Genomic DNA, 55,737 nt, shown 5'->3' with positions numbered 1-55,737 from the left:
GAGCGCCTCGGCCGAGCTGTATGACGCGGCCACCAACACCTGGACGGCCACGGGCAGCATGAAGGACCCGCGCCGCTTCCACACCGCCAGCCTGCTGCCGGACGGCCGTGTGCTGGTGGCCGGTGGCTACCACCAGCTCACGGGCATCCTGACGGCCTCGGAGCTGTACGACCCGGCCACGGGCAAGTGGAGCGTCACGGCGGCCATGAACGTGGACCGCTACCGCCACACGGCCACCCTGCTCGACAACGGCACGGTGCTCGCGGTGGGCGGCGTCAGCAACCATGACCAGGCGTCGGCCGAGTACTACGACCTGACGAAGCTGTAAGCCGCCGGGGGACCGGGGGGGCGCGGGCCGCCCTCCCGGAGATGCAAACCGAGGCCTGTCGGGCTTTCATGCAGGGGGTGCGAGGCTCCCGGGACGCTTCCCGGGCCCCGCGCCCCCTGTGTCGTTTTTCCGAGAAGGAGAAGGCGGATGTCTCGTGGTTCCATGCAGTGGTGGTGGACGCTGGCGCTCGCGCTGGTGGGGAGTGCCTCGACGGCGCATGCGCAGGCGACCCCGGTGCCCGGGTGCCGTCCTCCGGTGGCCATCAAGGACGTGGCGCAGGGAGGGGCGGACTCGTCGCCCTCGTCCTTCGTGCGCATTGGCGGAATCGTCTTCTTCGCCGCGAACGATGGCGAGCATGGCACCGAGCTGTGGAAGAGCGACGGGACGGACTCCGGCACGGTGATGGTCAAGGACATCAACTCCGGCTCGCTCGACTCGAGTCCGGTCCTGCTCACGCAGCTGGGCGGGGTGCTCCTCTTCGTCGCGAACGAAGGAGAGGACCACGGGGCCGAGCTGTGGAAGAGCGACGGCACGGAGGCCGGTACAGTGCTGGTGCGGGAGATTGGCGAGGGGAAGGAGGCCGGTGGCATCACCGACATCGTCACGGTGGGCAACAAGGCCTACCTGACGGCGGCCAACCACGCGGCGGGCCGGGAGTTGTGGGAGACGGACGGAACGTTCGGGGGCACCCGGCTCATCAAGGACATCCTGCCGGGCAGCAACGGCTCCATCTCCGCCGGCTCCATGCGGGTGGTGGGCACCACGCTCTACTTCGCCGCGGATGACGGCCCCCACGGCATCGAGCTGTGGAAGAGCGACGGCACGGAAGCGGGCACGGTGCTCGTCAAGGACGTGGCGCCGGGGGCGACCAACGCCTACGTGAACCAGCTCACGGTGGTGGGCGGCACGGTCTTCTTCTCGGCCAACGACGGCACCACGGATTTCGAGCTGTGGAAGAGCGACGGCACGGAAGCGGGCACGGTCCGCGTCAAGGACATCTTCGGCAAGCCCTTGCACCCTGCGCCCGAGGAGCTGACGGCCGTGGGCGGCAAGCTCTTCTTCAGCCTGGACGACGAGACGCACGGCCCCGAGCTGTGGGTGAGCGACGGCTCGGCGGCGAACACGGTGATGGTGAAGGACGTGCGCGCGGGGGTGCTGGGCTCCAACCCGGGCTCCTTCGTGGACGTGGGGGGAGTGCTCTACTTCGCCGCGGATGACGGCGCCGGCGGGGCCGAGCTGTGGCGCAGCGATGGGACGGCGGCGGGCACCTCGCGCGTGAAGGACCTCAACGTGGGCAGCGGGAGCTCGTCGCCGCATGCGCTGACGGTGGGGGGCACGCGGCTCTTCTTCGTGGCGGACGACGGCAGCGGCAACGCGCTGTGGGTGAGCGATGGGACGGAGGCGGGCACCCGGCGGGCGGCGCCCGCGCTGTCGGCGGGGGACCCGCGGCAGCTCACGTACACGGGCGGGACGCTGTACTTCTCCGCGACTGACGGGATGCAGGGGCGGGAGCCGTACTCGCTCTCGCCGGCCTTCTTCGGGGACTGCACGCCGCCGAGCCTCACCTGCCCGGCGAACGTGACGGTGGAGGCCACGGGCCGCTCGGGCGCGGTGGTGGGCTACGAGCCCGCGCAGGCGAGCGATGACGGGGCGGCGCCCACGGTGACGTACAGCCAGGCGTCCGGGACGGCCTTCCCGGTGAAGGACAACGGGGTGAGCGTCACGGCCACGGACGCCGCGGGCAACACCAACACCTGCACCTTCACGGTGGCGGTGAAGGACACGCATGCGCCCACGCTGACGTGCCCGGCGGACGTGGAGGCCACGGCCACCGGCCAGGCGGGCGCGGTGGTGAATTACTCGCCCGCACAGGCCACGGACACCGTCTCCGACGTCACCCTCAGCTACACCACCCCCTCCGGCGCCACTTTCGCCCCGGGCAACAACCGGGTGCAGGTGACGGCGAGCGATGCCTCGGGCAACACCACCACCTGCTCCTTCACCGTGAAGGTGAATACCGCCCCGGGCGGGGGGACGGGGGGCTCCGGGTGCGGTTGCAGCTCGGGCTTCGCGGCGGAAGTGCCCTGGCTGCTGCTGGGCGCGCTCACGCCGCTGATGGCGCGCCGCCGCCGCTCGGCCCGGTAGCCGCTCGGGCCGTCTCTGGTGTGCCCGGGGCGGGTTGCGGCATCATCCCCGCCCCCTGCTTCCCGGGCACTTCCCATGATTGATGACGGATGAGCCCGAGCGGCGGCAGGCGCTCGCCCGCGGCCACGAGCGCATCGGGGACGTGCTTCTTCGCGCCTTGAATCAGGAGTCCTGAGGGACGGAGTCCGCGCATGGAATTGACGGGAACCCAGCAGGCACGGCTGTCCGAGGCGCTGCTCAGCGCCTTTCCGCGGCTGCAGCTGCTCCAGCGCATGGTCCGCTTCAAGCTGAACCGGAACCTGGACGACTTCACCGACGGGCCGCTGCGCGAGCGCGTGTTCCAGCTCCTCCAGGAGGCCGAGCGCGAGGGCTGGACGCACGAGCTCCTCGAGGGCGCCCTCCAGGACACGCCCGGCAACCCGAGGCTCGCGGCCTTCGCCCAGGAGTTCTCGGGCTCCATCCAGCGCGAGGCGCCGGGCCCGAGGCTCGAGAAGCTCGTCGTGGACACCCACTCCTTCCTGGAGCCGGTCCGCTGGCGCGAGCGGCTCGAGGCCATCGAGCGGCAGGTGTGCCGGGTGGAGTTCGGGCACAAGGTAGGGACGGGCTTCCTCGTCGCCCCCGATGTCGTGCTCACCAACCACCACGTGGTGCACGAGCTCATCGAGGGCACGGTGTCCCCCGAGCGCCTGACGCTGCGCTTCGACTACAAGCGTCTGGCGAACGGCTCCGCGCCGGAGGGCACGGTGTACGGGCTGGCCCCCGAGTGGCACCTCGCCTCCAGCCCGCCGAGCCCGGTGGATTCGATGTACCCCAAGCCCCATGAGGCCACGGTGGAGGAGCTGGACTACGCGCTGTTGCGCGTGAAGGGACGGCCGGGGAACGAGCCCGTGGAAGGACAGCGGACACGCTCCTGGGTCCAGATTCCCGCGGACACGTACGCCTTCCCGCCCGGCTCGCCGGTGATGATCGTCCAGCATCCCCGGGGCGAGCGGCTGCGGCTGGTCATCGAGACGAACGGCATCCTCGCGGTGAACGCGGCGCGGACCCGGGTGACGTACCGGACGAACACCCTGGAGGGCTCTTCCGGAGCTCCCTGCTTCAATCAGGATTGGACGCTGGTGGCGCTCCACCACAGCGGGGGTCCAGGGAACCTGGCCCAATTCAACGAGGGAATCCCCATCTCCACCGTCCGCGCCCACCTGCCGGCCGCGGTGCGCGAGCAGCTCGGCTGGGTCTGACTCAGTCCCCCTCGCTCTGCACGAGCCCGTACTTGTGCAGCAGCGAGTAGAGGTGCTTGCGATCCAACCCGGCCTCGCGCGCGGCGCGGGCGATGTTGCCCTTGGTGTGGCCGAGCAGCCGGGTGAGGTACTCGCGCTCGAAGGCGCGCACCAGCTCGTCCTTGCACGTCTTGAAGGGGCCCGAGTACCCCACCGGCAGCCACTCGCCCGCGGGCGCCGGGGCCTCGGGCGGGGCCTCGCGCAGCAGCCCCTCGGCGGCCATCCCGGGGGCGTCCCCCAGGTGCCGGGCGCGCTCGATGGCGTTGCGCAGCTCGCGCACGTTGCCCGGCCACGTGTGCGCGAGGAAGGACTCGCGCACCTTCTCCGGCAGCCGCTCCCACAGCCCCCGGCCTCCGAAGGCCTCCACCAGCAGGGGCAAGTCCTCCGTCCTGTCGCGCAGCGGCGGCAGCGTCACCGTGAAGACGGACAGCCGGAAGTAGAGATCCTCGCGGAAGCGGCCCGCCTGCGTCTCGGCCCAGAGGTCCTTCTTGCTCGCCACGAGGATGCGCGCGTCGAAGGACACCGGCGCCGACGCCCCGAGCCGGTGGAACTCCCGGTCCTCCAGGGCGTGCAGCAGCTTGGGTTGCAGCTCCAGCGCCAGGTCGTCGATCTCGTCCAGGAAGAGCGTGCCGCCGTGCGCGCGCTCGAGGCAGCCGATGCGCTGGCCCACCGCCCCGGTGAAGGCGCCCTTCTCGTGGCCGAAGAGCTCGCTCTCGATGAGCGAGTTGGACACCGAGGCGCAGTCGAACACCACCAGCGGCCCCGAGGCGCGCGGGGACAGCTTGTGCAGGGCCTTGGCGGCGGCGCCCTTGCCGGTGCCCGTCTCGCCCACCAGCAGCACCGTGGAGTCCGTGGACGCAATCCGCTGCACGAGCGCGAAGATCTGCCGCATGGGCACGCTGCGGCCCACCAGCTCGCCGAGCCTGTCCTCGGCCGAGGGGGCGATCTCCACCGGGGCCACCTGGGGGCTGAAGCGCAGCCGCACGTCGCCCACCTCGATGAGGGCGCCGGGGCGCAGGTAGGCCTCGCGCACCTGGGCGCCGTCGAGGAAGGTGCCGTTGGTGGAGCCCATGTCCTCCACGAGGAAGCGGTCTCCCTGGCGGCGCACGCGCAGGTGGTTGCGGCTGACGGTGGGGTGGTCGAGCACCATGTCGTTGTCCGGCGCCTTGCCGATGCGCAGCACCTCGCCGGCGAGCGGGTAGACGGCGCCCGCGCGCTCGGTGTCCAGCAGCACGAGGTGGAACTGCTGCGCCGCGAGCCGGTCTCCGCGAGCCCGCTCGCCGAGGACGGTGTGCGTGGGGATGGGGGAGGGAGGGGCGGAGGACATGGGCGCCTCCCACTCTACGTGATACGAGGCCCGCCATGCGCTCCCGCTCCCTGCCCCTGCTGCTGCTGACCGCCTGCGCGACCGTCTCCCCGGCCCCGTCCACTCCGGCCGGGCCCGCCGCCAAGGCCCCCGTCGCGAGCACCCCCGCCCCGGTGTCGCGCTTCCGGCAGGAGCGCCCGGTGGTGGTGCGGCACGCCACGGTGATGCCCGCCTCGGGCCCTGCCATCGAGGACGGGGCCATCGCGTTCGCGGACGGGAAGATTGTCGCGGTGGGGCGCGACGCGGAGGTGGCCACGCCGGCCGGGGCCGAGGAGGTGGACGGGACGGGCCTCTACGTGACGCCCGGCATCATCGACGCGCACAGCCACCTGGGCGTGTACGCCTCGCCGGAGACGTTCTCCCTGAGTGACGGCAACGAGGCCACGGCGCCGGTGACGGCCGAGGTCTCCGCCGAGCACTCCTTCTGGCCGCAGGATCCCGGGCTGCGCCGGGCGGCGGCGGGAGGAATCACCTCGCTGCTGGTGCTGCCGGGCAGCGCCAACCTCATTGGCGGGCGGGGCTTCCCGGTGAAGCTGCACTTCGGGCGCTCGGCGGCGGAGGTGCGCTTTCCGGGGGCGAAGGACGTGCTGAAGATGGCGTGCGGGGAGAACCCGCGCCGCGTGTACGGGGCCATGCAGCACCGGGCGCCCGCCACGCGCATGGCCAACGTGGCCGGCTACCGGCAGGCCTTCGCGAAGGCGCGCGACTACCTGGAGCGCCAGGCCGAGTGGGAGAAGAAGCACGCGAAGAAGGGCGAGGAGGCCGGGCCCCCGCCCGCGAGGGACTTGCAGCTGGAGACGCTCGCCGAGGTGCTGCGCGGCAACATCCTCGTGCAGAACCACTGCTACCGGGCGGACGAGATGGCGGTGATGCTCCAGGTGGCGGACGAGGCCGGCTACACCATCCGCGCCTTCCACCACGCGCTGGAGGCCTACAAGCTGAGAGACGAGCTGGCGGCGAGGCAGGTGGCGGTGGCGACGTGGGCGGACTGGTGGGGCTACAAGCTGGAGGCGTGGGACGGGATTCCGGAGAACGCGGCGCTGGTGTCGCAGGCGGGAGGGAGGTCCGTCATCCACTCGGACTCGGCGCTGGGGATTCAGCGGCTGAACCAGGAGGCGGGCAAGGCGATGTGGCGGGCGCGCGAGTCCGGCGTGCCCATCTCCGAGGAGGAGGCACTGCGCTGGGTGACGCTCCACCCCGCGTGGGTGATGGGGGTGGAGGAGCGGACGGGCTCGCTGGAGCCGGGGAAGATGGCGGACGTGGTGCTGTGGAAGAACCACCCGCTGAGCGTGTACGCGCGGGCGCAGCGCACCTGGGCGGATGGAGTCGTCACCTATGACGCGGCCCGGGGCGCGGGGGAGGCGAGTGACTTCGAGCTGGGCGAGCGCGCGGAGGCCTCGGCGAAGCTGGTGGCGCAACCGGCGGCGGTGCCGACGCTGACGGACGCGGGGCTGGAGGCGCGCTGCGAGCCCACGAAGGACGCGGCGTGCGCCCGGCCGCTTGAGCTGAAGGCTGACGCGGCGTGCACGGTGTTCCTGGACGTGACGGTGCTCTCCAACGGGACGTGGACGCCGCATGCCTCGGTGCTGGTGGAGAACGGGAAGGTGACGCGGGTGGGGACGGGGGGCGCGGTGCCGGCGGGGTGCCGCACGGTGGAGGGGAAGGGGCGGGTGCTGGCGCCGGGCTTCGTGGATGCGCTGACGAGCCTGGGGGTGGTGGAGATTGGAGGGGAGGAGTCCACGGTGGACGACTCGCTGCGGGGCGAGGCGGTGAAGGAGCCGATCCGCGCGGCGCTGCGAGCGGTGGACAGCCTGAACCCGGCGGCGGAGACGTTCCCGGTGGCGCGGCTGGGCGGGGTGACGGCGGCGGGCGTGGTGCCGAGGGGCGGGCTGGTATCGGGGCAGAGCGCGTGGGTGACGACGGACGGCACGGTGCGCCGGGCGCCGCTGGCGCTGCACGTGGACGTGGGGCAGAGCGGCCGGGACGCGGTGTCGGGCCCGCGCTCGCTGGTGCTGGAGAAGCTGCGCGAGCTGCTCTTCGACGCGCGCGAGTACGCCAGGCGCAAGGGGGACTTCGAGCAGAACCGGATGCGCACGTTATCGGCGAGCCGGTTGGACCTGGAGTCGCTGCAGCCGGCGCTGGCGGGGACGCTGCCGGTGGTGGTGACGGCGAACCGGGTGTCGGACATCCGGGCGGCGTTGGCGCTGGGGAGGGAGTTCGGGCTGAAGGTGGTGATTGCGGGAGGGCGCGAGGCGTGGAGGGTGGGGCCGGAGCTGGTGGCGGCGAAGGTGCCGGTCATCGTGCAGCCGACGCAGAACCTGCCCTCGAGCTTCGATGGGTTGAACAGCCGGCTGGACGCGGCGGCGCTGTTGAGCGGGGCGGGGGTGAAGGTGCTGATTTCGACGATGGGCGAGCCGCACATGGTGCGCACGCTGGCGCAGGAGGCGGGCAACGCGGTGGCGTGGGGGATGCCGTACGCGGACGCGGTGCGAGCCATTACGTCGAACGTGACGGAGGCCTTCGGGGTGGAGGGAGGGCAGGTGGCGGCGGGGCAGGTGGCGGACCTGGTGCTGTGGAATGGGGATCCGCTGGAGTCGAGCAGCCGGCCGTTGGGGATGTGGCTGGGAGGCAGGCAGGTGCCGCTCACCAGCCGCCAGCAGGCGCTGTTCGAGAAGTACCGCGCGCTGCCGAAGTAGGGAGGAGGGTCGTGGTGCCCCCGGGGCGGTGACGAGTCACCCGGGGTCCAGGGCCCACGTACCGTTTTCCCAATTCTTCAATACGAGTGAGGCTTCAAAGGGTACCAGCCCCTCACCCCTCGCCGCTTCGTCCAGTATCGTGCGGGCCTCCGCCGTCCGGTACCGGAGCAGATAGGCAGCGGCCGAGACCCGAACATCCATGCGAGGGTGCTTGAACAGGACGGTGAGCGCATCGCGCCCGGCATCACCATGTGCGATCAACTTGCCGAATGCCGCGATGTAGCGCCTGGCGTGTTTGTTGCCGGTCTTCGCGTCACCTCTCCAGATGGAGTCCGTCTGGGCGGCCACGTTCTCGGCGAACTCCGCCACGAGTTGCTCGAGCTGAGTCACCAGATGCCTCCGGTAATGTTCTTGATGGCCAGCAAACCGAACTCGCGCTGTGCCTCATAGGATTGAGTGCTGAGCCATTGCCGCATGGTCAGGGTGTTGGAGTTCGTGATCTTGGGCTGAATGGACGAGTAGAACGCACTGACGCGCGTGTGGATGGACTCCCCCAACGCGGTGACGTTCTCGGTATTGTGCAGGGCCTCCCCGCCGAAGCGCTTCACGTTGCCAGGAGTCTGCTCCACGATGTGATGCCATTGCCTTCCCGGGCCCGCGGGTCCCATGGCCGACTTGAAGCCACTATACGAGCCCCACGCCCTGTGTCCGTTGGGCAGGAGCCTGCCCCGGCTCGGCGCGGAACTCCCAGCGGTCAAGCTCCGGCCAGCCATGGCCACGACGTGAGGTGCCGCCACGAGGCGGATCGTGCCCTCGGGCACGGAGACGATGACGCGCTCGGCTCCGGTCGCCGCCTCCAGCAGACGCATGCCGGTTCTTGCTTCCACCGCCCTGGAGGCCTGCTCGAATCCCGGCAGCTTTGGCGCCTTGGAGGCGAGCGCCACCGTTTCACCAATCGCCGCCGTCCCCACCATCACGAGAATCCGCACGCTGTTGGGGCCAATGACATGGCCGAACCGCTCGCCTATTTCGCGCAGCTCCGCGAAGGTCGAGGCCCGGGGGGCGTCTTCGTGAAGCTGCGCATAGGCCCGCAGCACGTCGAAGAACTCCCACCCGAGATAACCCCACATGAGCACGGTGAATCCGAGCGCCAGGCTTTTCGTCACCGGCTCCGGTACCGGTGCCAGCAACATGCCCATGTAGACCACCAGGGTGACGCTGAGCATGGCCAGCACGCGCGTGGGGTTGACCAGGGCCCGTACTTCCGCGCTCACACCTTCCAGGGCTGGCCCTACCCCCAGGGCGAGCGCGAGGCTGCGCTTGTCGTCATCCTGGAAGCGGGGCCCGTCTTCGAACAGCGTCAGGCAATCCCCTGGAGTACCGCACCGCTCGCAAAACTGCCCATAGGACCGGCCCAGGCCCGATTGCCCCGCTTCGCCACGCGAGGGGGCGGAGGCCAACGCCAGCCTGCGGCCGACATACAGCGGGGGGCGGGGCGTGGCCACCCGCAGCGGCATGTCGAGCCAGAGCGTCGTCAGCGCCGCCGTGACCTGGGAGTCGCTCACCTGCACGGGAGCGAAGTCCGTGGGCAGATGGGTGAAGACGGCTTCTTCCCGGGCCGTCGGCCCTCCGCCCATGGGAGCCCCCGTGGCGCACGCTGTCACCAGCATCAGCGCGGCCAGGGCCAACGCGCCCACGCGCGAGGGCCGCCGTGTGTCCACGGGGCGAGTCTCGACAGAAGGACTGGACATGACCGCACCTCCGCGGGCGAGCCGACCGGGCTGGACGGCCAGAGTCGACGATTACAGAGAACGGCCGGCAGCCAGGTCAAGACGGGAGGCGGCAGCGTGCAGGACAAGGAGCGCGCCCGGCTCGACGAAATCATCGAGAAGGTGAACACGCTGTTCGAGGGGGAGCTCTCGGACCAGGACAAGCTCGTCTACGTGAACAACGTCCTGATGGGGAAGCTGCTGGAGTCCGCCACGCTGATTCAGCAGGCGGCGAGCAACACCAAGGAGCAGTTCGCGAGCTCGCCGGATCTCCGGCAGGAGATATTGAACGCCATCATCGAGGCGCTCGACGCGCACACGGTGATGAGCAAGCAGGCGTTGGACTCCGAAGCCGTCCAGAGCGGCATCAAGGACATCCTGCTCAACCACGCGCGGCTGTGGGAGGCCCTTCGCTCCAGGGCCCCCAAGTGACATCCGGGTGCTACACCACGGGTTTCCTCTTGAGACGCGACAGGTGCTCCTCGCCGCTGGCCACGAAGCGCCGTGCCAGCTCGGTCTGTCCCTGAGCGCCATGCTCCAGCAGGTATTTCAGCTCCGGGGGCAGCAGGGCCTTGACGGTGACGAGCTTCACCTCCCCATACGGTGTGGGGAAGTGACCCGGCAGCGAGCGTGACGCCACGCCCAGCAGCACGGCCACCCTGCCTGCCTCGGTGACGAGGGACTTGGGCAGGCCCTTCCCGGACACTTCCATGGAGAAGAGGCCCGCCTTCACGTGCTCGCGCACCTGCTCGTGTGCGGTGAGCTCCTCCGAGACGCGCTCCAGCAGCAGCAGGGGCCAGCCCTTGGAGAGGTCCTTCACGGCCGCATCCACCTCCAGGGCGAGCTCCAGGCCGAAGCCCACGGAGGGCTCCAGGCGCTCGATGAACGGGTCCGAGAGCCCGTGCGTGACGAGCAGGGTGCGCCCGGCCTCGCGACGGATGACGTGCCAGAGCTGCCGGTGGCCCGGCCACGAGTCGCTCATGGCGATGGGCATGATGACCGCCTTGTCCAGCGTGCCCAGGGTGCGCCAGGCGGCTTGACGAGCGGTGTCCGCGGTGTCGAACAGCTCGTGGCGCTTCCGGGTCCGCTCGCGCTCCTCGGGGGTGTTGACGGCCGGGCCGGTGACCTCCGTGAATTGGGGGCCCGTGGCGCCCAGGTTCTCCAGGGCCTGCTTGAGGTCCTCGGAGACGATGAGGACCACTTCGTAGCCCCAGGGACGGAACACCTGGGCATCGCCCACTTTCGTGGAGTCGATCCGCATGAGGTGCACGGCCCGGTAGGTTCCTGTCTTCTCCGGACGCCCGTCCTCCGGCTTCCAATACTGCACCTCGCCGGACTTCTCATCGTCGATGCACTTCACCACGCGTGTGCAGACGAGGAGGTAGAAGGGCTCGGGATGCGCCTCGACATCGACGGGGATGAGCTGCACATCGTTGGGCGCCAGCCTGGCGAAGATTGCGGCGGCTCTGGCGCTGACAAGGGGGATGCCGAGGCCTGCTTCGGAGAAGTCCAGCGCTTCCCCATCGCCTCCGCGCAGGGGGATTCTGGGTCTACCCTCGAAAGTGACCGGTTCCCCCTTCGTGAAAACGTAGTCATCAACCTTTCGGCCCTGCGCGTCCGTGGGGGGACCCAGGTCCCAGCGACCGGGGATGTAGACGTCGTCACTCAGGTCGAAATACCGGTTCGCCATGACACCCCCTTAACGCGGAGAGCCCGCGAAGAGGAGCTTGGAGAGCGTGGAGCTTCCATCGGTGAGTTCTTGTGCCATCCGCCGGAGTTCAGTGGCCAAGGCGTTTCGACAGTCCAGGGCGCTCCGGCATGTGCTCGTTGCCTCGCGCAGGCGGCGGTAGACCTCCTTGTGGTACGCCTCCGGGTGAGGCCCCTTGTGCCCTTCGAGGGCGACCTGATTGGCCGGGTCCTCCATCGACATGCCCGCCTTGTCGAAAATCGCCTTGAACCGCTGCGTCCAGGGCCCGCCGCGCGAGGTGGACTTCTCGTTCTCGACCGTGGCGATGTGGTGCAACTGCGGCTTCTTCTTTGGCGGATCCACGCGAGCCGGAGCGCCGCTCGCGGCCATGCTCAAGACGTTGGCGGGCAGGACGACACTGAAGGTGCCCTCGGCTACGGCGACCCGCACCCCGTCCGCCTCCAGCGCGGCCGTGAGCACGTCGCGGATGCCGACGTGGGACTCGAGCGCACCGGCGGCTTTCGCGAAGCCCGGCAGCTTCGGGGCCCTGGACACGAGCGCCGCCGTGTCCCCGATCGCCGCCGTGCCCAGCAGGAGGAGAATCCGCACGCTGTTGGGCCCGATGACCTTGCCGAAGCGGTCCCCCGCCTCGCGCAGCTCCACGAACGTGCTGGCCTCGGCCGCCTCCTCCCAGAGCTTGAACCAGGCCCCTATCAGGTCGAAGAGCTCCCAGCCCAGGTAGCCCCACATGAGTAGGGCGAGTGCCGCGGAGATTCCTTTCGAGACGGGCTCGGGTGCCGAAACCAAGGCCATGTAGCCGATGAGGGTGAGGCTCAGCGTCGTCCACAGTTGCGTCGTGGAGAACATGGAGCGCAGCTCCGCGTCGCGGGCCTCCAGCGCCGCGTTCACGGAGAGCGCCAGGGCGAGGTCGCGCTTGTCCTCGCCGTCCAGGCCTGGCCCGTCCTTGAACAACCCGAGGCAGTCGCCCGGCGTGCCCTGCCGCTCGCAGAAACGCCCGTAGGACTGCGCCAGGGGTGTGCGCCATGCCTCGCCCGTGAGCGGGGTGGAAGCCAGCGCCAGCTTCCGGTGGGGGTAGAGCGGGAATGAAGAGCCGGCCACCCGCAGCGGCATGTTCAGCACCAGGGTGGTGAGGGCCTCGTTGAGCTGGAGGTCGCTCACCCGCACCGCCTCGAAGCGGGCGGACAGGGAGAGGTGAACCCGCTCGCCCTCTGCCTCACCCTCCGCCTCCCCGGCCTCCGCGACAGAACGGGGGGCCGGTGGCCGGTAGGGCGATCCCACTCGCACGTCGTCTCGAGGAACGCCCGTGGCGCATGCGGCCTGGAGCAAGAGGACGATGAGGGCCCAAGCGCCCAACCAGGGGCGCTGCCGCGTCTCTGCCAGGCGCGGACCAACGAGATGGGTGGACACGCCATACCTCCGGCGAGGGGACTGGCCCCGGCGTCCAGGGGCTGTCGTGGAGGACGAGGACCCGGGCTTATAGGTGCGGCGATGCGAGGGACTCAACCCGCGCCGCCCCTGCGGTAGGTGGCGGTGGGGCGGGTGCGCTGCTGAAGTAGGATGCCAGACGGCCCCGGGAGCCTCGAGTGAAAGACAACGTCAATCCATTCGCCCTGCATCGTGAGGACGGGGCCACGCGCCTCAACCAGATAGGCTTCGTGTTGATGTTCCTGCCCGCGGTGATCGGCGCGCAGGAAGCGGCCGGGTTCGGTGGAGATCCCGAGGTGAATCGGCCGCTGGTGCTCGCTGTCGGCGCGATGAGCGGTGCACTCGGGGGTTGGCTCTTCGGTCTCGGCCGGGCTCCCGCGCGGGCGGGCCTGCTCGGTGGGGCGCTGGCCAGCACGGGCGGGCTGGTCCTCACCCACCTGGGGATCGCCGGGCGGGAGCGCTTCTTCTTCCTCGAGGCCGTTGTCTTCTGGCTGGTGGGCAGCGTTCCTGGAGCGCTCGCCTACAAGACGTTGATTGACCGCGCGGTGCGCTCACGGTGGCCCCGCTGAGCGCTGGAGCGTGGCAGCTGATGGCCGGGCGGTTCGCAACCACGGTGTCGAGGCACGCGGACGCGGCGACTACTCGCACTCCGGGCCGGTGCAGCTCATGTCGTTGAAGTCGTAGAGGGTGCAGTGGCCGGGATTGCCGCGCGGACGCCCGGTGCCTTTCGGGACGAACAAGCGAGAGAGTGATTCATACCCGGTCCTTGTCCTGGGGGGGCGAGCATTCCCCGGGCCCGAACCGGGCGTCAAATCCCTCCCCGCTGGCCATGTTGACAGTGGATACATACAATGTTTACATAGGTCACATCGAAGCGGTCGAACCGCTGGAGGGCCCATGGATGGCGAGCTGCTGCTGAGAATCCTGAACGTCCCGGTGCTGCTGGGCTGGGGGGCGATGGTGCTGGCGCCCCGGGCGCGCGTCACGCGCTGGGTGCTGGAGAGCGACGTCCTCCCGCTGGCGATCGGCGTCCTCTACGTGTCGCTCGTGGCGCCGCACCTGCCGGGGCTGCTCGGCCAGTTCGACACGCTGGAGCACATCGGCGCCGCGCTCCAGCGCCCCGGCATGCTGCTGGCGGGGTGGATCCACTACCTCGCCTTCGACTTCCTGGTGGGCCGGGTGGTGCTCGCGGATTCCCAACGCCGGGGCATCCCCCACCTGCTCGTCGCGCCCTGCCTCGTGCTGACCTTCATGCTCGGCCCCACCGGCTATCTCGCCTACGCGCTCGTCCGTCTCGCCACCCGCCGCTTCCTGCCGCCCGTCGCTCCGCTGTCCCCGCCGGCCGCCCCTCTCGTCACCGAAGGAGTCCGCTGATGTCCGCTCCCGCCTCCGTCCCGTCCGCGCGCTCCCTCTGGAACCGCGCCTGGTCCATCTCTCCGCTGCTCACCCTCGCCACGGCCGCCATGGCCCTGGGCGCCGTGTGCACCACGCTCGGGCTCTTCCTGGATGCGCGGCACCTGATGGGCGAGCCCCTCTGGCTCAAGCCGACGAAGTTCTTCCTGTCGCTCGCCGCGTACAACGCCTCGCTGCTGTACTTCTTCTCCTTCCTCTCCGAGCGGCCGCGGCTCGTGCGGGTGACGGGCAACATCCTCGCCGTGGCCAGCGCCATCGAGATGGTGGCCATCACGCTCCAGGCGGCGCGCGGGGTGCGCAGTCACTTCAACGTGGGCTCGCCCCTCGACGCCGCCATCTTCAGCGTCATGGGCATCACCATCACGGTGCTGTGGGGGACGATGATCCTGCTGGCGGTGGTGCTGTTGCGCTCGCGGCTGGAGGATCGCCCGCTCGCGGCGGCGCTGCGCCTCGGCTTCATCGCGGCGGTGATGGGCATGGGGCTCGGGTACTTCATGACGAACCCGAGGCCCACGCAGCTCGAGTCCCTGCGGACCCGGCAGGGGGTGCTCGAGTCGGGCTCGCACACGTTCGGCGCGCCGGATGGTGGCCCCGGGCTGCCCCTGGTTGGCTGGAGCACCGTGGCCGGTGACATGCGGCCGGCGCACTTCCTCGGGCTGCACGCCATGCAGGTGCTCCCCCTGCTCGCGGCGCTGCTCGCGCGCCGGCGGCACCTCTCCGAGACGCGGCGCCTGGCCCTCGTCCGCGCCTCGGGTGTCGCCTATGTCGGGGGGATGGGGGTGCTCGCCGTCCAGGCACTCCGAGGCGTGTCCATCGTCCACTGGGACGCCGTGGGGCTCTCGGCCCTGGCGCTGGTGGCCCTGGCGAGCCTCGCCACGGCCGCGCTCCACGCGGGGAGCAAGCCAGGGCCCGCTCTGGAGAAGCGTCCCTCCTTGGGGGCGTAGGCGCCGCCGCCACCTGGTCGGTCCTCCCACGCACCCAGGTGGGCCGGACGTGGGGCCCGTCGAGGGCACGTCACGAGCGTCTGCGAGCGGGCGGCCGAGGCCTTGCCCTGTCTGGTGTCGTTGGTCGACGGCGTGTCCAGGCTTGAAGTGCCTTCAATCGGGTGGCGCTGCATGGCACGACGCGACACGCATGACCTCATCGTTATCGGTGCCTCCATGGGAGGAGTGGAAGCCCTCAAGAGCCTCGTGGCCCGGTTCCCCGCGGATCTGCCCGCGGCCGTCTGCGTGGTCCTCCACCTGCCCGCTGGACATCGCAGCAGGCTGCCGGAGATCCTCTCCCGCTCCGGCCCCGTGCCGGCCGCTCACCCGAAGGATGGCGAGTCGCTGCGGCCCGGCTGTATCTACGTCGCTCCCAGTGACAGGCACCTGCTGGTGGAACCTGGGCGCGTGCGAGTGGTGAAGGGCCCTCTCGAGAACAACCACCGCCCGGCGGTGGACCCCCTCTTCCGCTCGGCGGCGCTCGCATACGGGCCGCGCGTGGTCGGGGTCGTGCTCACGGGGGCGCTCAACTGTGGCACGTCGGGGTTGATGGCCATCAAGTCCCAGGGCGGCGTGGCGGTCGTGCAGGATCCGGCGGACGCCTACTGTGCGGACATGCCACGCAGCGCGCTGGAGTATGTGGCCACGGACTACTGCATGCCCCTGGAGGAGCTCGGAAGCCTGCTCGACCGGTTGGCCAGGACGCCCATCGACACCTCGAGGAAGCCGCGACCCTCGCGGGCGCTGGAACAGGAGGTAGGGAGCCAGCTCTCGGACCCGAACGCCATCAACAAGGCACCCGAGGACGCCACCCCCTCGCACTTCTCCTGCCCGGACTGCGGGGGAGTCCTCTTCGAGCTGAACGAGGAGGGACTGTTGCGCTTCCGTTGCCGCGTCGGCCATGACTACACGGCGGAGGCGCTTGGAGCCGGACAGCAGTCCTCGGTGGACTCGGCGTTGTGGGCCGCGGTGCGCGCGCTGGAGGAGCGGGCGGCGCTGGCCCGGCGCATGGTCGCCAGGGCGCGCGAGCACAAGCAAGCGATCTCGCTGACGCGCTTCGAGGCTCAGGCCCGGGAGGCCGAACAGCAAGCCCTTCTCATCCGGCAGGTGGCGGTGGGCACCCGCTCCTTGCCGGCGGCGCCTCCTGAGAAGGACCCGGGGGGCCCCGAGGAGCCGTCGAAATGACCCGGGGGTTCCCCTCCGCGGGAACGAAGGGGAACCCGGGCTTCACACGGCGTCCTCAGTTCCCGGTGTAGATGCCGAGGGCCCCGGGCACGTGGGTGTCGTCGTTGCCGTAGAAGCCGACGAGGATGCGGCGCCCGCCGTTGGAGCGGTCCACCTGGATGTCACGGACGCGGCTGCCGCACAGGCGGTTGCCGAAGTCATTGCAGCCGTAGGTGATGACGCTGCCGTCCTTCACGCGGAAGACGAGGCCGAGCCAGTAGGCGCCGGTCCACACGCTGCCGTCGGCGGGGTCCACGGCGAGGCCGGCCAGGTGCTTGTCGGGCAGGCCGAGGTAGTGGACGTCACCGCCCTCGGCGTTCATCCGCGCGAGGCCCTGGCTGAAGGAGCTGACCCAGACGGTGTCGTCACCGGACACGGCCATGCCGGAGACGTTGTCGTCCACGCGGTCCGAGGGCCGGGGCATGTTGGGCTCGCCGACCTTGTCGGGCCAGATGTCGAAGCGGTTCCACGGATAGGGCTTGTCCTCGGTCATGCTCTGGGCGCGCCAGTAGTTGTTGCCATTGCTGCCGTAGCGGAAGCGGGTGGCGCGGTTGGCGCCGCCGACGAAGACATCGCCGCTCGAGTGGACGGCCATGCCGTAGTAGGCGTCGGTGAGGAGGATGGAGTTGCCGTCGGCGCCCAGGGCGTTGATGTGCGGGTGCACGTGCTCGAGCACCCCGGCGCACGAGAGCTGACCGTTGCAGGTGTTGTTGCCGGTGAAGCGCGCGTCGCCGCGGGCGAAGCCGTGGTTGCCGCCGAACCAGACGCTCTGGGTGTTCTTGTCGTAGGCGATGCGCAGGATGTTGCAGAGCTTCTCGCGGCCGCGCTGCTCGTCGCGCACCACGGTGGGGCCCGAGAAGATGTCGTAGTGGACCACCTGCAGGGTGTCATCCGCGCGCAGCGTCACCTTGTCCGCGTCGCCGCTCTTGTAGCGCGAGGGATCCGGCGCGATGCCGTCATGGCGATCCCAGTTGCTCTCGCAGTGGTCGGAGCCCTTGCCCGGCTTGCCCTCGTAGCCCACGAAGACGGTGCCCGCGGGGCCACCGGCCACGGAGATGACCTTGAGGTACTTCTCGCCCGGCGCATCGCTGCCATCGGGCATGTAGCCGTAGGGGTGCAGGCCGTCGGCCAGGGTGAAGCGCTGGAGCGTGGTGGCGCCCGGCTTGAGCAGGAAGAGGCCGTCCTCGCCACCGGCCACCCAGACGTTGCCGCCCTCGTCCGCCGTCACGCCGTAGACGCGCCGGGGCCCTCCGTGCTGGGTGCCGAAGAACTGCCAGCCCGAGGTGGTGGAGAACTCGATGGCCTGCTCCACCTGCTGCGAGCCGCCGCCGTCGTCACCCGAGCCGCCGTCATTGCCCGTGCCGCCGTCATGAGGCGTGCCGCCGTCATTGCCCGAGCCGCCGTCATTGCCCGAGCCGCCGTCATTGCCCGTGCCGCCGTCATGAGGCGTGCCGCCGTCATTCCCCGTGCCCGCGTCGGGACTCGGGGTGCCGACGTCATTGCCCGCCCGGCGGTTGCCGTCCCCCGAGGCGTCATCGTTCACTTCACTGCAGCCCGCCCACACCGCGCCCGCCACGACGAGCGCCGCCCACCGCCATCCGGCCTTCATGTCCCTGCCCACCCGTTGTGAGGAACCCGGGTGCCCACGTGGCACCCCCCGCGTTGACTCCTCGCAAGGCGGGTGCCAGCCCGCACCCTCTCGGAGACGGGCCCTTGCGTCGGCTCCCGGACAGGGCATGGGTACACCGGTGCCCAGGAGCGGCAGGGTGCTGACCCCGTTGGGCCTCCATCCGTGCTACGCCGGAAGCTCCATGGCCGGAAACGACGTCCGCGGCCGCACGCCGCTCTCCCTCGTCGGGCAGGAGCCCGACCTTCTCTTCTATACCCGCCGGGCGACCGAGCAGGGCGGCGCCGTGCTGGTGTTGGGCGCGGCCAATGGGCGCGTGGTGTGGGCGCTGGCCGAGGCCGGCGTGACGGTGCTCGGCGTGGACCCCTCGGAGCGGATGGTGCAGGCGGCCGAGGAGCTGCGGGCCTCGGAGCCGCCCGAGGTATCCGCCCGCGTACGGTTGATGCACGCCGACCCGCGCGCGCTGCGCCTGGCCGAGCGCTTCCCCGTGGTGTTCGCTCCTCAAAACGCGCTGGGGATGATGGGCTCGCACGAGGACCTCGAGGCCTTCCTGGCCACGGTGCGCCACCACCTGGAGCCCGGAGGCACCTTCGCCTACGACGTGCTCAACCCACCGGCGGAGCCCACCTCGCGGGACGAGGATGCCGAGCCCGGTGCCGCGCTCGAGCCGCGCCGGCCGCTCTTCGCCTTCCACCTGCGCGAGCGGAGGCAGCCTGGAGCGCCGCTCGGCATCCGGCGCCTGCGGCTGAGGCCCTTCAACACCGAGGAACTGGACGAGGCGATGAAGGCCTGTGGGCTCACGCCCCGCGAGCGGTACGGGTGGTTCGACGGCAAGCCCTTCGACGCCGAGGACGAGCGGCACATCGGCGTGGTGGAGGGGTAGTCAGAAGCGGAGCGCGGCGCCCGCGGAGAAGGCGGGGGCGGAGAGGATCTGGCCGCGCGCGGGCTCGCGGAGGGCGTCGAGCTGGCCGCGGGCGAAGAGGCGCAGGGAGCGCGTCACGTCCACCTGCGCCTCGGCCCAGGCCCCGAGGTCCGACGGGGCCGAGAACCCATAGCCGCGGCTCCACCCGAGGCTGACGCCCGCGCTCCCGCCCAGGACGAGCCCGAGCCGCAGGGGCTCTCCGAGGAGCAGCTCCGCGCCCGTCTCCGCGAGCACGGAGGCGGCGTGCACCCCGTGGAAGGTGTCGGGGCTGGAGAGGTGGAAGGCGGCCTTGTAGCCGACGGCGTCCAGCGCCACGGAGGCGAAGACGCCCAGCCGCCGCCGCTCGCCGAAGTGCGTGCCCTTGCGCACCTGGGCTCCGGCGAGGGAGAGCTCGACGCCCAGCTTCCGGTCCATCCGGGTGAAGCGCGTGAAGCGCATGGGGGCGAGGGCCACGCCCACGGCGAGCGTGTCGCCGGTGTCCACGTCGTTCAGCTCGAAGCGCCGCTCCACCGCGGTGAAGTGCAGGTCGGCGTAGGGGAGCGCGGCGCTGGAGAGCGCGAGCCTTCCATCGAGCGAGGCCCAGAGCAGGTACTCCGGAGTCCGCACGGCGTCCCACGCATCTTCCGGCACCACGGTCCGCTGGAGCACGAAGCGCGTCTGGAGCAGGCCATTCCAGTCCGCGCCCGCGCCGCCGAATCCGCCCGCGCCGAGCTCGAAGCGGGGCCGGAGGAGGGCCTCGTCGAAGCGCGGTGTCTCGTAGTGGGGCGGGGGCCCGAGGTCCGCCTCCGTGGCGCTTCGCGGTGCCTCCGCGCCGCCGATGCCGGTGCCGGACTCCGGTGGGCTCCGGCCGCAGGCGGCCCAGAGGGAGAAGTCCTCCTGGCGCGGGGCCAGGCCGAGGGAGCTCAACTCCCGGACGTAGCGGGCGTTGAAGTCATCGGGCTCGCGAGAGGAGTGGGCGCACTGCTGGGAGTGCTCGCGGAACACCTCGGTGTCGAGCCGCGGGCAGTAGTCCCGCCGCAGGTTGGCCTGGACCTCGCTCCAGCGCTTGGGGGTGAAGGCGGAGTTGTTGCAGCTCTCGTCGAGCCGGCGAGAGAGGTACTCGCGCCAGTCGAAGGGACGCTGGAGCCGCCAGCCCCCGGCTGTTTTCACGAGGCGGGGTTGCTCGCCCTCGCACAGGCTCCGGTAGAAGCGGAAGCCCTGGTAGTTGGCCTCGAGGTCTCCGAAGGAGAACACCCCCGTGGCCCCCAGGCCGAGCGAGCCGTACTCCGTCCCCACGCCGTAGCGCACCACCTGCTCGAGCGCCTCGTGTTCGGGGACGCCCGCCTGGCGCAGGGCGCGGAAGCGCTTGTGGTACTTCCATCCCGTCTGGAAGAAGTGGGAGAGCTTGTCGGCGCCCATGTGGATGCCGTCGACGTTGAAGGTGGGCCGCACGCCGAAGGTGAGGCCCCAGTCCCAGAAGCGCGAGTTGCGGTAGAGGGAGGACTCGCGCAGGAAGCCCTCGTACTCGGCGTGGTGCGGCGAGCGGTCGATGCGCGGGGTGTTCTCCGCCCAGAGCTCGATTTTGTGGAGCCCCGCGATGCGGAAGCGCTGGTAGACGCGTTGGGAGACGTCCTGGCAGGAGGTGTGCTCCCAGTCGCCGCGGTTCACCAGCTCCAGGGCGCCGAGGACGTCGCGGTTGATCTTCTCGTTGAGAACGCCGAGCGAGTCCCGCAGGGGCTTGTCGATGGCGAAGTACTGGTCGGTCTCGGTCGCATGGGCCGTCCCGGAGACGGAGACCCACACGGCCAGAACGCCGAGCCATGTCCAGGGATGACGCGCGGAACCCACCCCCTCCTCATAAGGAGCCTGGGGGCGGGAGCCATCTGGGGAAGCGGCGGCTCTGTCCGGCAGCGGACGCGGGAGGGGCGGGGAAGGCTCAGCGATCGAAGCGGTAGCCGAGCCCGCGCACGGTGAGGAAGTGCCGGGGCTCCTCGGGGTCGGGCTCGAGCTTGAGGCGCAGCTGGCGCATGAAGTTGTCCACGGTGCGGGCGCTGCCCTCGTAGTCATAGCCCCAGGCGGCGCTCAGCAGCTCCTCGCGGCTGAAGGTGCGCCCCGGGTGCGCGAGGAAGTGGGCGAGCAGCTTGAACTCCTGGGCGGTGAGCTCCACGGGCTTGTCTCCGCGGGTGACCGTCTTGGCGGTGAGGTCCACCTGCACGTCGCCGAAGCCCACGGGAGGAGGGGCGCCCGAGGTGGGGTAGCGCCGGCGCAGCACGGCCTTGATGCGCGCGAGCAGCTCCTGCAGGCCGAAGGGCTTCACCACGTAGTCATCGGCGCCGAGGTTGAGGCCGAGAATCTTGTCCGGCTCGGAGCCCTTGGCGCTGAGGACGACGATGGGGGTGTCGCGGCCGCGCTGGCGCAGCTCCTTGACGACCTCGTAGCCGTTGAGCTCGGGGAGCATGAGGTCGAGCACCACGAGGTCCGGGGACTCGTCGAGCGCGCGGGCCAGGCCCGTGCGGCCGTCCTGGGCCTGGAGGACCTCGTAGCCCTCGAACTTCAGGTTCATGGACAGGCCGGTGAGGATGGCCAGGTCGTCCTCGACGACGAGGATGCGTGTGGGCTTGTCGCTCATGGCTTGCCCGCCGGGAGCTGGATGGTGAAGCGGCTGCCCTTGCCCAGCTCGCTCTTGAGGGTGATGCGGCCGCCGTGGGCCTCGACAATGCGCTTGGCGATGGCCAGTCCCAACCCACTGCCCTCCGTCTTGCGGGTGAGGAGGTTATCCACCCGGTAGAAGCGCTCGAAGATGCGTTTGCGGTCTCCCGGCGCGATGCCCATGCCGTGGTCCTCCACGGAGAGGTCCACCCATTTTCGATCAGCCCGGACGGTGAGCGCGATGCGTTTGTCCTCCCGGCTGTACTTGTAGGCATTTTGCAACAGGTTGAGCAGGGCGCCGGCGATGGCGTCCCGGTCCACGTCCACGGGGGGAAGGCCCTCGGGCAGGTCGATGGACAGTTGCATATCGCCCTCGAGGCGCTGGGCGCGGAAGGCGGACACGGCGGTGTCGACGATGGCGGGGACGGGGAGGGTCTCGCGGTGGTAGTGCTTGCGGCCGCTCTCGATGCGCGACCAGTCGAGCACCCGGTCGATGAGGGTGCTCAGGCGCTCGGTCTCCTGGGTGAGCATGCGCAGCACTTCCTGCGTCTGGGCGGGATCCTTCACGCGGCCCAGGGCGAGCGTCTCGATGAACATGCGGATGGAGGTGACGGGGGTGCGCAGCTCATGGCTGACGAGCGAGACGAAGTCCGTCTTCATGCGCGAGAGGCGGGCCTCGCGGTAGAGGACGCGGCCGGTGTAGACGACGCCGAAGGTGAGGGTGACGTAGAAGAGGCCGAGCAGCACCACGTACACGACGCGGTTGCGGGTGGAGGCGCGGGCGATGGGGTCCTCGCCGGTGGGCACCACGCCGAGGCGGAAGTCCTGCAGGGGGATGGGCAGCACCAATTCGGCGAGCACGCGGGGCCCGAGCGCGTTGGCGCGGGCCTGGGCGACCTCGGACACGAGCTTGCCCATGAGGCCCTCGCCCACGGGCTCCTGGCGGGCGAGCAGGGCGAAGCGCACGGGCTCGCTGGAGGAGACCCAGCGCTCGGCGCGCTCGTCGAGCAGCACCTCCACGGCGTCCTGGGAGAGGCGCACGCCGTGGACGGCGTCGCCGTGGCGCTCGGCGGCGAGGAGGGCGGCATGTCCGCCGACCATGAGGGAGAAGATGGAGGTGCCGGGAGGGAAGTCGGCGGCGGAGGACTGCACGGCGTGCAGGGCGGCGGCGAGCTCGGGGTCGGTGGAGTTGACCTGCTGGCCCTCGAGGCGGAAGGAGACCTTGGTGGAGAGCGGGCGCCCGTTGGGAGCCACGAGGCGGGGCTGGCCGTCCAGGAGCTCGAAGTGGGCGGAGCGCAGGGCGGAGGGCAGGTCCTCGGCGAGCGACTCGAGGGTGCCCTGCCAGGTGGCCTCGAGGCGTTTCTCCACGGCGGCGCGCTCGTTGATGATGGCGACCACGCCGAAGCCGGACAGCCCGGCCGAGGGGAGGACGACCAGGACGATGAGCAGCGCGAAGGTGCGCCGGAAGCTGAGGATGACGGAGGGCTGGGAGCTTGGCACGGCCCCTCTCCTTTACCTCTCCGGCCCGCCGGGTGCTCGCGCCGAGCGACAGGCTGCTCTCAGGGGGTGGGGGCCGGACGGTCGTAGTCGACTACGAGTGATGTGGTTTTCTGCCGCACACCACTCATGGTCGACTACGAGTGACGCTGGGGGAGCGCGGCTTCTTCACTGAGGACTCCCTTGTCAGCTCCTCGAAGGAGGGAATGGGGGGCGCTGGAATCAAGAACCACGTCTCACTGCGCTGACGCACAACGAGATAGGGCTTGCCCGTGACGTCCACGCGAGCACCGAAGCGGGGCTCCGGTTGTCCGGCGAGCCACTTGAGCGCCGCGCCCATGTTGTCGAACGAGGCAACGGTGCGCGAGAGCCGCTTCAATGCGTTGTCCATGTCCTGGAGGTAATCCACACGACGGGGTGAGGACCCACACGCCAACAAAGCCAATCAACGCGTACTGTCTTTGTCAGCAGCCCAGAGCCTGAAGCCAGACATGTGTATCTCCTGTGTGCTGGCGTTGTTGAGCTTCGAGCCCTCAGCGCAGGCCGGCGTCGGGAGCCGGGCCGGCGTCCGGCGTGGTGGAGCCGCCGATGGCCGGAGGCGTGCCGGCCTGCATGAGGCGCTCGGGGGTGATGGCGAAGAGCGTCATGCGGGCGATGTCGAGCGCGCGCTCCCGGTCCTTGCCCAGCCACGTGACGACAATCCCGCACGGCGTGTCGTCGTCCCAGGCGGACACCTGGAGCATGCCGGGCACGGGCTCGCGGCGGGCGGCGGCCTTGCCGAGCGCGGGCACCTCCACGCCTCCGGCGCGCAGGGCGGGGGAGAGCAGTCCCCGCACGTCCTCGCCCTCGAAGCGCTTGCGGCAGTCATAGGAGATGGAGACGGTGACGTCCTTCTGCTCGGCCGAGCGGAAGGTGCACATCGGCCCGCACGTGGGGCACGGCCGCTCCTCCGTCAGGCGGAAGCCCGGCAGCGAGTCGCGCACCTCGGCGGAGACGAGCGCCTCGCAGGTGAGGGAGCCCGGTGGGGGCAGCGTGCCCGCGTCCGTCGTCCCCGCGTCGCGCGAGCGGCACGCGCCGAGCGCCAGTGCCAGCACCACTGCCGCGCCCCTACCTGCCCTCATCCCGGACTCCCTCCTGTGCGGACTCCCGCGAAGCGGCGGAATGTAGACCGGTCCGGGCCCCCGGTGGCCACGAGGAAGTGCGGCCTGACTGCTGCCCGACGCTGCGCCGCCCGCCTGCTGGGAAACCTCGTCCCCGGGTAGGGTGTGGTCTAAGCTGCGCCACCCCTCGTCCCCCCGGGAGATTCGCTCCATGCGCGCCAGTGTCATCGGCTCCGGCTCCTTCGGTACCGCCCTCGCCAACGTGCTCGCCGTTAATTGCGAGCAGGTGGGTCTGTGGGGCCGGGATGCCGCGCTCGTCGACGCCATCAACACCCGCCACGAGAACGCCGGCTACCTGCCGGGCATCCCCATCTCCTCGCGCGTGCGGGCCACCACCAGCCTCCAGGAGGCGCTGGAGGGCTCGGAGATGGTGGTGCTGGCCGCGCCCAGCCATGCCACGCGCCAGGTGGTGGCCCAGGCGCTGCCCCACCTGCCCCGGCACGTGCCCGTCATCACCGTGGCCAAGGGAATCGAAAACGAGACGCTCCTCACCATGACGGAGCTGCTCGAGGACTGTCTGCCCGAGCAGTTCCACCCCTACATCGCGGTGCTCTCCGGCCCCAGCTTCGCCAAGGAGCTGGCCCAGCGCATGCCCACCGTCGTCACCATCGCCTCGCACTGGGAGAAGGTGGCCGTGCGCTGCCAGAAGGCGCTGCAGACGGAGACGTTCCGCTCCTACACCTCGCAGGACGTGATGGGGGTGCAGTATGGCGGCGCGCTCAAGAACGTCATCGCCATCGCGGCGGGCATCGCGGACGGGCTGGGCATGGGCAACAACGCCCGCGCGGCCATCATCACCCGGGGCCTCGCGGAGATTACGCGCCTGGCGGTGCGCAAGGGCGGCAACCCGCTCACGCTCTCGGGCCTGTCGGGCATGGGGGACCTGGTGCTCACCTGCACCGGCGAGCTCAGCCGCAACCGGCATGTGGGCATGGAGCTGGGCCGGGGCCGCTCGCTCCAGGACATCCTGGGCGACATGAAGCAGGTGGCCGAGGGCGTGAAGACGGCGAAGAGCGCGCGGGACCTGTCGCGCAAGGTGGGGGTGGAGCTGCCCATCTGCGATCAGGTCTACGCCATCGCCTACGAGGGCAAGAGTGCCCGCGCCGCGGTGGTGGAGCTGATGACGCGCCAGCCCAAGTCCGAGCTGATGTGAGGGGGAGGCGGGAGGGGCGCCGGGCTCAGTACGAGCGGCCGCCCACGCCCTTCACGCGCCACACGGTCTGGCGCTGGGTGGTGACGTGCGAGAGGAGCACGCCATCCTGCTGCATCTGGTCCAACAGCCGCACCAGCTTGGTGCGATCCAGGCCCGTGGCGGACGCCAGGTCCGGCGTCTCCAGGCCCGCGGGGTAGCGGCGCAGCTCGTCGACGATGAGCTTCTTGAACTCGGCCTTCACGGCCCCATCCATGTCGTGGGCCTTGGAGGCCTGGATGATGGCGAGCGCCACCAGCCCGAGCACCATCAGGGCCAGGGCGGGGTAGACGATGTGGCTGTTGCGCTCGAGCAGCTCGAAGTAGTTGGCGTCCACCGACGAGGTGGGCCGGTCGGGGTCCGAACCGAAGATGGAGAGCGCGAGCAGCGGGGACAGGAGGACGGGGGCGAGCGGCATGGACACGGCACCGGGACTGTAGAGTGCCCGGTGCCCGCCCGCAACCCCGGCAACCCGGGGGCTACGCCACCCCGAGGTTGTGCGTGGCTTCCTGCTCGTCGAGCCCGTCCGAGGCGTCCTCGTTGGCGGGCGCGAGCTCGTGGGGGACTTCATCGGCGATCAGGCCGAGCTCGCGCGAGGCCCCCTCGGCGAAGAGGGTGGTGTCCGCCTTGGCGAGCAGGGCGGAGAGGCCCTCTCGGCTGGCGGCGCTGATGGCCACACCGCCGCGGGTGCGCAGCAGCGAGCCCACCTCTTCCTGGGTGAGGAGGTCCGCCTTGTTCCACACCATGAGGCGGGGCTTCTGCATCAGCTCGAGCGACTCGAGGATGTTCTCCACGGCCTCCACCTGCTCGTCGCGGGACGGGTCGCCCGCGTCCACCACGTGCAGGAGGAGGTCCGCGTCGTAGAGCTCCTCGAGCGTGGCGCGGAAGGCGGCCACCAGGTCCTTGGGCAGGTCGCGGATGAAACCCACCGTGTCGGTGATGATGACCTCGCGCTCCTGGGGGAAGCGCAGCCGGCGGCTGGTGGGATCCAGGGTGGCGAACAGCTTGTTCTCCGCGAGCACCTCGGAGCCGGTGATGGCGTTGAGGAGCGTGGACTTGCCCGCGTTGGTGTAGCCCACGATGGAGATGACGGGCAGGTCGCGGCGGTTGCGCTGCGCCCGGCGGACATTGCGCTCGCGGGAGAGCGCGTCGATGCGCTTCTCCAGGTGGTTGATGCGATCGCGCGCGCGGCGGCGGTCGATTTCGAGCTTCGTCTCACCGGGACCACGCCCGCCGATGCCACCGGCCAGACGGCTGAGCGAGGTGTCGCTCTGGACGAGCCGGGGCAGGCGGTACTTGAGCTGGGCGAGCTCGACCTGGAGCTTGCCCTCGGCGCTCTGCGCCCGCTGGGCGAAGATGTCGAGGATGAGCTGGGTGCGGTCGATGACCTTGAGGCTGGTGGCCTCGCTGATGTGGCGGCCCTGAGAGGGCGTGAGGTCCTTGTCGAAGATGAGGACGTCGGCCATGGCCTGCATGGAGCGCAGGTTGAGGTCCTCGAGCTTGCCGCGGCCGATGAGGTAGCGCGGGTCGGCCTCGCGGCGCATCTGCAGCACGCTGTCGATGACCTCGACGCCGGCGGTGCGCGCGAGCTCCTTGAGCTCGGCGAGGCTGGCCTCGGCGTGGGCGCGGTTGCCGTCGAGGCACAGGGCCACGAGGATGGCCTTGTCGCGGCCCGACACGGTGCGCGCGGCGGCCTTGCGGTTGAGCTCCTCCTCCAGGGCCTCGAGCGTGTCGAGCATGTCGGGCTGCTCGTCATGGACGTTGGGCAGGGTGGAGACGCGCCAGAAGTCACCGGTGCCGTTCTCGGGCACGAGGTGGGCGTAGTGCATCACTCCGGGCAGGCCGCTGGAGCTCACGCCCACGGCGACGACCATGTCCAGGCGCAGCAGCGCGAGGTCCGTCAGGTCGTCCTTGGTGAGCGGCTCGCTCTTGAGGTGCGTGTGCACCAGGCGCAGGCCACGCAGACGCACCTGACCGGCGCGAGCGCGGCCGATGTCCGGCAGCTCCAGCTTGTGGGCGTTGCCGACGACGACGTACTCGATTTCGCCCTTGCGGTTGAGCAGGACGCCGACCTGGCGGTTGGTTTCCCTCGACAGCTCGGTGAGGTGGCGGGCGAGCTCCGGGGAGACGATTTCATGTGGCGAGACGCGGCGGCGGTACGTGTTGCGCAGCCGGCTCTGCTCGCTTGCCTTGAGTCCCAGCGTGTTGCCGTAGATTTCCTTCAAAAGTGTCCTTCTCCCGCGCGGGTGGAAGGGCGTCCGCGCTCCGCCGTCGGCCCTTTCCTCTTCACTAACAAGGAGGATAGGTGCCTTCGGGCCCGGATTCATCTCCGGGTTTCCCAAATGGCCGACCTCGTACAACACGCACCCGCCGCGAGTCCTTCCGGCGTACCCTTTGTCCGTGACTCTTTCCGGACGAGACGCGGTGCGCGCCGCTCGGCGCGTGGTGGTGAAGATTGGGACCAACGCCCTCACCAACGCCACGGGACGCTTCAACCGGGCCCACTTCGAGGCGCTGGGAGAGGACCTCCTCTGGGCGGCCCAGGACCGGGAATTGGTGGTGGTGTCGAGCGGGGCCATCGCGCTCGGCGTCGAGCGGCTGGGGCTGCACGCGCGTCCCAAGGACATTCCCGGCAAGCAGGCCTGTGCGGCGGTGGGCCAGAGCCGCCTCATGCAGGCGTACGAGGAGGCCTTCGGCAAGGCGGACCGGCGCGTGGCCCAGGTGCTCCTCACCCATGGCGACGTGCAGGACCGCCGCCGCTACCTCAATGTGAAGCACGCGCTGGAGCGCCTCATCGAGTCCAACGTGGTGCCCATCATCAACGAGAACGACACCGTCTCGGTGGACGAGCTCAAGTTCGGTGACAACGACACCCTGGCCGCGCTGGTGGCCGGCGTGGTGGAGGCCGATGCGCTCATCGTCCTCTCCGACGTGGAGGGCCTCTTCACGGCGGACCCCCGGAAGGACCCGGACGCCCGGCTGCTCCCCGAGGTGGCCGCTGTCACGCCCGAGCTGCTCGCCCTGGCCGGGGGCTCCGGCTCGCAGGTGGGCACGGGCGGCATGTCCACGAAGATTCGCGCCGCGGCCCGCGTCACCGAGCTCGGCATCCGCTGCCTCATCACCTCGGGCGCCGTGCCCGGCCGCCTGCGCTCCGTGCTGTCGGGTGAAGCCGTGGGGACCCTCTTCGAGAGCGCGGGTACCCGGCGCAGCGCGCGCACGGCGTGGATCGCCCATGCGCTCAAGCCCAAGGGCCGGCTCCTCGTGGACGCGGGGGCTCGCGACGCCATCGTGGTGGGCAAGCGCAGCCTGCTGCCCTCGGGCATCGGCTCGGTGGAGGGGGAGTTCGGCCGGGGAGATCCGGTGGACCTCGTGGACGAGCAGGGGCAGGTGTTCGCCCGCGGGCTCAGCTCCTACGACGATGGGGAGCTGCGGCGCATCGCGGGGCTCAAGAGCACCGACATCGAGTCCGTGCTCGGCTACCGCTACCTCGACGAGGCCGTGCACCGCGACGACCTGGCCGTCCTCTAGAAAGAGGCGAAGGGGCGCGGCTCAGATGGGACGGCCGGAGCCGCGCTCGTCCGGATCCGCCGCCAGGTCCATCAGCGCCTTGAACTCGGGCGAGTCCACCTTCATCAGGAGGAGGGACACCTCGAGGTCGCCGGGCCAGCGGCCGAGCTGCACCTTGCGCTCCTGGCCGTGCAGCAGCGCCAGCTCCGAGTGTCCCTTGATCTCCGGCAGCACCAGGTCGAGCTCCAGGCGGAACGACTCGCCCTCGGCCTTGGGGGTGAGCACGAGCCGGTAGTCCGGCGTGCTCGCGCCCGGCTTGCGACGCTCGGCGCGCACCGTGCGGCCCGTCTCGCCCAGCAGCTTGGGCTGCGCCACCAGCCGCCCCTCGCGCCGCACCTCCAGCGCGAAGTACAGCGGCTCGGCCTGCGCCTCGCGGGGCAGCAGCCCCGCCACGGCCGACAGACCCACCAGCACCAGCCCGAGCCAAGCCTTCTTGATGAGGGTGGAGCGCATCATGATGGGTCCTCTTTCGCGAGCGTATACGCCCGGCCGCCAGGGCGATTGCCAGACGAGCTCACCCCGGCCGAGCGCGCACGTCGTCGATCCTCAGGAATATCCCAACCCGCCCCCTTTCGCGAGCCCACTTCGGGCGATCGCCTGCTCGCCAACCCGCAGGTCGGTTCCGCTCACCCATGGACACACCTGCTCGTGCGTTCAGCAAAAAGCTGTTCAGGGGCCTGTTCGCCGGGTAGATCCACTGATCGCACGAATCGTGAGCGGGCATCCGCCTGTTGTCACGGTCCGCTGCCTTGACCCGACCTGACGCTTTTGCGCATTGTCGAAGACCTTCCGATGGACCGGACCGAACGCCTCCTCGATCTCGTTGCCCTGTTCCTGGACGCTCGGGAACCCATCTCCTGGGCGGAACTGCGCGAGCACTTCCCCCAGGACTACATGGGCATTTCCGACGACGCCGCCGAACGCAAGTTCGAGCGTGACAAGGCGGAGCTGCTGGAACTGGGCTTCCCGCTCACCTACATCCAGGGAGACGACGAGCGGAAGGACGGCTACGTCGTCGACCGCGATGCCTACTACCTGCCCGAGGTGGACCTCACCAAGGAGGAGCTGGCCGTGCTCTACGCCGCCGGCTCCGCTGCGCTGACGTCCGGGGCCTTCCCGGGCCGCGACGACCTGTCGCACGCGCTGCGCAAGATTGGCTTCTTCGCCGGCAACGCGCTGCCCACCCCGCGCGTGCGCATGGAACTGGGCACCGAGCAGAACGGCCCGCAGCTCGCCCAGCACCTGGAGCAGCTCTGGGAGGCGTGCGCTTCGCACAAGTGGGTGCAGATGTCCTATGCCTCGCCCAAGCGCGCGGAGCTCACCGACCGCAAGGTGGACCCGTACGGGCTCGCGCTGCGCCGCGGCATCTGGACGCTGGTGGGCTTCTGCCACCTGCGCCAGGAGGTGCGCACCTTCCACGTGCACCGCATCCGCTCGCTCAAGGTGAACACCGCCCGGCCGCGCTCGGCGGACTTCGAGGTGCCCGACACCTTCACCGCCGACGACCATGTGGCCAGCTACCCCTGGCAGCACCGCTTCCACGAGCGCATGGACGTGCGCCTGCGTCTCACCGGCGAGCTGATGGGCCGTGGGCCCGCGCTCTTCCCGGGCGCCCGCGTGGCCCCGGCCGAGGACGGCGAGGGCATGCTCGTGGAGCTGCCGGTGACGTTCCTGGATGGCCTGCTGCGCTTCTGCATGCAGCTGGGGCCCGACTGCCGCGTGGAGTCCCCCGAGGACGCCCGTGGACGGGTGAAGGAGATGGCCACGCGCATCCTCGAGAAGCACGCGGAGCGTGACGAGGTGGCGGCATGAGCGTCCACGAGCGTCTGCGCCGTCTGCTGTTCCTCGTGCCCTTCGTCTCCTCGCGCCCCGGCATCACCGTGGAGGAGCTGGCACGGGCCCTCAACGTCAGCCGGGAGCACCTGCTGGAGGACCTGGACCTGCTCACCTGCGTGGGCCGGCCCCCCTTCAACCCGGACGACTACATCGACATCTACGTCGAGAACGACCGCGTCTACGTGGACCTCGACCAGCGCCTGTCCGCGCCCCCGCGCCTCACGGTGGGCGAGGCCTCGGCCCTGGCCGCCTCGGCGGAGCTGTTGCGTCCGGCCGCGGGCGATGCCCTGCGCAGCGCGGTGGAGAAGCTCGAGCGCGTGCTGCCTCCGGGCACCGGCGAGCGCTTCCGGGAGATGTACCGGAAGATCGACGCCGCGCTGGAGGCGCCCCAGGCGCTGGGCCCGCTCACCCGGGCCATCCACGAGCGGCGCGAGGTGACGTTCGCCTACGTCACCCCGGGCCGTGGGGGCGCCGAGTCGCGTCGCGTCCGGCCCCACGAGCTGCTCAGCCACCGCGGCCAGTGGTACCTCCAAGCTTGGGACCTCAACCGTCAGGACGCCCGGCTCTTCCGGGTGGACCGGATGGAGGACCTGGCCGTCACCGACACCCCCTTCCAGCCCCGGGAGGAGGCCCGCGCCCAGGTGCCCAACCCGGCCCGGACCAACGCGGCCGTCCGGGTGCGCTTCTCCAAGCTGGTGGCGCCCTATGTCCGGGAGCGCTTCGGCGAGGACGCCCGCCTGCTCGCGGACGGAGGCGTCGAGGTGCGGGTGGCGGGCGACAACGAGCGCTGGTTGACGCAGTGGGTGCTATCGTTCGGCGGCGAGGCCGAGGTGCTCGAGCCCGCCACGGCCCGCGCGGCCGTGGCCCGCGCGGCGAAGGCCGTGCTAGGAGTCTGAGGATTTTCATGAGCTTCCAGCTGACGATCGCCGAGGGCAAGGAGGCGGGGAAGGAGTTCCTCTTCGAGCAGGACTCCGTCCTCATCGGCCGCGTCACCGAGTGTGACGTCGTCCTGTACGACGCGGGCATCTCCCGCCGCCACTGCCGCATCTTCTCCGAGGGCGGCCAGTACTTCGTCGAGGACCTCGGCAGCGCCAACGGCACCCAGGTCAATGGCAATGCGCTGACGGAGAAGCAGGCGCTGTCGGGCGGAGAGCAGCTGGCGCTCGGCCCGGTGGTGTTCGTCTTCAAGCCGGTGGCGGCCTCGGCCCTGTCGGAGGAGCCATCCACGGACGCCGGGGCCGAGGGCACCGACAGCACGCGCATCGTCTCCGTGGACCAGGTGGCTCGCCAGCGCGCCGGCCGCAACAAGGGCGAGGCCCTGGCCCCCGAGGGCGCCAGCGAGAAGCAGCTCGAGGAGGTGCGGCGCAGCGCCACCACCGCCATCCCGGCCCAGCGCCCCACCCGAGCCGGTGCCTCGTCCGCCGCGACGCCGGGCGCCGCCCCCGCCCGCCCGCCCCCTCGCGCCAACGCACCGGCCGCCGCCCTGGCGCGCGCTCCGGACTCGGCGCCCGCCGCTCCGCCCCGCCGTCCCGCTCCCGGCTCCAACGCCGTGGCGCGTGCCGCTCCGGCGGCCGCGGGCGGTGGAGGCCTGTCCGCCGCGGAGCGCGCCCGCATCCGGCGCGAGTCCCCGGGCCTGGTGGCCAACCTCAAGCTCTTCTGGCTCGATGCGGGCCCCGCCGTGCGCGGTGCCATCGTCGGCGCGGGCGTGCTGGCCGCGCTCGGCCTCGTGGTCGTGGTGTACTGGCTGGTGCTCGGCAGCGAGGCCAAGGTGGCGCGCGGCCCCGAGCCCGTCACCCTCAGCGGCAGGCCCATCGACGACTCCTTCGGTTATGGCGATGGGGTGCAGTGGGAGCGCTCGGATCAGAAGATGTTCGAGTGGGAGGTCGCCGCCGCCACCCGCGTCCTCGGCCTGCTGCACTACCAGGCGCAGGGCATCTCCGACGGCGAGGTGGTGGTGACGGTCAACGGCGTGGACGTGGGCAAGGTGCCCGCGGACACCATGGCCAGCCAGGACCGCGTCCTCGAGCTGATGGTTCCCGCGCAGATGCTCAAGAAGGGCGAGGTCAACCGCATCGTCTTCGACAACACGAAGAATCCTCCCGGCGAGGACCCGTGGCGCATCTGGAACATCTGGATGGAGAAGGTGCTGCTGCCGGAGATTCCGCCCGAGCAGCTGATTGAAGAGGCGCGCAAGGCGTATATGCGCGGCCGCAAGAACCTGGAGAACGCGGAGGTGGGCGCACGCAACCGCTACGAGGCGTGGAAGTCCTTCCGCGAGGCGTGGTTGCTGCTGGAGGCCCACCCCGAGCCCAAGCCGGACCTCTACTTCGAGGCGCGAGAGCGCGTGAAGGACACGCAGAAGGAGCTGGACCGCGTGTGCTCCAAGCTGATGTTGGAGGTGGAGGGCTACGTCAACCAGAGCAACTGGCAGGCGGCCTCGGCCACGCTGGACCACGCCCGCGAGTACTTCCCCGACGACTACGACCAGCAGTGCGCCCGCATGGTGGAGATCAAGCGCGAGAGCCTCGGAGGAGGGTAGCCGTTCCGTCGGGCGGCTGACGCTTGCCAGAACGCCCGGCCGTTCCCACCCTTGCCCCACCATGCGAGAGCAGGAGGTGGGGAGCAGCACGGACGTCCAGGTGGAGACCGGGGAGTCACCCGAGCAGGCGACAGGTTGCCTGCCTGCTCATGCGCCGGTGTGGAGCCCCCAGGTCTCCCCCAGGCTGCTCGCCCGGTACTACCTGCCGCGCTCGCACTCGGTGCTCCGGGGCAATGGCTGTCAGCTGCTGCGCGACGGGGTGGAGGCCTACCCGGCCATGTTGTCGGCCATCCGGGGGGCGCGCCGCTACATCCACCTCGAGACGTACATGTTCATCTCCGACGCGGTGGGGGAGCTGTTCGGAGAGGCGCTGGCGGAGGCGGCCGAGCGCGGCGTGCACGTGAAGGTGCTCTATGACGCGTTGGGCTCGTGGACGAGCCGGCGCGACTTCTTCGAGGGCCTGCGCGCGCGGGGCGTGGACATCCGCCCCTTCAAGCCCTTTTCCAGCTTCGGGCGGGGGCTGCGCCACCTGCTGCGGCGCGACCATCGGAAGATATTGGCGGTGGACGGGGAGGTGGCCTTCATCGGTGGGGTGAACATCTCCGCCCACTGGGCGCCCGAGGGCGAGGGCGGGGCCTGCTGGCGCGACGACGTGCTGCGGGTGGAAGGCCCGGCGGTGCACGAGCTGGAGCGCCGCTTCGTGGCCACCTGGCGCATGGCCTTCCAGGACCGGTTCCGCTCCTGGCGGGAGGCGCACCGGATTCGCAGGCAGGCCCGGTCGCAGAAGAAGGGCGAGGTGAGCCTCGCGGTGCTCTCCAGCCGCCGAAGCATCCACGGTGCGTACCTGCACGCCATCTCCCGGGCGAAGCGCAGCGTGCTGGTGGCGGCCGCCTACTTCATCCCGGACCGGAGGATGGTGGCCGCGCTGCGCGAGGCGGCCCAGCGCGGGGTGGAGGTGAGCCTGCTGCTCAACTCGAAGGGGGACCACCCGTGGCTGGTGCACGCCACGCGCGCCTTCTACGAGAAGCTGCTCACCGCGGGCGTCCGCATCTTCGAGTGGGAGCGCTGCGTGCTGCACGCGAAGACGGCCGTGGTGGACGGGGTGTGGGGCACCATCGGCTCGTTCAACCTCGAGCGCCTCTCGCTGCTCTTCAACCACGAGGTGAACGCCGTCTTCGCGGACCCGCGGCTGGGGCGCCTGCTGGAGGAGTCCTTCCGCGGCGACTGCCAGAGCTGCCGCGAGGTGGACCTGGCGCAGTTCCGCCGCCGCCCCCTCTGGCAGAAGCTGCTCGAGCGCGTGCTGTACGCCTTCCGCAAGGTGCTCTGAGGAAGTCCGGGCCCCTGCCGCCCTTCGCTCAGTTCGTGGGCGCGGCGACGCCCGTGCGGCCTGTCTGGAGCGCATCGCGCAGGGGGACGGCCTTCGTCTGAGACAGGTCCACCGGGGTGGTGAAGTCCGTCTCCGGGGCCTGTCCGCTCCACTTCGCCAGCTGCTTGCGCAGCCGCTCCTGACGCTTGTCCTTGCGCGGATGCTCGGTGGAGAGCCCCTTGTCCGGCAGCTTCGAGAGGAAGGTCACGTACTCCTCGGGCGCGTAGCCGGCGGACGCCATCAGCTCCACGGCGTCGGCGTCGGCGGCGTACTCGTCCGCCTCGCCAAAGCCCTTCTCGGTGAGACGGGCGACGAAGCCATGGGTGATGGCCTGGATGGCCTGCGCGCTCAGCTTGTCGAAGTTGAAGTCCACCTGGTGGGCGAGCTGGTTGAAGAGGTTGCGCAGCTCGCCGGGGGGGAGCGCCTGCGAGGGTCCCAGCACCGCGTTGCCGAACGTCTTCGCCGAGGTCACCACGGCCTGGGTCCGCTCGGCGCGCACCGTGTCCTCGCACTGGTCCACGAGGTAGGCCTGGTACTCGTGCAGCGCGTGCTTGCCGGTGATGTGCGCTATCTCATGTGCCAGCACGCCCGCGAGCTGGGCCTCGTTGTCCAGGCGCGCGAGCAGTCCCTCGGACACGAAGACGTAGCCGCCCGGCCCGCTCACCGCGTTGATGCCCTCGGACTGGAGCACCCCGAAGGTCCAGGGCAGCTCCGGCCGGCTGGACTGGGCCGCGAGGTTCCTTCCAATCTTGTTGAGCTGCACGTGCAGCGCGCGGGCGTCCGGACGGTGCGTGAGCCCACCGCCCTGGCTCACCCAGTTGACGCTCACCGCGCCGCCGAAAGCGGACTCCTCCTCGAAGGAGATGGCGCGGGCCTTCATGGCATCGCAGTCCTTCTGCAACGCGTCCATGCGCTTGCTGGCCTCCGCCTGCTCCCTGGCGATCTGCCCCACCGGGCCGCCGAGCTGTTGGAGGGCGGCGCAGCCCGGAAGGCCACCCAGCCCCAGGCCCACCACGAGGGCCGTCAACCCGCGCCGGTTCATCACTTGTCTCCCTTCTTCGCCGGACGCTTCGCCACCTCGGGCCGGCCCACCACCTCGGGCAGGCCGCCCGCGCGGGCGTACTCGGCCACCTGGGCCGTGTCGATGGAGGCGGCGAGCTCCTCGAGCTTGATGAGCTGTCCGACGCTCTCGGGGCGGCTCAGCGACTTGCCGTACTCGATGGCCCCGGGCCCCAACGCCTTGACGGCCGCACCCGAGGAGGCGAACGCCTCGGGCGACAGCGGCTTGCCCGGGTTCTTGCTGGTGACCTCCAGCGACGGCGGCGAGACGGCGAGGTTGGCCTGGTAGACGAAGCCCTCGACGGAGCCCTTCTTGTCCGCGGGCACCGTCACTTTGCACCAGGGCGTGGTGCCTTCGCGGCCGTTGTACGTCACCTGCTTGCCGGGCTGCAGCACCACGAGCGTGTTCGCGGTGGGACTGCTCGAGGCCTTCACGTGGGTGTTCTTCGCCTTGACGTACAGCGTGCCCCCGGGCGGCACGGCCAGGGCCAGGCCCGGGGTGGCCAAGCAGGCCAGGAGCAGCAGCGCGGGAAGTCTCTCGAGGCTCACGGTCACTTCTCCAGGCTCGCCACCCCGTCGAAGGGGAGGGCTGGGGGATTCAACGCATAACGCCTGCACCGCGCAAGGAGCGCTTGGCTGGGGCCATCCTCCGCGTCCGCCGCGAGCGCCCCTTCCAGCACGCGGGCGGCCTCCTCGAAGCGCGTCTCCCGGTAGAGCGCGAGGGCCTGGTGGTAGCGCTCCACCGTGGCGCGCCTGCCCGCGGGGAGCTCTCCAGCGCGCGCCAGCAGCTCGTACACCGTCACCGCCTCTTCCTTGCCCGCCACCTTCACCCGGTCCAGCTCCCGCGCTTCGATGTGCTCGCGCGCCAGTTCGTAGGTGCGCGGGCCGATCATGATGACCGAGCCGTACGCCTTGTTGGCACCCTCCAGCCGGGAGGCGAGGTTCATCCCGTCCCCGATGGCGGTGTAGTCGAGCAGGTGCTCGCTGCCGAAGTTGCCCACGAACATCTCCGCGGAGTTGAGGCCGATGCGGGTGTAGACGTCCGGCAGGCCCTCCTTCTGGAGCTCGGCGCGCAGGGCCTGCACTTCCGCCTGGACGGCGAGCGCGGCGTGACAGGCGCGCACCGCGTGGTCCTTCATGTCCAGCGGCGCTCCGAAGAGGCACACCACGGCGTCGCCGATGTACTTGTCCAGGCAGGCCCCGTGCGCCATCAGCACCGAGCTGACCCGGGTGAGGTAGCGGTTGAGCAGGGCCACCAGGGCTTTCGGGTCGTCCTTGAAGCGCTCGCTGAAGGAGGAGAAGCCGCGGATGTCGGAGAAGAAGGCGGTGATTTCGCGCGTCTCGCCCTCCAGCGAGGGCAGCTTCTGTTGCTCCACGAGCTGGTCCACCAGCGTCTTGTCCAGGAAGCGGTTGAAGGCCAGACGCAGCCGCTCGCGCTCGCGGTTGGCGAACATGTGGTTGAAGGCCACCGCCGATAGCGTGGCGAGCTCCCCCGCGTAGACGGGCATGGCGTTCAGCACGTGCACGCGGCCGTGCTCGAGGAACACGCCGGTGACGAGGAAGAAGCCGAAGAAGAGCAGCAGCGGCCAGGCGAGCTCCAGCAGCGGCGTGCGCACCAGCGTGATGAGCGCCGCGGAGAAGAGCGCCACCCCGAAGGTGAGCAGCAGCGACACCCAGAAGGGCGCCCCGGTGATGAAGCCGCCGGACAGGAGCGCCTCGAGCACCACCGCGTGCTTGACGAGTCCGGGTGCCTCGCTCTGGAAGGGCGTGGGCTTCACGTCACTGGTGCCCACCGAGAGCCCGCCCACCAGCACCACCTTGCCGCGGAAGGTACCCTCGGGGATGACCGGCACGTAGGGCGTGCCCTTCGTCCGGTGCTCCTCCCGGCGTGCCCAGTCCTCCAGCACCGCGTAGACGCTCAGCGCTTGGAAGCGGTCCTTCCACGCGCCGCCGAAGTCCAGCTCGGCGCTGCCGTCCGGGTTGATGGGCAGCTCGCGCGGGCCCACCTTCAACCGCCCCGGCGTCAGCTCGACGCGCTCGGCGCCGAGGAGATCCGCCGCCGCCGCCAGGGACAGGGTGGCGTAGGCGTTGGCCCCGTCCGAGTACACGAAGCGGGTGCGGCGCAGGCGCCCATCCGCGTCCTCCTCCTGCACCACGAGCCCGAAGCCCGGCACGGTGCGCACCAGGCCGGGCAGGGGCCGCACCGGATGGCGCATGAGCCGGGAGCCCCCGTTGCTCGACGGCTGCTCCAGCGAGGGTAGGGACAGGCCCGGGTGGTGCACGGGGAAGGCGAGCGCCCGCGCCACCTCCTCGGGCTTCAGCGGGGGAGGGCCCTCCGTCTCGACGAAGTCGTCCCCGGCGGGGCTCGCGGCGGGAACGGCCTCGACGAAGTCCTCCGCCGCCGCGGTGGCGGGGTGGACGCCCGGCGCGGGCGTGGGGCGGAGGGGGAAGCGGTTGACCGGTTCCACCTGGGGCAGGACGGGCTGGCCCGCGTTGATGCTGAAGCCGAGCGTGAGGGGGATGCCGCGCTCCTCGAGCACCTGTGCCAGGGCGAGGTCGTTGCTCTCATCGGTGCCGCGCTCGTCCATCACACCGTCGAAGACGATGGCCCGGGCGCCCTCGTCCACGAGGTGCTCGAAGACGCGCGCCCAGAGGTTGCGCGAGTAGGGATAGACGCCGTAGTTGCGGACGTACTGCTCGTTGTCCCGGATGCCCTGCAGCATGGTGTCGTCGATGCCGACGATGACCACGTCCCGGGAGCGGGCGTGGTGCGCGGTGAAGAAGGTGAGGCCCTGGTCATACGCGCCGAGCTCGGCGTCGCTCATGCGCAGCAGGTCGTACTTCTGGCAGAGCGCCGCGCCCGCGGTGGCGAGCACCGCCGCCAGGAGGATGAACTTCCAGCTATTGCGCAGCCGCAGGGCGTGGACGCGGAGGAAGGGCTTCACGGGCGGACTCGCTTGAGACGGTGCGTCATCGAATCCGCATGTTACGTGAGTGGCCTCCCTACGGGGCGGGGGCGTCCTTGATGGGCTCCCATGGGGCAGATGGAGAGGGTGTTGCCGTGGCTTCAGCGGGGCGGCGGCCACTCGTCAATCCAGGGGAAGGCGTGCTGGAAGGGAGTGAGCCGCGCGAAGTATTCCGGAGACCCTTGGGGCGGGCAGGTGAGCACCGCTTCGATGAAGGCGTCTGGCGGGCGGTAGCCGTGGGCGGTGATGTAGTGGACGACGAGCTCCGGGGCGACGAACAGATAGCGCTCCGAGGGAATCCACACGTTCCCGGACGCTCCCACTCCGCCTCCCCGGGTCTCCGGGCAGAACTGACAGAAATGAGGCCCCGCCGCGACGACGGGGGCCCATGCCGTCTTCACATGCCGCCGGAGTGCCTCCACGAAGGCCGGCTCCACCGTCCCCGGCGTGTACGGGTGTGCGATGTCGAGCCATCCCACGGCGCGCACCTCCCGGCCCTCGCCCACCTGGCACTGCTCGCCCATATCCGGAAAATACACGGCGTCTCCTCGTCTCTTCGTCGCCCCTTTGGTGGGGCGCGCATCTGTCCTGTTATCGTGCGGGCATGGGCAATCGGAAGATCGAGCTGACGTGGCGGTGCAGCGCCTGCCAGCACATGAACCTGGGCCGCCACTCTGCCTGTCAGAACTGTGGCGACCCGAAGGATGCTTCCGAGAAGTACGAGATGCCGTCGAACACCGAGGACGCCGCCTCGGTGACGGATCCGAAGTTGCTGCGGATGGCGAACGCGGGGGCCAACTGGCGCTGCGCGTACTGCGGCAGCGATCAGCGCCGCGACGACGGCCGCTGCGACAAGTGCGGCGCGAGCCAGACGGAGGGCACGTCCGTCCGCCCCGAGGCCCGGGCCGGTGCCCCGACGCCCGGGAATCCTCGTCGGCGCGATGAGCGGCGGATGGCGTGGCCCGATAACCCGCCTCCGGCGCCCGTGCGGTGGCTGGGGATGCCGCGCTGGGTCTGGTTCCTCCTGGCCGGAGTGCTGCTGGTGGGCGGCGTGTGGAAGCTCGGGCAACCCCGGGTGCTGAAGGTGCGGGCCAAGGGCATCACCTGGGAGCACCTGGTGCACGTGGATCGCAAGAGCCTCTACCACCGCGAGGGCTTCGCCGAGGCCCGCCCCTCGGATGCGTTCAACCTCCTCACGCACGGCGAGCGCTTCCACCACTACGAGAAGGTGTTGGATGGCTACGACACCGAGCACTACACCGAGCAGGTGGAGTGCGGGCAGGACTGCACCACCACGCCGGAGAGCTGCCACGAGGTGTGCTCGGACGACGGCAACGGCTTCGCCTCGTGCCATGACGAGTGCTCGGGAGGAGGGCAGAGCTGCACGACGCAGTACTGCTCGGAGTCGCGCTCGCGCCAGGTGCCGCGCTACCGCGACGAGCCGCGCACGGCCATGTGGTACTCGTGGGACGCGTGGGAGTGGCACCGCCACCGCACCGCGCGCGCGGCGGGACGGTCGCTGGAGATGCACTGGCCCGGGCCCGAGGAAGTCCAGCTCGGCCAGAACCTGGGCCCCGGCGAGGACGAGCGCCAGCAGCGCGAGGCGAACTACATGGTGCTCTTCGAGGACGAGGATCACCGCGAGCTGCACTACGAGACCCGCGACTCCAAGGAGCTGGCGCGCTACGCCGTGGGCACCAGGTACCCCATGCGCGAGGTGAGCCGCGGCTCCTCGGCGGTCCAGCCCATCCCCGAAGCAAGGTAGGGGGCGAGCGGAAGACTTCATTGGTTTTCCACCCAGCTTGACGGCCGGAGTAGAGGAAGCGGGCGGCGCACGTCCCCCGCTCCGGCTTTTGCGTGCTGGGCCGGGCGTGCTGACCCTTGAGGGCATGGCGACCTCGAGACGTTCGAAGACCTCCGCTCGTGAGCGCTTGGGCACGTACCGCGGCAAGCGCGACTTCTCCCTCACCTCCGAGCCCGCTCCGGAAGTCGTGGCGAAGCGTGGCGAGGGCGGCCCCGTGTTCGTGGTGCACAAGCACGACGCCACCCGGTTGCACTATGACCTGCGGCTGGAGATCGACGGGGTGCTCGTGAGCTGGGCCATTCCCAAGGGTCCCAGCTACGACCCGGCCGACAAGCGGCTCGCGGTGCAGACCGAGGACCACCCCCTGGCCTACGCCACCTTCGAGGGCCACATCCCCGAGGGCGCCTACGGGGCGGGGGATTCGCTCCTGTGGGAGTCGGGCACCTTCGACACGGTGCCGCCGGGCCAGGCCTCCGAGCAGCTCGCGCGCGGCCGGCTGCACGTGGCGCTGCACGGGCAGAAGCTCGAGGGCGAGTGGCACCTCATCCGCACGCGTCTGGTGGGCAAGAAGGCGCAGTGGTTGTGCTTCAAGGCCAAGGACGGCACCGAGCGCCCCGGCTACGACATCACCGAGGACCGTCCCGAGTCCGTGAAGTCCGGCCAGGTTGTCACGCATGGGCCCACGCGCCGCCGTGCCACGAAGCGCACCGCCGCCACGAAACGCACCGCCGCCACGCCCTCGCGCGCGAAGCGCCCCGCACGTCCGAAGGTGAGCGCCCGCACGCCCGAGGCGCTCCTCGCCAAGGTGTGGTCGCCCATGCTGGCCACGCTGGCCCGGGTGGACGCCACCGCCGACGCCGACTGGCGCTTCGAGGTGAAGTACGACGGCTTCCGCGCGCTCGCGGCCATTCAGGGCGAGCGCATAGCCCTGCAGTCGCGCAGCGGCAATGACCTGTCCCTGCGCTTCCCGTCCGTCGCGCGGGCGCTCGAGTCACTCGGCGGGCACGAGCTGGTGGTGGACGGTGAGGTCGTCGCCCTGGATGCCCAGGGACGCTCGCGCTTCCAGTTGCTCGGCAAGGGCGCCGAGGAGCGCTACGTCATCTTCGACGTGCTGTGGCTGGACGGTGAGGACGTGCGCTCTCTTCCGCTGGAGGAGCGGCGCAAGAGGCTCGAGAAGCTCCTCGCGCGCGTGAAGCCGCCGCTGGAGCTCGCCGAGCGGGTGGAGGGCAGCGCGGAAGAGGCCCTGGCGGAGGCGAGGCGGCGCGGGCTCGAGGGCGTCATGGCCAAGCGCGTGGGCAGCCCCTACGCGCCGGGCCGCGGCGTCGACTGGCTCAAGCTCAAGGTGCAGGCCAACCAGGAGGTGGCCATCGTGGGCTTCACGCCCATGGCCAACGAGCGGCCGGAGCTCGGCTCGCTGCTGGTGGCGGTGCGCGAGGGCGACACCTGGAAATACGCGGGCAAGGTGGGCACGGGCTACTCCACGAAGGTGCGGCGCGAGCTGCGCACGCTCCTGTCGCGCGACGTGGTGAAGAAGCCGCCGGTGGTGGACGCCCCGCTCGTGCGCGACGCCCTGCACAACGAGGACGCCTTCTGGGTGAAGCCCCGCCACGTGGCCCAGGTGGCCTTCACCGAGTGGACCGACGATGGCCGTCTGCGCCACCCGTCCTTCCAGGGGCTGCGCGGCGACAAGCGCCCCGAGGAGTGCGTGCGCGAGCGGCCCACCAGCACGCCCGTGCGCGCGCGAGGCCCCCATCGAAGGACGGGGACGGGGACAGGGACGAAGGCACGCAAGAGCACGCGCGCCGCGGGCAGAACGGCCGTGGCCCGGAACGTGGCTCCTAACGAGGCCCCCATCATTCCCGGCGCGGTGCCGGTGGCGCTCACGCACGGCGAGCGGGTGCTCTTCCCCGAGAAGGGCCTCACCAAGGCGGACGTGTTCGCGTACTTCCGCGACGTGGCGCCGCTGATGGTGCCCGCGCTCGTGGACCGGCCGCTCGCGCTGCAGCAGTGGCCCCAGGGCGTGGACGCGCCCGGCTTCTTCCGCCAGGAGCTGAAGGGCGCGCCGGACTGGCTCACCAAGGTGTGCATCCACCACGAGGCCCGCTCCTTCAACCACGCCGTGGTGGACCGGCCCGAGTCGTTGCTGTGGCTCGCCAACCAGTCCGCCCTCACCCTGCACATCTGGTCCAGCCGGGTGAAACACCTCGAGGAGCCGGATTGGGTGTTCTTCGATCTGGACCCCGGGGACGGCACCTTCGAGGACCTCATCCAGCTGGCCACCTCGCTGCGGCGCTACCTCGAGGGGCTGGAGCTGAGGAGCGTGCCCAAGACGTCCGGCAAGCGGGGCCTGCACGTGCTGGTGCCGCTCGCACCCGGCCACACCTACGCGCAGGTGCACGCGTTCGCCCAGGAGACGTTCGAGGTGCTCGCCCAGCAGCATCCCGAGCTGGCCACCACCGAGCGCCCCAAGGAGCGGCGCCAGGGCAGGCTGTATCTGGACGCGGACCAGAACGCCTGGGGCAAGACGCTGGTGGCGCCCTACTCGCTGCGCGCCCTGCCGCACGCGCCGGTGTCCACGCCGCTCGCCTGGTCCGAAGTGACGTCCCGGTTGGACCCTCGCCGCTTCACTCTCGACACCGTGCGTCGTCGCCTGGACAAGGTGGGAGACCTGTTCTCCCCGGCCCTGGCGGGCGGGCAGCGGCTCCCAAGCGTCGAACCCCCCCTGGGCAAGAAGCGGGGCAGTGGTAGCGTGCGACGCCTGTGAGCGTGAGCACGGATGAGTGACGCATCGGACAAGCATCTCCGGCAGCGGGAACTGGCCGGGCAACTGGCCGCCCGTGGACGGCTCGATCAGGCACTCATCGACCTCCGGCAGCTCGAGCAGCAGCCGGGCCGGCGCGAGGATGCCGTCGCCGCCTACGAGGCGCTCGCGCGGGCCTGGGCCCAGGGCAGTCAGCTGCTGCGCGCCATCGTGGTGTGCAAGGAGCTGCTGCGGCTGGAGCCCCAGCACACCCGCACCCAGGCCTTCATCGCCAACCTCTACGCGCGCTACCCCGTGCAGCCCCAGGAGGGCGCGGCGGACCAGGTCTCCGCCGAGCTCGAGCTGCTGCCGGACCGGGAAGATCCCGTGGCGGTGCCCGTCTTCTCCATGCTGACCCGGGATGCGTTCATGGCGCTGCTCGAGGCGGTGGACGTGCGCATGTACGGCTTCGGCCAGCCCATCATCCGCGAGGGGGACCCGGGCTCGTCCATGTTCTTCATGGTGGAGGGCCGGGGCGACGTCATGCGCCTGCTGGAGGGCCGGGGGCCGCAGGAGGGCCCGGTGGTGGAGGGCGGCGTCTTCGGAGAGATGTCGCTCATCACCGAGGGGCCCCGGTTGGCCTCCGTGATGCCGTCGGTGCCCTCGGTGCTGCTGGAGCTGACGCGGACGCGGCTGGCGGAGCTCTCCAGGAAGCACCCGCTGGTGGAGCGGGTGGTGCAGGCCTTCTGCCGCAAGCGCGCGGCGGACAACCTGCTGCGCAGCCACCCCATCTTCTCCCCGCTGCGGCTCGAGCAGCGGCGGGCCCTGGCGCGCGAGTTCCAACTCCAGCGCGTGGCCGCGGGCGCCACGCTGCTCACCGCCGGGCAGATGGGGGACGCGCTCTACCTGCTCTTGCGCGGCCGGTGCACGCCCTACCACGTGCATCCGGACGGCCGCGAGACGCCCTTCCCGGTGCTGCGCGAGGGCGATGTGTTCGGCGAAATCTCCCTGTTGATGGACAAGCCGGTGACGGCCATGGTGCGCGCCGACGTCGCGTGCGTGCTGCTGCGGCTGGAGCGCTCCGCCTTCGTGCGCCACATCGACAGCCAGCCGGGTATGCGGGATGCGCTGATGCAGATCGGCACCGAGCGCCTGCAGCGCACGGCCCGGCTGCTCGCGGACCGTTGAGCCCGTCTCCGGTCCGCTGATTTCCGGACAAGTCGGTTCAGAGGGGGGCCACCCGGACCCCGGGTGAATCGCCCGGGACCGTCCTGCCCTGGAATCCCCCGCACGTTCCCTTTGCAAGCCGCTTTCGACGGGCCTAGAAGACCCTCGATTCCAGATTCCAGATTCCCGATTCGAAGCGGATGGTCCTCGCGGACGGAAGGAAGGACGGCACTCACATGACGGACAGCTTCAAGAGCAAGAGCCAGCTCAAGGTCGGCTCTGCCACGTACGACTTCTACAGCCTCGCCAAGGTGGGCAAGGACCACGCCTCGGTCGCCCGCCTCCCCTTCTCGCTGAAGGTCCTGCTCGAGAACCTGCTGCGCCACGAGGACGGCCGCGTGGTGAAGCGCGAGCACATCGAGAAGATGCTCGCCTGGAACCCCAAGGCGGACCCGGACACCGAAATCTCCTTCCACCCGGCGCGCGTGCTGCTGCAGGACTTCACCGGCGTGCCCGCGGTGGTGGACCTCGCCGCCATGCGCGAGGCGCTCGCCGCCATGGGCGGTGACCCGGCGAAGATCAACCCGCGCAACCCGGCCGACCTGGTCATCGACCACTCGTTCCAGGTGGACGTGTTCGGCACCTCGGACGCCTTCCGCGCCAACGCCGAGCTCGAGTTCGACCGCAACAAGGAGCGCTACGCGTTCCTGCGCTGGGGCCAGAACGCGTTCAAGAACTTCCGCGTGGTGCCGCCCGACGTGGGCATCTGCCACCAGGTGAACCTGGAGTACCTCGCGCAGGTGTCCTTCCGTCAGGGCAACGTGGTGTGCCCCGACACGCTGGTGGGCACCGACAGCCACACCACCATGATCAACGGCCTGGGCGTGGTGGGCTGGGGCGTGGGCGGCATCGAGGCCGAGGCCGCGCTGCTCGGCCAGCCGATTACCATGCTGATTCCGCAGGTGGTGGGCTTCAAGCTCACGGGCCAGCTGCCCGCGGGCGCCACTGCGACGGACCTGGTGCTCACCGTCACGCAGATGCTTCGCAAGAAGGGCGTGGTGGGCAAGTTCGTCGAGTTCTACGGCAACGGCCTCAAGAGCCTGTCGCTGCCGGACCGCGCCACCATCGCCAACATGGCCCCCGAGTACGGTGCCACCATCGGCTTCTTCCCGGTGGACGAGGAGAGCCTCAACTACCTGCGCTTCACCGGCCGCCCCACCGAGCTCGTCGCGCTGGCCGAGGCCTACTTCAAGGAGCAGGGCCTCTTCCACACCGCCAACACGCCGGACCCCGCCTTCAGCGACACGCTGGAGCTGGACCTGTCCACCGTCGTGCCGAGCCTCGCCGGCCCCAAGCGCCCGCAGGACCGCGTGACGCTCAAGGACATGAAGGGCGCCTACGAGAAGTCGCTCGTGGAGATGCTCGCGGCGGGCAAGAGCAAGGGCGAGGACGACGAGGGCGGTGGCAAGGCCAAGGCCCCCGCGGCCCCGGTGCCCCCCGAGCGCCTCAAGCAGGTCGTCACCGTGAAGGCCGGCAACCAGAGCTACGAGCTGGGCCACGGCGCCGTCGTCATCGCCTCCATCACCTCGTGCACCAACACCTCCAACCCGGCGGTGCTGCTGGCCGCGGGCCTGCTGGCGAAGAAGGCGGTGGAGCGCGGCATCAACGTGAAGCCCTGGGTGAAGACGAGCCTCGCCCCCGGCAGCCGCGTGGTGACGGACTACCTCAAGGAGGCCGGCCTCATGCCCTACCTGGAGGCGCTCGGCTTCCACATCGTGGGCTACGGCTGCGCCACCTGCATCGGCAACTCGGGCCCGCTGCCGGACGCGGTGGCCGAGGCCGTCACCACGGGCGACCTCGTGGTGTCCGCGGTGCTCAGCGGCAACCGCAACTTCGAGGGCCGCATCAACCCGCACGTGCGCATGAACTACCTGGCCTCGCCGCCGCTGGTGGTGGCGTACGCGCTGGCCGGTGAGGTGGGCAAGGACCTGGACAACGAGCCGCTGGGCTGCGACCGCAACAACCGCCCGGTGTACCTCAAGGACATCTGGCCCACCTCCGAGGAGATCCGCTCCCTCATCAACTCCGCGGTGAAGCCCGAGCAGTTCCGCAGCCAGTACTCGCGCGCCATGGAGGGCGACCAGCTCTGGCAGCAGCTGCCCGCGGGCGGCAGCAACACGTTCAAGTGGGACCCCAAGTCCACCTACGTGCGCAAGCCCACGTTCCTGGAGAACATCCCCGCCGAGCCCAAGCCGCTCACCGACATCTCCGGCGCCCGGGTGCTCGCGCTGCTGGGTGACTCGGTGACGACGGACCACATCTCGCCCGCGGGCAACATCGCCAAGGCGAGCCCGGCGGCCAAATACCTCATGGAGCAGGGCGTGGAGCCCAAGGACTTCAACTCCTACGGCGCGCGCCGCGGCAACCACGAGGTGATGGTGCGCGGCACCTTCGCCAACATCCGCCTGAAGAACCTGCTGGTGCCCGGCGTGGAGGGTGGCGTCACGGTGCACATCCCCACCCGCGAGCGGATGAGCATCTACGACGCGTCCATGAAGTACCAGCAGCAGGGCACGCCGCTGGTGGTGCTCGCCGGCGCCGAGTACGGCACGGGCTCCAGCCGCGACTGGGCGGCCAAGGGCACGGCGATGCTGGGCATCAAGGCCGTCATCGCCAAGAGCTTCGAGCGCATCCACCGCTCCAACCTCATCGGCATGGGCGTGCTGCCGCTGCAGTTCGAGGCGGGCCAGGACGCGCAGAGCCTGGGCCTCACGGGCCAGGAGACGTTCGAGATCGCCGGCATCTCCAAGGACCTGGCACCGCAGAAGAAGCTCACGGTGAAGGTCACGGGCGAGGGCGGCGGCAAGGAGTTCACGGTGCTGTGCCGCATCGACACGCCCAACGAGCTCGACTACTACCGCCACGGCGGCATCCTGCTGTACGTGATGCGTCAGCTGGCCAAGGGCTGAGCCCCGTTCCATAGAGGGACCCCTGATCCGGCCCGGTGCGCCCCTCGCGGCACACCGGGCCGTTTCGCGTCCGGGGCCCGGAGCTCGCATGACGCACCCGGTCGAAGAGGCACGTGGGCCTCGATCTTCAGGGAGAACCTCTCCCGGCGGGAGCGGGACGTGGGATGCCATGGGTCCCCTACCCATCGCAATAGGTTCTCTGGGCACATGACCCCTCCGGTGGGGCGGCCAGGGCTTCAGCCGCAGGGGCCCTGGTCCGCCCGGCGCCGATGAGGAGGACGGAAACGATGCCAGGCCAACCCATTGTAGTATCAAGAGGTGCGGCGCCGGTCCCCCCCGCCGCTGGAATGCGAGCATGAGCACTGAGTCGAATCCAGGTCGCGACGCTCCGTACGACGCGGAGCAGGACCTCCAGGAGCGTTTGCGACTGGCGACCCCGCAGCACACCACGCGCGGTTTCCTCTTCACGTCGATCCTGCGGGTCATCCGCGAGCTCGGCGAGAGCGAAGCCGTGGTGCAGCGCTGTCTGGCCGCGACGGGCGAGAAGTCCTTCGTGGAGTTCTTCAACTACCCCACGCGCACGCTGCTGGTGTTGCTCGGCGCGGCGGCCCGGGCGCTGACCCCACGGTTCGGCAGCTACGAGGAGGCACTGCGGCAGATTGGTTTCAAGGCGGGCTCCACCTATATGGAGACCCCGGTGGGCAAGACGGCCCTGCAGCAGGCCGGTGGCCCCCAGCAGTTCATGATCGCCCTGCAGACGCTCTACTGGGTGCTGACCACCTACGGGAAGCCGGCGGTGACGTGGACGGGGGAGAACAGCGGCGTGCTCGGCGTCCAGGTGACCTTCATGCCGCTGGCGTACCACGAGGGTGGGGCGCAGGCGATCGCCCGCAAGCTGGGCATCAAGAACCTGAAGGCCCGCGCGCGCGGCACGGGAGATCTCAGCATCGAGCTGGAGGTCTCCTGGTAGCCCCGCGCGGGAGGGCGGGTGGGGCTCACGCCTCCTTCAGGCGGGCCCACGCGGCGCGGTAGCGGGCCAGGCGCTCGGCGTCCTTCGGCGTGACGGCCGTCAGCCGCCGCACGTCCATGTTGTCCTCGAGGTCCGCCAGCTTCACCCGGCGCGCGAGCGCGTGGGGGCGCAGGCGCTCGATGAAGGCCTCGTAGGACTCGCCCTCGCGCTTCGTCAGGCAGTCCAGCGCGCCCAGCACCTGCTCCGGGTAGCCGAGCGCGCGCAATTGCTCCAGCGTCCAGGCCGAGTCCTCCACCACGTCGTGGAGCACGGCCACCATGCGCTCCGCCTCCGTCTCCAGGCGCAGCATCACCCGCAGGGGGTGGAGGATGTACGTCTGCCCGGCCTTGTCCCGCTGGCCGCGGTGGGCCTGCACGGCGAGCGCGATGGCGTCCTCCAGGCCGGGCACGGGCGCGTGGGTCATCACCACTGCCCCTTCTGGCTGCGCTGGGCCTTCTTCTCGCCCTCGCGCTTCTTGGTCTCCAAACGACGCCGCTGCGAGCCCTTGGTGGGCTTCGTCTTGTGGCGCTTCTTGGGCACGAAGGTGAGGACCTCGAGGCCCTCGCGCAGGCGCTCGAGCGCGGCGCCCTTGTTCTGCGCCTGGCTGCGGCGCTCGGTGCCGGTGACGGACAGGCCGGTGGGCGGGTGGGTCAACCGCACGCCGCTGGCGGTGGTGTTGCGGTGCTGTCCACCCGGCCCGGAGGCGATGAAGAACTCCACCTCGCAGGTGCGGAGCAGTGCGTCGTCATCGAGGGAGAGCGCCTCCAGCGCGGCCTGGCGGCGAACGGGGTCCACGGTCGTCATGTCGGCATCACCCTAGCCCGCCGGAATACGGGTGGGCCATCGGAGACACCCCGGAGTCGGAGGCCACCCAGTTGCATAGAAGTCGCGGTTGTCTGCATATGTCAGGTGCTCAGGGCCTGACATACGGGGTCAGGAGGGGAGGGTGGACGTCACCCTCCCAGACGGTGGGGGGGGCCGTGATGACGCAAGCCTTGCCTCGTATCCGTCGTGGCCGAGGCACGAACGAGAGGGATGCAAGATGGGGAGCACCTTGTCGAGGAGCCTGCCGGCCGCGCTCCTGTTGGCCGTGACCTCGGTGGTAGCCGCATGTGGTGGAGGGTCGGAAGGCGGCATGGAAGGGACGGTGGGCCAGCAGCGCGCCTCCGTCATCATCGTCCAGGGCCGGCCCTACCGCCTGGCCGGAGGGCTGTCGCATTCGCTGTACGTGACGCCGGCGGGGACGGTGTGGAGCTGGGGCTCCAATGACCGGGGACAGCTCGGGGATGGCACCACCACCCAGCGCCTGAGCCCGACGCAGGTGCAGGGGCTCACGAGCATGCAGGCGGTGGCCGCGGGCAACAGCCACTCGCTGGCGCTGCGCCAGGGGGGCACGGTGTGGGCGTGGGGCTTCAACTCGGATGGGCAGCTCGGGGATGGCACCACCACCCAGCGCCTGGTGCCGGTGCAGGTGGCGGGGCTGACGGGGGTGAGGGCCCTCGCCGCCGGCAACCTCCACTCGCTGGCGCTCCTGTCGGATGGCACGGTGTGGGCCTGGGGCAACAACAGCAACGGCCAGCTGGGGGATGGGAGCTCCGTCAGCCGCAACGCCCCGGTGCGGGTGCAGGGGCTGCCCGAGGGGGTGACGGCCATCGCCGCCGGGGACTTCCACTCGCTGGCGCTCCTGTCGGACGGCTCGGTGTGGGGCTGGGGCAACAACTACAACGGCCAGCTGGGGGACGGCACCAGCGCCAACATGCGCCTCACCGCGGTGCGGGTGGCCAACCTCCCGGCCAGCTCCGCCATCGCCGGCGGTGGCTCCCACAGCGTGGCTGTGGGGCAGGATGGCACGGTGTGGGCCTGGGGGGACAACAGCACAGGGCAGCTCGGCAACGGGTACACGCTCTCGTCCCTGGCGCCGGTGCAGGTGTCGGGCCTCTCGGGCATCGTGTCCATCGCCAGCGGCACCAACCACTCGGTGGCCCGGCGCATCGACGGCTCGGTGTGGGTGTGGGGTGACAACAGCCAGGGCCAGGCGACGCAGCTGACCAACACCCCGACGACGATCCCCACGCAGGTGTCCGCTGTGTCGGATGTGCAGGTGCTCGCCTGCGGCAACGCCTTCTCCCTGGTGGGCCGCGCCGACGCCGTCGTCATGGGGTGGGGCGCCAACAACCAGGGCCAGCTCGGCAATGGCAGCTCCAGCTGGCGTCCCGTCCCGGGGCAGGTGAGGGACCTGGCCGGCATGTCGGCCCTCGCCGCGGGAGACCTCCACGTGCTCGGCCTGAACACGAACGGCACGGTGTGGGCCTGGGGCGACAACGCCTATGGCCAGCTCGGGGATGGCACCCGCACGGTGCGCCCGCTGCCGGTGCAGGTGGCGGGGCTGTCGTCCGTGCAGTCCATCGCCGCGTCCAACTACCACTCGCTGGCCGTGAAGACGGACGGCACGGTGTGGGGCTGGGGCGACAACACCTCGGGGCAGCTCGGGGATGGCCTGGGCGGCAAGCGCTCCACCGCGGCGCCGGTGCCGGGGGTGACGGACGCCTCGGCCGTGGCCGCGGGCACCTACCACTCGCTGGCCGTGAAGACGGACGGCACGGCGTGGGCCTGGGGTGACGACACCTATGGCCAGCTCGGGGATGGCACCACCTCCTTCACCCCGCGCCCGCCGCTGCGGGTGCAGGGCCTCTCGGACGTGCGCCTGGTGGCCGCCGGGCTCTACCACTCGCTGGCGCTCAAGACGGATGGCACGGTGTGGGCCTGGGGCTACAACGTCTACGGGCAGCTCGGGGATGGCTCCACCACCGCGCGCAGCCTCCCCGTGCAGGTGAAGGGCCTCACGGACGTCGTCGCCATCACTGCGGGGCCCTACCACTCGGCGGCGGTGCGCGCCGACGGCACGGTGTGGACGTGGGGCGACAACACCTATGGCCAGCTCGGGGACGGCACCACCACCCCGCGCTCCACGGCCGCCCAGGTCACCGCCCTGCAGGGGTTCTTCTCCACCGTCTCCTCCCGCGGCTACCACATGCTGGCCCGGCGCTCCGACGGCATGCTCTGGGCCTGGGGACGCAATGTCACCGGCCAGCTCGGCGTGGGCCACAACGCCGTGGTGAGCACCCCGGTGCTGGTGCCGGGCTTCTCGCGTGTCACGGCCGTCCGGGCCGGTGGCCGCATGTCCGTCGTGGTCCGCGAGGACGGCACGGTGTGGGCCTGGGGCGACAACTCCTCGGGCCAGCTCGGCAATGGCGCCACCGGTGCCTTCTTCGTCCCCACGCAGATGCGGGGCAACCCGCGCCCCTCGCCGCTCGCCGCCGGTGCCTCCCACTCGGTGTACGCGCGCTCGGACGGCATCGTGTGGGCCTGGGGCAACAACGCCTCCGGCCAGCTCGGCTTCGATGACGTCTCCTACAGCGCGGAGCCCTCGACGGTGCCGGACCTCCAGTGCATCGAGGCCGTGGCGGCCGGGGCCTCCTTCTCCCTGGCGCTGCGCTGCGACGGCACGGTGTGGGCCTGGGGCGACAACACCCATGGCCAGCTCGGGGACGGCACCACCACCTCGCACGGGGCCCCCGCGCTGGTGCAGGGGATTTCCAATGTCGTGGCGCTCGCGGCGGGCGCCCACCATGTCCTGGCGGTGCGCGCCGATGGCTCGGTATGGGCCTGGGGTGACAACGCCTCGGGACAGCTCGGGGATGGCACCACCACCTCGCGCCTGCTGCCCATGCAGGTGCCGGGGCTGCTGGACGTGAAGGCCGTCGCGGGAGGCGCCAGTCACTCCGTGGCGGTGCGCTGTGACGGCACGGTGTGGACGTGGGGCGACAACTCCTTCGGCCAGCTCGGGGATGGCTCCACCACCGCGCGCGCCCTGCCGGGCTTCGTGACGGTGCTCTCGGACGTCCAGGCCGTCGCCGCCCACTCCGCCCACTCGCTGGTGCTCAAGTCGGATGGCACCGTGTGGGGCTGGGGCGACAACGCCCGTGGCCAGCTCGGGGATGGCACCACCACCTCGACTGCCCTGCCCGTGCAGGCGCTCGGCCTGGTGCAGGTCGTGGCGATCTCGACGGGCGGCACGCACGCGGTGGCCCTGCTCTCCGATGGCTCCCCGTGGGCCTGGGGTGGCAACGACTTCGGGCAGCTCGGGGACGGCACCACCACCTCCAGCTCCGTGCCGGCGCCGGTGCCCGGGCTCGCGGACGTGGCGGCCCTCACCGCGGGAGAGCAACACACGCTGGCGCTCTTCCACGACGGCACCCTGCGCACCTGGGGCAGCAACACGTCCGGACAGCTCGCCGCGCCGCCCCCGGGTTTCAGCTCGAGTCCGGGGGATGACCTGATTCTCTGAGCGGCGTCACGTCCCGGCGCTGGAGCTCCGCGCGGCCCTCCCTGGCAGGGGTGGGCCGCGCGCCCCCTGGCTCCTCTACTTCGCGAGCCGCTTGCGCAGGGGCTTGCCCTGTTCGAAGAGCTGGCGCGCGAGCCTCGGGCCGAACGTCAGCAGGACGATGCCCACCAGGATTTGAGCGCCGAGGATGATGCGGTTGACGTCCACCGCCGGCATCCAGCGCACCTTCCCATTGCGCAGCACGAAGGCGCCGGCCGGACGGGCGCGCAGGCCGTAGCCGCTGCCGAAGCCCTTGCCGGTGACCTCGCCCTTCCCGGCTCCCTCGGCCACCGGGGCTTCGCCGCCGCCACCGCCCCCCGCGCCGCTCACCCAGGCCGCGGGCACCAGCGTCACCGCGCCCTGCTGGATGGGCTCTCCGAAGACCCGCCGGACATTGAAGGCGTCGCGCGCCCTGTCGATGACGTCGTTGACGTCCATGGTGTTACCCCCCGTGCTCTGAGGACCGTCCGGTGTTGAGGTACGCACCCGCCGAGGGGGGTGCACGGGGCGCTTGCCCGGAGGTCTCTCCGGCCCTGGAGGGACGGGCGGGCGGCGCTCGGAAGCCGCGGAACGCCTTCTCCCGATGAGAGGGGGACGCTCTCATTTTGAGAGGCCCTGGAGCCGTGGGGGAAGGCGGCCCTCGTGATTCCAGGGGTTTGGCCGTTGGCGCGTGGGTTGCTCCAGGGAAGGGCGAAGGGCTGGAGACAGGAGTACCCCATGATGACTGTTCGACCTGCTGAAGCGCGCGGCCATGCGAACCACGGCTGGCTGGATTCCCACCACACCTTCTCGTTCGCGGACTACTACGACCCCAGCCACATGGGCTTCCGGACCCTGCGCGTCATCAACGAGGACCGGGTGGCGCCGCGCAGTGGCTTCGGCACGCATCCGCACCGGGACATGGAGATCATCACCTACGTGCTCTCGGGGCAGATCGAGCACCGCGACAGCATGGGCACGCTGGGCGTGCTGAAAGCGGGAGAGCTGCAGCGGATGACGGCGGGCACGGGCGTGCTGCACAGCGAGATGAACAAGTCGGGCGAGGAGCTGCACTTCCTTCAAATCTGGGTTGTCCCCGAGCGCCAGGGGCTGACGCCGAGCTACGAGCAGAAGGCCTTCCCGAAGCAGGAGCGCCAGGGCCGCTTCCGGCTGGTGGTGTCGCCGGAGGGGGAGGAGGGCGCGATGAAGGTGCACCAGGACCTGCGGCTGTACAGCACGCTGCTGGGCAAGGGCGAGCAGGCCGAGCACGTGCTGGCCCCGGGCCGTCACGCGTGGCTCCAACTGGCGCGCGGGAAGGGCACGCTCAACGGCGTGGAGCTGAAGGCGGGAGACGGCGTGGCCCTCTCCGAGGAGTCCCGGCTGGTGCTGAGCGCCACCGAGCCGCTGGAAGCGCTGCTGTTCGATCTGGCGTGAGGTGAGCGAGGCCCCGGCCGATTCCGGGACGGACGCCCGAGTGGGGTGTCCGCCTGGAGTCCCGGGGCTTTCGCATGCGTTGACATGCAACCGGAAGGTTGCATATTGTCTGTGTATCCAATGAGCATGGATCGGGTGTTCAAAGCGCTTGCCGACGAGAGCCGCCGACGGCTCTTGGATTTGTTGCACCTGGAGAATGGCCGCACGCTCGGGGAGCTGTGCGAGCACCTCTCCATGTCGCGGCAGGCGGTGACGAAGCACCTGAACGTGCTCGAGGAGGCGAACCTCGTCACGGTGGTCTGGCGGGGCCGCGAGAAGCTGCACTACCTGAACCCGGTGCCGCTGCACGACATCTACGAGCGGTGGATCGGCAAATTCGAGCGGCCGCGCCTGGAGGCGTTGCACGCGCTCAAGAAGCGATTGGAGGAAGAGGATGGCAATGGCCAAGGCTAGCTTCGTCTATGTGACGTACATCCTGTCGACGCCCGAGAAGGTGTTCGGCGCGCTGTTGGATCCAGAGCTGACGCGGCAGTACTGGGGCCTGAGCCGCAACGTGTCGGACTGGAAGGTGGGCTCGCGGTGGGAGCACCAGGACTACGAGGACAAGACGGTGAAGGTGGTGGGCAAGGTGCTCGAGTCCGATCCTCCGCGCCGCCTGGTGCTCACGTGGGGCTCGCCGACCAACGAGGGACAACCTGAGAAGCACTCGCGGGTGACGTTCCTCGTCGAGAGCTTCGCCGACGCCGTGCGCCTGACCGTCACGCACGACGAGCTGGAGCCGGAGTCGCCGGCGATGCGCGGCATCTCGCAGGGCTGGCCGGCCATCCTGTCGAGCCTCAAGACGCTGCTGGAGAGCGGCAAGCCGATGCCGATGACGACGCGGCGCTGGGGCGGCTAAGCCAGGCTGGGTAAGTCTTGTCAGGGGGGCTCCGGGCGCGTTTTCCCGCAACTGGTCCGATGGTCGGACCAGTCGGGACGAAGCGCGACCGGAAGGGGCCTCGTTCCTTGCCGCGAGAGCGCTCCTGATAGGGCTTTCTCCACTTGGCTTGGCCGGCCTGTCTACCGGAACCGGAAGACGGAGAGGGCCGTCTCGTAGGTGCCCACGTGGGCCTCCAGGGTGGCGGTGATGGGCTTCGCGTAGCCGCCGCCCAGGGTGAGCACGATGGGCAGGCCACGATGCCATGCGGCCTCGAGCACGAGCCGGTCGCGCGCCCTCATCCCGGCGTGGGTGAGCGAGAGCCGGCCGAGCGCGTCCTCGACGAGCGGATCCACCCCGGCCTGGTAGAAGAGGAGGTCGGCGCCGGAGGACTCGAGCACCTCGGGCAGGTGGGCGGCGAGCACGTCGAGGTAGGCGCTGTCGCTCAGGCCATCGGGCAGGCCCACGTCGCGGCAGGAGCGCTGCTTGCGGAAGGGGAAGTTGTGCTCGCCGTGGATGGAGAAGGTGAAGACGGAGTCATCGCCCTCGAAGACGGCGGCGGTGCCGTTGCCCTGGTGCACGTCCAGGTCCACCACGACGGCGCGCGCAATTCGCCTTTCCGCCTGGAGGACGCGGATGGCCACG

At 70.5% G+C, this 55,737-nt stretch carries 47 protein-coding genes; 25 read left to right on the top strand and 22 right to left on the bottom strand.

The window, feature by feature from the left end:
* The 3 genes from ACJ8AN_RS22415 to ACJ8AN_RS22405 all read left to right on the top strand — a co-directional run.
* The coding region (locus tag ACJ8AN_RS22415; RefSeq protein WP_407757469.1) for a Kelch repeat-containing protein at positions 1-328 on the top strand (328 nt) is incomplete at its 5' end.
* Positions 329-475: 147 nt separating this feature from the next.
* Entirely contained in the window at positions 476-2,473 is a 1,998-nt protein-coding gene (locus ACJ8AN_RS22410; protein ID WP_407757468.1) for an ELWxxDGT repeat protein, read from the top strand.
* 191 nt (positions 2,474-2,664) lie between these two features.
* On the top strand, positions 2,665-3,711 hold the full coding sequence (locus ACJ8AN_RS22405; protein ID WP_407757467.1) for an effector-associated domain EAD1-containing protein: 1,047 nt from the start codon (positions 2,665-2,667) through the stop codon (positions 3,709-3,711).
* A 1-nt stretch (position 3,712) separates the two neighbouring features.
* On the opposite strand, the gene ACJ8AN_RS22400 is transcribed toward ACJ8AN_RS22405, so the two are convergent.
* On the bottom strand, positions 3,713-5,077 hold the full coding sequence (locus ACJ8AN_RS22400) for a sigma 54-interacting transcriptional regulator (protein WP_407757466.1): 1,365 nt from the start codon (positions 5,075-5,077) through the stop codon (positions 3,713-3,715).
* A gap of 35 nt (positions 5,078-5,112) precedes the next feature.
* On the opposite strand from ACJ8AN_RS22400, the gene ACJ8AN_RS22395 reads away from it, so the two are divergent.
* The gene (locus ACJ8AN_RS22395; protein WP_407757465.1) at positions 5,113-7,812 is read left to right on the top strand and encodes an amidohydrolase family protein; all 2,700 of its coding nucleotides are present in this window, start codon (positions 5,113-5,115) and stop codon (positions 7,810-7,812) included.
* 36 nt (positions 7,813-7,848) lie between these two features.
* Here ACJ8AN_RS22395 and ACJ8AN_RS22390 read toward each other — a convergent pair whose 3' ends face one another.
* Positions 7,849-8,202, bottom strand: a complete 354-nt coding sequence (locus tag ACJ8AN_RS22390; protein WP_407757464.1) for a DUF2019 domain-containing protein — start codon at positions 8,200-8,202, stop codon at positions 7,849-7,851.
* Positions 8,199-9,563 (bottom strand): hypothetical protein, encoded by a 1,365-nt coding sequence (locus ACJ8AN_RS22385; protein ID WP_407757463.1) that lies wholly within the window; start codon positions 9,561-9,563, stop codon positions 8,199-8,201. The genes ACJ8AN_RS22390 and ACJ8AN_RS22385 overlap by 4 nt, the downstream gene beginning before the upstream one ends.
* Positions 9,564-9,659: 96 nt before the next feature.
* Here ACJ8AN_RS22385 and ACJ8AN_RS22380 point away from each other — a divergent pair, with 96 nt between their 5' ends.
* On the top strand, positions 9,660-10,013 hold the full coding sequence (locus ACJ8AN_RS22380; RefSeq protein ID WP_407757462.1) for a hypothetical protein: 354 nt from the start codon (positions 9,660-9,662) through the stop codon (positions 10,011-10,013).
* A 10-nt stretch (positions 10,014-10,023) separates the two neighbouring features.
* On the opposite strand, the gene ACJ8AN_RS22375 is transcribed toward ACJ8AN_RS22380, so the two are convergent.
* Together ACJ8AN_RS22375 and ACJ8AN_RS22370 are read right to left on the bottom strand one after the other, a co-directional pair.
* Positions 10,024-11,271 carry an imm11 family protein gene (locus ACJ8AN_RS22375; protein ID WP_407757461.1) on the bottom strand — a complete coding sequence of 416 codons (1,248 nt, stop codon included), beginning with the start codon at positions 11,269-11,271 and terminating at the stop codon, positions 10,024-10,026.
* 9 nt (positions 11,272-11,280) lie between these two features.
* Positions 11,281-12,573 carry an AHH domain-containing protein gene (locus tag ACJ8AN_RS22370; RefSeq protein WP_407757460.1) on the bottom strand — a complete coding sequence of 431 codons (1,293 nt, stop codon included), beginning with the start codon at positions 12,571-12,573 and terminating at the stop codon, positions 11,281-11,283.
* 299 nt (positions 12,574-12,872) lie between these two features.
* On the opposite strand from ACJ8AN_RS22370, the gene ACJ8AN_RS22365 reads away from it, so the two are divergent.
* From ACJ8AN_RS22365 to ACJ8AN_RS22350, 4 genes are all read left to right on the top strand, one after another.
* On the top strand, positions 12,873-13,283 hold the full coding sequence (locus ACJ8AN_RS22365) for a hypothetical protein (RefSeq protein ID WP_407757459.1): 411 nt from the start codon (positions 12,873-12,875) through the stop codon (positions 13,281-13,283).
* 328 nt (positions 13,284-13,611) lie between these two features.
* Entirely contained in the window at positions 13,612-14,088 is a 477-nt protein-coding gene (locus tag ACJ8AN_RS22360; protein WP_407757458.1) for an ABA4-like family protein, read from the top strand.
* On the top strand, positions 14,088-15,071 hold the full coding sequence (locus tag ACJ8AN_RS22355; RefSeq protein WP_407757457.1) for a hypothetical protein: 984 nt from the start codon (positions 14,088-14,090) through the stop codon (positions 15,069-15,071). The genes ACJ8AN_RS22360 and ACJ8AN_RS22355 overlap by 1 nt, the downstream gene beginning before the upstream one ends.
* A 171-nt stretch (positions 15,072-15,242) precedes the next feature.
* The gene (locus ACJ8AN_RS22350) at positions 15,243-16,295 is read left to right on the top strand and encodes a chemotaxis protein CheB (RefSeq protein WP_407757456.1); all 1,053 of its coding nucleotides are present in this window, start codon (positions 15,243-15,245) and stop codon (positions 16,293-16,295) included.
* A gap of 55 nt (positions 16,296-16,350) precedes the next feature.
* Here ACJ8AN_RS22350 and ACJ8AN_RS22345 read toward each other — a convergent pair whose 3' ends face one another.
* Positions 16,351-17,943: a hypothetical protein gene (locus ACJ8AN_RS22345; RefSeq protein WP_407757455.1), complete on the bottom strand. Its 1,593-nt coding sequence runs from the start codon at positions 17,941-17,943 to the stop codon at positions 16,351-16,353.
* 202 nt (positions 17,944-18,145) lie between these two features.
* Here ACJ8AN_RS22345 and ACJ8AN_RS22340 point away from each other — a divergent pair, with 202 nt between their 5' ends.
* On the top strand, positions 18,146-18,844 hold the full coding sequence (locus tag ACJ8AN_RS22340; RefSeq protein ID WP_407757454.1) for a class I SAM-dependent methyltransferase: 699 nt from the start codon (positions 18,146-18,148) through the stop codon (positions 18,842-18,844).
* On the opposite strand, the gene ACJ8AN_RS22335 is transcribed toward ACJ8AN_RS22340, so the two are convergent.
* The 5 genes from ACJ8AN_RS22335 to ACJ8AN_RS22315 form a co-directional block, all read right to left on the bottom strand.
* Entirely contained in the window at positions 18,845-20,710 is a 1,866-nt protein-coding gene (locus tag ACJ8AN_RS22335; protein WP_407757453.1) for a hypothetical protein, read from the bottom strand.
* Between the two features lie 88 nt (positions 20,711-20,798).
* Positions 20,799-21,491: a response regulator transcription factor gene (locus tag ACJ8AN_RS22330; RefSeq protein WP_407757452.1), complete on the bottom strand. Its 693-nt coding sequence runs from the start codon at positions 21,489-21,491 to the stop codon at positions 20,799-20,801.
* Positions 21,488-23,011, bottom strand: coding sequence for a sensor histidine kinase (locus ACJ8AN_RS22325; RefSeq protein WP_407757451.1), 1,524 nt, complete (start codon positions 23,009-23,011; stop codon positions 21,488-21,490). Before ACJ8AN_RS22325 ends, ACJ8AN_RS22330 begins: the two co-directional genes overlap by 4 nt.
* 124 nt (positions 23,012-23,135) lie before the next feature.
* Positions 23,136-23,399: a hypothetical protein gene (locus ACJ8AN_RS22320; RefSeq protein WP_407757450.1), complete on the bottom strand. Its 264-nt coding sequence runs from the start codon at positions 23,397-23,399 to the stop codon at positions 23,136-23,138.
* A gap of 142 nt (positions 23,400-23,541) precedes the next feature.
* On the bottom strand, positions 23,542-24,129 hold the full coding sequence (locus ACJ8AN_RS22315; protein ID WP_407757449.1) for a hypothetical protein: 588 nt from the start codon (positions 24,127-24,129) through the stop codon (positions 23,542-23,544).
* Positions 24,130-24,319: 190 nt separating this feature from the next.
* On the opposite strand from ACJ8AN_RS22315, the gene ACJ8AN_RS22310 reads away from it, so the two are divergent.
* Positions 24,320-25,321 carry an NAD(P)H-dependent glycerol-3-phosphate dehydrogenase gene (locus tag ACJ8AN_RS22310; RefSeq protein ID WP_407757448.1) on the top strand — a complete coding sequence of 334 codons (1,002 nt, stop codon included), beginning with the start codon at positions 24,320-24,322 and terminating at the stop codon, positions 25,319-25,321.
* A gap of 25 nt (positions 25,322-25,346) precedes the next feature.
* Here ACJ8AN_RS22310 and ACJ8AN_RS22305 read toward each other — a convergent pair whose 3' ends face one another.
* Positions 25,347-25,775: a hypothetical protein gene (locus ACJ8AN_RS22305; RefSeq protein WP_407757447.1), complete on the bottom strand. Its 429-nt coding sequence runs from the start codon at positions 25,773-25,775 to the stop codon at positions 25,347-25,349.
* A gap of 61 nt (positions 25,776-25,836) precedes the next feature.
* Positions 25,837-27,582, bottom strand: coding sequence for a GTPase HflX (gene hflX, locus ACJ8AN_RS22300; protein WP_407757446.1), 1,746 nt, complete (start codon positions 27,580-27,582; stop codon positions 25,837-25,839).
* Positions 27,583-27,757: 175 nt separating this feature from the next.
* Here hflX and proB point away from each other — a divergent pair, with 175 nt between their 5' ends.
* Complete coding sequence (gene proB / locus ACJ8AN_RS22295) at positions 27,758-28,885, top strand: glutamate 5-kinase (protein WP_407757445.1); 1,128 nt, start codon at positions 27,758-27,760, stop codon at positions 28,883-28,885.
* A 21-nt stretch (positions 28,886-28,906) separates the two neighbouring features.
* On the opposite strand, the gene ACJ8AN_RS22290 is transcribed toward proB, so the two are convergent.
* On the bottom strand, positions 28,907-29,380 hold the full coding sequence (locus tag ACJ8AN_RS22290; RefSeq protein ID WP_407757444.1) for a hypothetical protein: 474 nt from the start codon (positions 29,378-29,380) through the stop codon (positions 28,907-28,909).
* A 336-nt stretch (positions 29,381-29,716) separates the two neighbouring features.
* Here ACJ8AN_RS22290 and ACJ8AN_RS22285 point away from each other — a divergent pair, with 336 nt between their 5' ends.
* The 4 genes from ACJ8AN_RS22285 (at position 29,717) to ACJ8AN_RS22270 (ending at position 34,626) form a co-directional block, all read left to right on the top strand.
* Entirely contained in the window at positions 29,717-30,736 is a 1,020-nt protein-coding gene (locus tag ACJ8AN_RS22285) for a helix-turn-helix transcriptional regulator (protein WP_407757443.1), read from the top strand.
* Positions 30,733-31,656, top strand: coding sequence for a helix-turn-helix transcriptional regulator (locus ACJ8AN_RS22280; protein ID WP_407757442.1), 924 nt, complete (start codon positions 30,733-30,735; stop codon positions 31,654-31,656). The genes ACJ8AN_RS22285 and ACJ8AN_RS22280 overlap by 4 nt, the downstream gene beginning before the upstream one ends.
* 8 nt (positions 31,657-31,664) lie before the next feature.
* Positions 31,665-33,299: an FHA domain-containing protein gene (locus ACJ8AN_RS22275; RefSeq protein ID WP_407757441.1), complete on the top strand. Its 1,635-nt coding sequence runs from the start codon at positions 31,665-31,667 to the stop codon at positions 33,297-33,299.
* A gap of 61 nt (positions 33,300-33,360) precedes the next feature.
* Complete coding sequence (locus ACJ8AN_RS22270) at positions 33,361-34,626, top strand: phospholipase D-like domain-containing protein (protein ID WP_407757440.1); 1,266 nt, start codon at positions 33,361-33,363, stop codon at positions 34,624-34,626.
* A 28-nt stretch (positions 34,627-34,654) separates the two neighbouring features.
* Here ACJ8AN_RS22270 and ACJ8AN_RS22265 read toward each other — a convergent pair whose 3' ends face one another.
* The 4 genes from ACJ8AN_RS22265 to ACJ8AN_RS22250 form a co-directional block, all read right to left on the bottom strand.
* On the bottom strand, positions 34,655-35,707 hold the full coding sequence (locus tag ACJ8AN_RS22265; RefSeq protein WP_407757439.1) for a M48 family metalloprotease: 1,053 nt from the start codon (positions 35,705-35,707) through the stop codon (positions 34,655-34,657).
* A complete protein-coding gene (locus tag ACJ8AN_RS22260; protein ID WP_407757438.1) occupies positions 35,707-36,273 on the bottom strand; it encodes an SH3 domain-containing protein in 567 nt (188 codons plus the stop codon). The genes ACJ8AN_RS22265 and ACJ8AN_RS22260 overlap by 1 nt, the downstream gene beginning before the upstream one ends.
* 2 nt (positions 36,274-36,275) lie before the next feature.
* Complete coding sequence (locus tag ACJ8AN_RS22255; RefSeq protein WP_407757437.1) at positions 36,276-38,669, bottom strand: CHASE2 domain-containing protein; 2,394 nt, start codon at positions 38,667-38,669, stop codon at positions 36,276-36,278.
* A gap of 122 nt (positions 38,670-38,791) precedes the next feature.
* Positions 38,792-39,229 carry a hypothetical protein gene (locus ACJ8AN_RS22250; RefSeq protein ID WP_407757436.1) on the bottom strand — a complete coding sequence of 146 codons (438 nt, stop codon included), beginning with the start codon at positions 39,227-39,229 and terminating at the stop codon, positions 38,792-38,794.
* A 65-nt stretch (positions 39,230-39,294) separates the two neighbouring features.
* Between ACJ8AN_RS22250 and ACJ8AN_RS22245 the strand changes: the two genes are divergently transcribed.
* The 5 genes from ACJ8AN_RS22245 to ACJ8AN_RS22225 all read left to right on the top strand — a co-directional run bounded on the left by ACJ8AN_RS22245 (position 39,295) and on the right by ACJ8AN_RS22225 (position 48,340).
* The gene (locus tag ACJ8AN_RS22245) at positions 39,295-40,455 is read left to right on the top strand and encodes a hypothetical protein (protein ID WP_407757435.1); all 1,161 of its coding nucleotides are present in this window, start codon (positions 39,295-39,297) and stop codon (positions 40,453-40,455) included.
* 124 nt (positions 40,456-40,579) lie between these two features.
* On the top strand, positions 40,580-43,258 hold the full coding sequence (gene ligD, locus ACJ8AN_RS22240; RefSeq protein WP_407757434.1) for a DNA ligase D: 2,679 nt from the start codon (positions 40,580-40,582) through the stop codon (positions 43,256-43,258).
* Positions 43,259-43,270: 12 nt separating this feature from the next.
* Positions 43,271-44,422, top strand: coding sequence for a cyclic nucleotide-binding domain-containing protein (locus tag ACJ8AN_RS22235; protein ID WP_407757433.1), 1,152 nt, complete (start codon positions 43,271-43,273; stop codon positions 44,420-44,422).
* A 215-nt stretch (positions 44,423-44,637) separates the two neighbouring features.
* Positions 44,638-47,370 carry an aconitate hydratase AcnA gene (gene acnA / locus ACJ8AN_RS22230; protein WP_407757432.1) on the top strand — a complete coding sequence of 911 codons (2,733 nt, stop codon included), beginning with the start codon at positions 44,638-44,640 and terminating at the stop codon, positions 47,368-47,370.
* Positions 47,371-47,725: 355 nt separating this feature from the next.
* Positions 47,726-48,340, top strand: coding sequence for a DUF2378 family protein (locus tag ACJ8AN_RS22225; protein WP_407757431.1), 615 nt, complete (start codon positions 47,726-47,728; stop codon positions 48,338-48,340).
* Positions 48,341-48,365: 25 nt separating this feature from the next.
* Here ACJ8AN_RS22225 and ACJ8AN_RS22220 read toward each other — a convergent pair whose 3' ends face one another.
* Positions 48,366-48,788: a GTP pyrophosphokinase gene (locus ACJ8AN_RS22220; protein WP_407757470.1), complete on the bottom strand. Its 423-nt coding sequence runs from the start codon at positions 48,786-48,788 to the stop codon at positions 48,366-48,368.
* Between the two features lie 14 nt (positions 48,789-48,802).
* A complete protein-coding gene (locus tag ACJ8AN_RS22215; protein ID WP_407757430.1) occupies positions 48,803-49,183 on the bottom strand; it encodes a peptide chain release factor-like protein in 381 nt (126 codons plus the stop codon).
* Between the two features lie 331 nt (positions 49,184-49,514).
* Here ACJ8AN_RS22215 and ACJ8AN_RS22210 point away from each other — a divergent pair, with 331 nt between their 5' ends.
* On the top strand, positions 49,515-52,727 hold the full coding sequence (locus ACJ8AN_RS22210; RefSeq protein WP_407757429.1) for an RCC1 domain-containing protein: 3,213 nt from the start codon (positions 49,515-49,517) through the stop codon (positions 52,725-52,727).
* A gap of 75 nt (positions 52,728-52,802) precedes the next feature.
* Here the strand turns inward: ACJ8AN_RS22210 and ACJ8AN_RS22205 are convergent, their stop codons facing one another.
* The gene (locus ACJ8AN_RS22205) at positions 52,803-53,201 is read right to left on the bottom strand and encodes a GerW family sporulation protein (protein ID WP_407757428.1); all 399 of its coding nucleotides are present in this window, start codon (positions 53,199-53,201) and stop codon (positions 52,803-52,805) included.
* A gap of 279 nt (positions 53,202-53,480) precedes the next feature.
* On the opposite strand from ACJ8AN_RS22205, the gene ACJ8AN_RS22200 reads away from it, so the two are divergent.
* From ACJ8AN_RS22200 to ACJ8AN_RS22190, 3 genes are all read left to right on the top strand, one after another.
* Positions 53,481-54,176, top strand: a complete 696-nt coding sequence (locus ACJ8AN_RS22200; protein ID WP_407757427.1) for a pirin family protein — start codon at positions 53,481-53,483, stop codon at positions 54,174-54,176.
* Between the two features lie 135 nt (positions 54,177-54,311).
* Positions 54,312-54,629 (top strand): ArsR/SmtB family transcription factor, encoded by a 318-nt coding sequence (locus ACJ8AN_RS22195; RefSeq protein ID WP_407757426.1) that lies wholly within the window; start codon positions 54,312-54,314, stop codon positions 54,627-54,629.
* The gene (locus ACJ8AN_RS22190; protein ID WP_407757425.1) at positions 54,616-55,074 is read left to right on the top strand and encodes an SRPBCC family protein; all 459 of its coding nucleotides are present in this window, start codon (positions 54,616-54,618) and stop codon (positions 55,072-55,074) included. Before ACJ8AN_RS22195 ends, ACJ8AN_RS22190 begins: the two co-directional genes overlap by 14 nt.
* 161 nt (positions 55,075-55,235) lie before the next feature.
* On the opposite strand, the gene ACJ8AN_RS22185 is transcribed toward ACJ8AN_RS22190, so the two are convergent.
* A partial coding sequence (locus tag ACJ8AN_RS22185; RefSeq protein WP_407757424.1) for a histone deacetylase occupies positions 55,236-55,737 on the bottom strand: 502 nt, incomplete at its 5' end.

The sequence above is a fragment of the Archangium sp. genome (assembly GCF_045802675.1).
GTDB lineage: Bacteria > Myxococcota > Myxococcia > Myxococcales > Myxococcaceae > Archangium.
The sequence above is the reverse complement of the archived record's forward strand: the minus strand, read 5'-3'. Positions and strand labels throughout refer to the sequence as shown.

Coding starts and splice junctions, on each gene's coding strand:
- ACJ8AN_RS22410 (WP_407757468.1), top strand. CDS start 476: ATGTCTCGTGGTTCCATGCAGTGGTGGTGGACGCTGGCGCTCGCGCTG.
- ACJ8AN_RS22405 (WP_407757467.1), top strand. CDS start 2,665: ATGGAATTGACGGGAACCCAGCAGGCACGGCTGTCCGAGGCGCTGCTC.
- ACJ8AN_RS22400 (WP_407757466.1), bottom strand. CDS start 5,077: ATGTCCTCCGCCCCTCCCTCCCCCATCCCCACGCACACCGTCCTCGGC.
- ACJ8AN_RS22395 (WP_407757465.1), top strand. CDS start 5,113: ATGCGCTCCCGCTCCCTGCCCCTGCTGCTGCTGACCGCCTGCGCGACC.
- ACJ8AN_RS22385 (WP_407757463.1), bottom strand. CDS start 9,563: ATGTCCAGTCCTTCTGTCGAGACTCGCCCCGTGGACACACGGCGGCCC.
- ACJ8AN_RS22375 (WP_407757461.1), bottom strand. CDS start 11,271: ATGGCGAACCGGTATTTCGACCTGAGTGACGACGTCTACATCCCCGGT.
- ACJ8AN_RS22360 (WP_407757458.1), top strand. CDS start 13,612: ATGGATGGCGAGCTGCTGCTGAGAATCCTGAACGTCCCGGTGCTGCTG.
- ACJ8AN_RS22355 (WP_407757457.1), top strand. CDS start 14,088: ATGTCCGCTCCCGCCTCCGTCCCGTCCGCGCGCTCCCTCTGGAACCGC.
- ACJ8AN_RS22350 (WP_407757456.1), top strand. CDS start 15,243: ATGGCACGACGCGACACGCATGACCTCATCGTTATCGGTGCCTCCATG.
- ACJ8AN_RS22345 (WP_407757455.1), bottom strand. CDS start 17,943: ATGAAGGCCGGATGGCGGTGGGCGGCGCTCGTCGTGGCGGGCGCGGTG.
- ACJ8AN_RS22340 (WP_407757454.1), top strand. CDS start 18,146: ATGGCCGGAAACGACGTCCGCGGCCGCACGCCGCTCTCCCTCGTCGGG.
- ACJ8AN_RS22330 (WP_407757452.1), bottom strand. CDS start 21,491: ATGAGCGACAAGCCCACACGCATCCTCGTCGTCGAGGACGACCTGGCC.
- ACJ8AN_RS22320 (WP_407757450.1), bottom strand. CDS start 23,399: ATGGACAACGCATTGAAGCGGCTCTCGCGCACCGTTGCCTCGTTCGAC.
- ACJ8AN_RS22315 (WP_407757449.1), bottom strand. CDS start 24,129: ATGAGGGCAGGTAGGGGCGCGGCAGTGGTGCTGGCACTGGCGCTCGGC.
- ACJ8AN_RS22310 (WP_407757448.1), top strand. CDS start 24,320: ATGCGCGCCAGTGTCATCGGCTCCGGCTCCTTCGGTACCGCCCTCGCC.
- ACJ8AN_RS22305 (WP_407757447.1), bottom strand. CDS start 25,775: ATGCCGCTCGCCCCCGTCCTCCTGTCCCCGCTGCTCGCGCTCTCCATC.
- ACJ8AN_RS22290 (WP_407757444.1), bottom strand. CDS start 29,380: ATGATGCGCTCCACCCTCATCAAGAAGGCTTGGCTCGGGCTGGTGCTG.
- ACJ8AN_RS22285 (WP_407757443.1), top strand. CDS start 29,717: ATGGACCGGACCGAACGCCTCCTCGATCTCGTTGCCCTGTTCCTGGAC.
- ACJ8AN_RS22280 (WP_407757442.1), top strand. CDS start 30,733: ATGAGCGTCCACGAGCGTCTGCGCCGTCTGCTGTTCCTCGTGCCCTTC.
- ACJ8AN_RS22275 (WP_407757441.1), top strand. CDS start 31,665: ATGAGCTTCCAGCTGACGATCGCCGAGGGCAAGGAGGCGGGGAAGGAG.
- ACJ8AN_RS22270 (WP_407757440.1), top strand. CDS start 33,361: ATGCGAGAGCAGGAGGTGGGGAGCAGCACGGACGTCCAGGTGGAGACC.
- ACJ8AN_RS22265 (WP_407757439.1), bottom strand. CDS start 35,707: ATGAACCGGCGCGGGTTGACGGCCCTCGTGGTGGGCCTGGGGCTGGGT.
- ACJ8AN_RS22245 (WP_407757435.1), top strand. CDS start 39,295: ATGGGCAATCGGAAGATCGAGCTGACGTGGCGGTGCAGCGCCTGCCAG.
- ligD (WP_407757434.1), top strand. CDS start 40,580: ATGGCGACCTCGAGACGTTCGAAGACCTCCGCTCGTGAGCGCTTGGGC.
- ACJ8AN_RS22235 (WP_407757433.1), top strand. CDS start 43,271: ATGAGTGACGCATCGGACAAGCATCTCCGGCAGCGGGAACTGGCCGGG.
- acnA (WP_407757432.1), top strand. CDS start 44,638: ATGACGGACAGCTTCAAGAGCAAGAGCCAGCTCAAGGTCGGCTCTGCC.
- ACJ8AN_RS22225 (WP_407757431.1), top strand. CDS start 47,726: ATGAGCACTGAGTCGAATCCAGGTCGCGACGCTCCGTACGACGCGGAG.
- ACJ8AN_RS22215 (WP_407757430.1), bottom strand. CDS start 49,183: ATGACGACCGTGGACCCCGTTCGCCGCCAGGCCGCGCTGGAGGCGCTC.
- ACJ8AN_RS22210 (WP_407757429.1), top strand. CDS start 49,515: ATGGAAGGGACGGTGGGCCAGCAGCGCGCCTCCGTCATCATCGTCCAG.
- ACJ8AN_RS22205 (WP_407757428.1), bottom strand. CDS start 53,201: ATGGACGTCAACGACGTCATCGACAGGGCGCGCGACGCCTTCAATGTC.
- ACJ8AN_RS22200 (WP_407757427.1), top strand. CDS start 53,481: ATGATGACTGTTCGACCTGCTGAAGCGCGCGGCCATGCGAACCACGGC.
- ACJ8AN_RS22190 (WP_407757425.1), top strand. CDS start 54,616: ATGGCCAAGGCTAGCTTCGTCTATGTGACGTACATCCTGTCGACGCCC.